Origin of the sequence: Microbacterium sp. MMO-35, from assembly GCF_037147555.1 — a bacterium.
GTDB lineage: Bacteria > Actinomycetota > Actinomycetes > Actinomycetales > Microbacteriaceae > Microbacterium.
The window spans coordinates 56094-110769 of record NZ_JBBCVH010000003.1; the positions used below are offsets into that span (position 1 = coordinate 56094).

Below are 54676 nucleotides of genomic sequence, written 5' to 3' on the forward strand. Positions count from 1 at the left end.
GCGTAGTCTTCGCTCGGGCGCTGGCACTGGGGTCCTCCCGCTCAGGAGGCGCGCCGGCGCGGACGCGAAGGAGCTTCCCATGATCATCAGCACTCCCCCCGCGGAGACCGCCGAAGGACATGTCGCCGAGATGTACGCCGACGACCTCTCCTCGGACGGATTCGTCTTCGCCTACACGAGAGCCATGGCGGTGAACCCCGAGGCGCACGCCGCGTTCATGGCCCTCATCGCGGCGATCGTGCCGTCGATCGGCATCCGGGTCTACGAGGCGGCGACCCTGGGCGCGGCGAGGGCGATCGGGTCCCCGCACTGCCTTCTCGCCCACGGACGCAAGTCCCTCCGGGCAGAGGTCCTCGACGACGAGGCCCTCGCCGCTTTCGCACACCGGGACGACAGCGGATTCACCCCGGCCGAGCGCGCTGTCGTCCGTTACGCCGAGCGCCTGTCGTCGGATCCGCGATCGATGACGGACGCCGACACCGGAGCACTCCGCGATGCCGGCTTCGACGACCGCCAGATCGTGGACATCACGCTGGCCGCCGCGGCGCGCAACTACTTCAGCCGTGCGCTGCTCGCGCTCGCCGTGCCGACGGAGGACGTGCCGGGACTGACTCCCGAGACGGCCGCCGCGCTGCGCGCCGCCGCCCTCTGACCGCGGAGATCGCCCGCCGATCCTTCGGTGGGAAGATCCTCCGAATCGGCCCGAAACGCCGCAGCGCGGTTGAGGGACCGGCCTGTACGAGGAATCGTGGCCCGGACATGTCGTGACCGCGACGTGTCCGCAACCGGAAGGAGTGCCTCATGCTCACCTTGACCGACAGCGCCACCGCGCTCGTCACCACGCTCGTCCGTCGTCGCACCGACGCGGAGGGCGCGGGACTGCGCATCCACACCGCCGATGCCGCAGGGCAGGCGGACCAGCATCGCCTGGCCGCCGATGTCGTCGTCGCGCCCGAGCCGGATGACCAGATCCTGGATCTGCCCGGTGCTCCCGTCTTCCTGGAAGGGGAGGCCGCCGTCGTCCTGGACGGCAAGGTCCTCGACGCGAACGTCACGGACGAGGGCGCGGTGTCGTTCTCGCTGCTGCCGCAGGCCGTCTGACCGCCCCGCGGCCGGGCCCGGGCGGACGTCCTTGACGTCCGCCCGGGCCTTCTTCATGCGCAACACGGAATATGCCGGGCCCTACGGTGGACGGATGTTCAAACGCCTCGCCGCACGCGTGTTCTGGACCTGCAGTCGCTGGTCGCTCCGCAGCGAGCCGGCGCCGACGCGCCCGACCGTGCTCATCGGCGCACCCCACACCTCGAACTGGGACTTCGTGCTCATGCTCGGCATCGCGTGGCGGCTGGGGATCGACGTGCACTGGCTGGGCAAGAAGAGCCTGTTCACCGGCTGGCGGGGCCCGATCATGCGCCGGCTCGGCGGCATCCCGGTCGATCGCTCGGATCCGGCGCGCGTCGTCGGCGAGGTCGTCGCGCAGATCCGCACCGGCGCGGTGTTCGGGCTGGTGGTGACGCCCGACGGCACCCGCGGCGGCAACGACCACTGGAAGAGCGGCTTCTATCGCATCGCCCGCGAGGCGGGGATGCCGGTGACCCTGGGATATGTCGATCGCACCACCATGACCACGGGCCTCGGACCGACCCTCGATCTCACCGGCGACGTCGCCGCGGACATGGATCGGATCCGTGCCTTCTACGCCGACAAGGCGGGAGTGCGCCCCGAGCGCCGCACCGAGCCGCGACTGCGCGAGGAGCTGGCGGCGGTCATCCCAGCCCGGTGACGAGATTGATGATCGTGCCGAGGATGAGCGCGCCGAACACGTAGGCGATCGTCGTCTGAGCGATCACGATCCGCCGGATCGCGTTGCGCGTGACGTTGGTGTCGGCGACCTGGTAGGTCATGCCGAGGCCGACCGAGAAGTAGGCGAAGTCGGTGTACTCGGGATCCTCGTCCTGGTTGAAGAGGATGCCGGCGGATCCGTCGTAGTAGAGCTTCGCGTAGCGCAGCATGTAGTCGGCCTGGATCAGCCCCCACGAGGCGGCGACGCTGAGCACGGCACTCCCGGCGAGGGCGAACTGCACCCAGCCGTGCGCATGCCGGGCCTGCAGCACGACGACAAGCACGGCCGCGATGCTGACGAAGCTCCCGATCACGGCCACGATCCGGGCGATGCGGCGACCGGGGTCCTCCTCGGTGGCGTGCGAGCGCGTCTGCTCGGCGTCCATCGGCCACACCACGAGCAGGATCCACACGGTGCTGACGAGCGCCAGCGTGCCCCAGGCCGCGAGGAGTCCTGCCGCCAGCCCCAGGGAGGGCGTGACGGCGAAACCGACTGCGGTTCCGGCCAGGATCGCGACGGCGGTGCGCACACGCCAGCGATGGCGCAGGGGAAGCGGGCTCACCTCGGAATGCTAACCCGCATGCCGCCTCATGCCGGGGAGCGCTCGGGCTGGCAGTGCGGGCACAGCTGCGCGGAGGCGCCGGAGAACACCCGGTCGACGATGGTCGTGCCGCACACCGGGCAGGCCTCGCCGCCGCGGCCGTGCACGGCCATCGCGGCGACCTTGGCCGGCTTGAGCTGTTCGGGCGCCAGACCGCGTCGGTCCGCGACGGCGGCGCGCAGCACCGTGGTCGTGGCAGCGAACAGTCGATCCCGCTCGTCGCCGTCGAGCAGCGCGGCGTGCACCGCGGGGGCGATCCGCGCGCGATGCAGGATCTCGTCGGAATAGGCGTTGCCGATTCCCGCGAGCGACGTCTGCTCCTGCAGCAGTGCCTTGATCTGCTTGCGCCTGCTGCCCAGGGCGCGCTCGAACGCGTCGCGGGCGAAGTCGGGACTCAGCGGATCCGGTCCCAGCGCAGCGATTCCTGCCACGTCCTGCGGGCCGTCGACGACGGAGAGCGTGACCGCGAGGAAGTCGCCGGTGTCCACGATCTGCATCGCCGCACCGTCGTCGAGCACGATCCGCGCGACCTCCGGCACGAGCTCATCGCCGGACCTCTCCCCCGCGTCCAGCCAGCGGATCCATCCGTTGCGCCCGAAGCCGAGCATCAGCCAGCCCTCCGGGGTGTCGAAACCGACGTGCTTGCCGAATCGGGTCAGACCATCGATGCGCGCGCCGACGAGCGACCCCGGCGGCCGGTCGCGCGTCTTGACCACGCGGAACTCATCGATCTCGACCGCGGCGATGACGCGACCGCGGATCCGCTCGTCGAGGAACTCGACCAGCGCCTGCACCTCCGGAGACTCGGGCATGCGCCCCATCCTCGCACCGGGGTCGGACATCCGCCTGTCGTGGCGCTCAGGCCAGCGCGACCTCGTCGTGCGGGGCGACGGCGAACTCCTGCCCCGGGTAGCGGAGGCCGGAGAAGTACATGTTGGTGTGGGCCACGATCTGCTCGCCCGTGATCGGGACGCCGTCCACCGTCGCGTCGACCGTCGTGTGCGCATCGCGCACCAGCGTGACGTCGTAGCCCTCGGCGGCCGCCCGCTGCGTGGTGGTGCGCACGCAGAAGTCCGACTGCGCGCCGGCGACCACCAGGCGGGTCGCGCCGAAGGTATCGAGCACCTCCTGCAGATCGGTGTCGGCGAAGGCATCGCGGTAACTCTTGCGCACGAGCGGCTCCCCCTCGGCACGCGCGAGCGGCGAAGCGAGCTCCCAGTCGGGCGTGCCCACACCGACCGGATCGTGGTGCACCCACACCACCGGAACCCCTTCGCTGCGCGCCCGGCGCACGAGGGCGTCGGTCCGCTCGAGCACTCCGCGCTCGTCGAAGCAGCCGGGCATGACGCCTTTCTGCATGTCGATCACGAGCAGGACGGTGCGTTCCGGCGAGTCCGCAACGACCCCGATCATCAGTCCCAGGCCAGGTAGTCCTCGATGGCGAAGGCCGTGTCGACAGGGTCGCTCACCGGGAACAGATGGCCGCCGCCCTCGATCGTGACGACGCTCGCGCGCTCCTTCGCGGAGTCCCGCAGCTTCTCGCCGTTCGCCGGGGGCATGACGTCGTCCGCGGACCCCTGGATGATGAGGATCGGCACGGAGGGCGCGATCGGCACGTCGACGTCCTCGACCCCGAGCAGCAGCACGCCCAGAGCACGGTCGGTGCGCTTCGCGGACAGTGCGCGGGCGACGGTTCCGCCGACTCCGTGGCCGCCGATCCAGGTGGCGCCGATGCCGACGTGGTCCATGACGTCGCTCGCGTCCTGGACGCGCTCGTCGAGCGTCGCATCGTCGGCGGCACGGTTGCCGATCCGCAGCACGCGGATCCCCTCGCCGGCGAGGATGTGCGCGACCGAGCCGAGCGCGCCTCCCTCCAGGCCACGACCCGGGATCAGCACCAGAACGGGCCCGTCGCCCTCCGACATCTCGTCGACGTAGGGGATCGCGCGGCCATCGGGTTCGAAGATGCTGTTGTTCTCGGTAGTCACCGAGCCATCGTACCGAGTCCCGCCGCGGCCTCCGCTGGGCCGGCGTCGGGACAGGAGAGCCGATCCGGATCCTCGTTCCGGGCTCGAGAGCCCGGAATCCCGCGGCGTACGATCCCGAGAGGGCCCGTGACCGCACGGGCGACGCGAGGAGCGGCGATGACCCAGTACATCATCTACTTCAACCAGCAGTGGGTGGGCGATCACAGCCCCGAGTGGTTCGCGGAACGCGGGCCGCTCGCCAATGCCGTCGTGTCGGACATCAGGGACGCCGGGGCCCTCATCTTCGCCGGAGGCGTGCACGAGGACGATGCTGCGGCGTTCACCGCCGACGCGACGAGCGGAACGACGGTGATCGACGCGGGACCCTTCGCCCCGACCGAGCAGCGCATCGGCGGCCTCACGATCATCGACGTCGCCGACGACGCCGCCGCGAAGCACTGGGCGGGCAGGATCGCCGAAGCCTGCGGCTGGCCCCAGGAGGTGCGCCGGGTCAGCTGACCTGATCGTCCTCATCCGGTTCGGCGCGGAGCAGATCCGCGATCTCCTCCTCGGGTCGAGGTGCGATGTTCTCGTCGACCTCGAGTTCGGGGATCGTCGGCTCACCGGGTGCCGGGACATGCGGTGCCGTGGGCTGCTCATCGCTATCGGACATGGCCGTGCCTCCTCTGGACGACACCGTCATCCTACGAGCCTCGCGCTGCGCGGGGACGCTCAGCGCAGAACCCGGTCCACCCAGTCGTGGATCAGCGCGCGGAGCAGCTCGGGCCGCTCGTGCGGCAGCGCATGCCCGGCGTCGTCCAGGACCGCGGCCGTCGCGCGCGGGTAGCGGTCCGCAAGATCGAGCGCGGCGGCATATCCGACCGTCGAATCGAGCCGGCCCGCCACGACGAGCGTCGGCCCGGCGAACGGCGGGCCCTCCCCCGGCGCGAGCTCCCACTGCTCGGCGATCCGCTCCATCGCGCCCTCATCGGCGAGGGCCATACCGGGCACCACGAACCGCTCGTACCTCTCCAGCATCTGCGGCGTCTGCACGACGAAGTACCCCCGGAACTCGTCATCGCCGAGATCGCCGGATCCGTCGATCACGCGATGCTCCGGTACCTCCCGGGTGTCCGGAAGCAGCGGGCAGACCAGGGCGAGGCCCGCCGTCCGCTCGGGTTGCCGCGCCGCGATCGCCCGCGCGAAATGCGCACCCGCCGAGTGGGCCACGAGGAGCCAGGGCTCGCCGTCGCTCACCTGATCCGCGAACTCGACGAGCACGGCCACGACGTCCTCTGCGCTGCGAAGATCGTCCGGCGCCGGCGTGCGGCCCATGCCCGGCAGATCGGGATAGATCCTCCGGACTCCGCGGATCCCGGAGAACGCCGGCTCGAAGCAGGCCTCGGACTCGCGATGGTCGACGCCGGCGCCGTGCAGGATCAGCGCGGGGAGCCCCGTGCCGTGCTCGACGTAGTGCACCGTGGTCTTGCTCCCGCGCGCTTCCACGGCCCCACCGTAGTGCGCCGGTTCACGCGACGACACCCCTCCCGGTGAATCAGGGTGCAGCGCACCGTGCGACGAAGCCCCGTACGCTGGACGACGCCGCGATCCGCGCGCGAGAGGACGGATTTCCATGAAGATCATCCACCTGAGGGGATTCGTCGCCGTCGCCGAGGAGCTGCACTTCCCGCGCGCGGCAGCCCGCCTCGGCATCCCGCTCGCCGCGCTGTACTCGTCCATCGAGAAGCTCGAGGAGGAGGTCGGGCACCCGCTCGTCACCCGCGGCGGCTCCACCCGTCTGACCAGTGCCGGCCTTCTCCTGCTCCCCGAGGCGCGGGACAGGATCGCCGCGGCCCCGCCGCCTCCGCAGAAGTCGGACGCGCCGTCCGGCGGCAAGGCGAAGGCATCCAAGGGAAAGGGACGGACTCCCGCCGTGAAGGGCCAGCCCAAGCCCTACAAGAAGCGCCAGGGACGCTGACCCGGACTCGAACCCTGGCTTCAGGGGCCAGGCTCGGAACGGAGCAGCTCGGAATCGTTCCACATCACCGGCATCGCGCCTACCGGCTCGAACTGCAATCGCGCGTCATTCGACGGCACGAGACAGATGACCAGACTCTCGCGAGATGGAGCGACCTCCACGACTTGAGTCTCGCCACTCCTCAGCGTCTGCGATTCAATCGCTCAAGACGGGCTTCCAGCGCTGCGGTCTCCTCGGAATCCGAGAGCACGCCTGCCTCGATGACCTCCCGCATAGCTTCGACGTCGTCGTAGAACGCTCGGAAGACCGTCGGCACATCGATCGCGTGGTCTGGGCGGGAGAGCACCGTGATCGTTTCGCCTGGCCGGACGAATCCCGGCCGCTCGACGGACAGATAGGCACCTGACAGGCCATGATCGACGAACCGCTTGAGCCAGCCCGCCTCCCCCATGTGCATGCGGAACGTGCCGCACGGGATCCGGGGTCCCTCGACCCGGAGCACCACGGCGTCCCCCACCTGCCAGCGCTCGCCGATGAGCGCGTGGTCGATATCGATACCGGTCGTGGTGAGGTTCTCCCCGAACATGCCGTCATCCAGATGACGACCGAGCTCCTTGCCCCACCAGTCCAGCTCCTCACGGGAGACCGCGTACACGGCTTGATAGTCGCCGCCGTGGTGCTGCCGGTCGCCGATGAAGTCACCCACGACGCCGCTGCCGAGTCCCCCGTGCTTCGAGCCGGGTCGTCGCAGCTCGATAATCTCCACCGGCCGCTTATGGATGCCGGTAGGGGTGTCCTTGGCGGCGTTCGGTCGCTCCGCGCCGACGTTCACTGAGACGACATGGGCCATTCTGGCTCCCTTTCCGGTCTGCCGAAATGGCTCTGCAGACTGATCTGTATCTGAACGCAACCACGTTCCCCGGTTCGCAGAACGTCATGCGAGGGCACGAGCCATCACCGCTTGCTGAACGGGCATCACGGAGCGCTTGAACTCGTAGCCGACGAATGACCAGTGCACGATCGCTTCCGAGCTGACTTCGCGCCCGCGAACGAACGGCGGGCAGGGCGCGAGTCGGACCCCGGTCGGAGCCGTGTCAAGCAATATTTCCTCGGCACCGCACCCGTCCAACGAAAACAGATCCGTCAACCCACTCATCCGCGACCAGGAGCAACGACATCGAGGCCAGCGGCCCGCGCCGCTTCAGCAAGCCGATGGTCGTACGTGAGGACGGCATCGACGTCCAGGCGGATCGCCGCCTCCAAATGGAGTGCGTCGAGAGTGCGCAAATAGGGCATCGGCAAGAACCCCGCCGAGCGGTACACGGCACGATCGAGCGCCGCAAGAGAAACGCCCTCGAGGATCGCACTGACCTTCGCCTGGTCCCGTCCCTCGCGCACGGCCATCCGACGCAGCTCCGTCTCGAGCAGATCGCTCGAGACGAGGCTGACGTCCGCACCGTCGAGCCACTCCACCAGCGCCTCGGTCTCGACCTGGGAGATGAGAAGCGCTCCGAATGCGGAGGTATCGACGTAGACGAGTGGAGCGCTGCTCACACCCGGTCCTCGCGAAGCTCGTCGACGATGCGCGACAAGAGTCGATCACTCTCGACGGGCTGAGGGCTCAGCGCGGCCCAGCCTCCGACGCGCTTCGCAGCCCGAACGATCGGCAGCGTGGCGGCGGGCGCGTCGAGCGGGACGATACGACCGACGGCGACGCCTCGGTTGGTCAGAACGAACGACTGACCCTCGCCGACAAGACGCAGAACACGCCCGGACTCGTTGCGCAGCTCACGCTGGGAGAGGCTCTCGATGTGCGAATCGCCCACACTCATGCGACGAGTGTAGCACCCGCGCTACGTCATGGAAGAGGGAACTTCACCGAGTTCCATCACAGAACAACCCCAGCGCGTCAGAATCCTCCGCGCGAAGTGGGCGCGAACCCATCGAGCCCAAAGACCCCGTCGGAGACTTTCAACCCTGGATCCTCGGTAGGCCCGAAGGCGCGTTCCGCTAGGCGATCTCTTGACTGGAGCCACGGAGCAGACGCCATCTCCCCCACCCTCAACGGAAAGTTGCACGCTGTCGCCTACTCGACGGATACAGCCTGCTGGACCTCGAGATCTTGCGCCACTGGCTCGGGCAGCTCGATGACCTCGAGGTCCTCAGCGAACTCGGACAGGGCGATGAGTTCGTGCAGCACAATGGCCTCCGCCACAGACATCGACAGGACGACGACGCCGTCGGAGGTGTGAGCTGCCCTCATCCGAGCATTGCCTCAGACGTCCGATGCGAAACACGCCACCGCGCAGGCGCTAGTACCACGCCAGCTCACAGTTCAGATTCAGACGTTGAAGCGGAACTCCACAACGTCGCCGTCCTGCATGACGTAGTCCTTGCCCTCCAGGCGCGCCTTGCCCTTCGAGCGGGCCTCGACGACGGATCCGGTGTCCACCAGATCCTGGAACGAGATGACCTCGGCCTTGATGAAGCCCTTCTCGAAGTCGGTGTGGATCACGCCGGCGGCCTGCGGGGCCTTGTCGCCCTTGTGGATCGTCCAGGCGCGGGCTTCCTTCGGGCCGGCGGTGAGGTAGGTCTGCAGGCCGAGGGTGTCGAACCCGATGCGGGCGAGCTGGTCGAGGCCCGACTCGTCCTGACCGGTGGAGGCGAGGAGCTCTGCGGCGTCCTCCGGATCCAGGTCGATGAGCTCCGACTCGATCTTCGCGTCGAGGAAGATCGCCTGGGCGGGCGCGACGAGGGCGGCGAGCTCGGCCTTGCGGGCGTCGTCCGTCAGCACGGCTTCGTCGACGTTGAAGACGAAGATCACGGGCTTCGAGGTCAGCAGACCGAGCTCCTTGATCGGCGTCAGGTCGATGCCGCTCGTGGAGAGCAGCTGGCCCCGCTCGAGCGCGTCCTTCGCGGCCTTCGCCGCCTCGAGCACCGAGGCGTCGGTCTTGCGGCCGCGCACCTCCTTCTCGATGCGCACGATCGCCTTCTCGAGCGACTGGAGGTCGGCGAGCATGAGCTCGGCGTTGATCGTCTCGAGGTCGTTCTTGGGGTCGATCGCCCCGTCGACGTGCACGACGTCGTCGTCGGCGAAGCCGCGGACGACCTGGGCGATCGCGTCGGCCTCGCGGATGTTCGCGAGGAACTGGTTGCCCAGTCCCTCCCCCTCGCTCGCGCCGCGCACGATGCCGGCGATGTCGACGAACGACACGGTCGCGGGCAGGATCCGCTCGCTGCCGAAGATCTCGGCGAGCGCGTTCAGCCGCGCATCGGGCAGGTTCACCACACCGACGTTCGGCTCGATCGTCGCGAACGGGTAGTTCGCCGCGAGCACGTCGTTCTTGGTGAGGGCGTTGAAGAGGGTGGACTTGCCGACGTTGGGCAGTCCTACGATTCCGATGGTGAGAGCCACGGGGTACGAGTCTACCGGGGCCGGCGCCCGCTCACGATCCGCGGATCGCGCGGTAGGCCGCGGTCACGTACGGCATCGACAGCGTTCCGCCCTCGACGAGGCCGAGCTCGTCGAAGAGCTCGTCCATCGCCTGCGCGATCCGTGCCTTCTCCTCCGGCGACGACGTGATGATGACACTGCGGGAGCTCGCCATCGCATGCAGCTCGGCGCGCGTCATCTCGCGCGACCACTCCCAGCGCCGCTCCTCCAGCGCTCCGAAGGGCGCCGCGACCCGCACGGTGTTCTCGCCGATCATCTGCTCCGCCGCGCTGCCGCCCATGATCGCGGTCAACCGGCGCACCCACTCGGTGCGGCCGTCCCGCACGTTCCAGATGAGCCCGAGCACGCCACCGGGGCGCACGACGCGGCCGATCTCCGCGGAGGCGGCGACGGGGTCCACCCAGTGCCAGGCCTGCCCGAGGGTCGCGGCGTCGGCACTCGCGTCCGGCAGCGGCAGCGCTTCCGCCGTGCCGGTGACAGCCTCGACGCCGGGGGTCTTCTCGCGCAGGGCCTCGAGCATCTGCGGATCCGGATCCACGGCCGTCACGCCCGTGCCCCCGAGGCCCCGCACGGCGCGGGTGAGCTTGCCGGTCCCCGCGCCGATGTCGACCACCGCCCTGTCGCCGTCTCCCAGCGGCCCCAGCAGCCAGGCGACCGCGTCCGACCGGTACTCCGGCCGCCCCTTCTCATAGCTGCCCGTCTCGGATCCGAAACTCGTCGCACGTTCGACCATGCCCCCGAGACTACGCCCGCCGATCACGCCCTCCGCGGCGCGCCTGCCCCGTCGGCGCACATGGTCGACGGAAGGTGGATCCGTGGCCCTGGACTTCACCGCGATCGACTTCGAGACGGCGAACTCCTCCCCCGCCTCCGCCTGCTCCGTCGGCCTGGTGCGCGTGCGCGATGGCATCGTCGTCGCCCAGACCGGCTGGCTGATCCGCCCGCCCGCCGGGCATGACGAGTTCCAGGAATGGAACGTCCGGATCCACGGCATCCGCGCGCACGAGGTGCAGGGCGCCCCGGGATGGAGCGAGCAGCTCGATCGGCTCTGCGCGTTCGCCGGCGCGGACGTGCTGGTCGCGCACAACGCCGGGTTCGACCTCAACGTCATCCGACGTGCGTGCGAGGCGACCGGCGACGACTGCCCGCCCTACCGTTCGCTGTGCAGCCTCGCCGTGGCCCGCAAGGTCTACGACCTCGACTCCTACAAGCTCCCGGTCGCGGCCGAGGCCGCCGGGTTCGGCACCTTCCCGCATCACGACGCGCTCGCCGACGCCCGCGCGTGCGCGCAGATCGTGATCGATGCGGCACAGCGCACCGGATCCGCCACCGTGCAGCAGCTGGCCGAGACGATCGGCGTCCGCCTCGGAGACCCTCTCGCCCCGGCTACCCCGGCGAAGGTGCGCGCCGCGGCCTGACACGCGACCGCGCGTCCCCGGCGATGTCGGTGGCCGCGCCCATCATGGACACATGGACGCGCTCGCACTGCTCATCGCCGCTCTCACCGCGGTCGCCGGCCTGGCCGTCGGCTGGTTCCTCGGCCGCAGCCGCGGCGCCGCCGACCTCGCCCGCGCCGATGCCGAGCTCTCGGTGGTCCGCGAAGACCGCGACCGGCAGCACGACCTCTACCGCGACGCCGTCGAGCACGCTCGCCTTCAGCAGCACGACGCGGCCGAGCGCGCCCGGCAGGAGAGCGCGGTGCTCACCGCCCTCGCCCCGGTGCGTGAGAGCCTGCACCGCATGCAGCAGACGGTGACCGTGCTGGAGCGCGAGCGCCACGCCCAGTTCGGTCAGCTCAGCGAGCAGCTGCGCCGCACCGAGGAGAGCGGCGAGGCGCTGCGGTCGACGACCGAGTCCCTGGCCGGTGCACTGCGCTCCACCTCGGCACGCGGGGTCTGGGGCGAGACCCAGCTGCGCCGCGTCGTGGAGGCCGCCGGCCTCACCCGGCACGTCGACTTCGACCTGCAGACGACCATCCGCTCCGATGCCGGCCAGGGGCGCCCCGACATGGTGATCCGCCTCGCCGGCGGCGCCTCGATCGCCGTCGATGCGAAGGCTCCGCTCGACGCGTTCCTCGCGGCCGGCGCGCTCGGCTCCGAGGATCCGCAGCGCCGGATCCTGATGCAGCAGCATGTCAAGGCGGTGCGCGCGCACGTGGACGCACTCGCCAAGAAGGCGTACTGGTCGGGACTCGAGGTGAGCCCCGAGTTCGTCATCTGCTTCCTGCCCAGCGAGTCGCTGCTGTCCGCCGCCCTCGACGAGGATCCGGCCCTGCTCGACTACGCCTTCGGCAAGCGCGTGGCCCTGGCGACCCCGGTGAATCTCTGGGCCGTGCTGAAGACCGTCGCCTACACGTGGAAGCAGCAGGAGCTGTCGGCCGAGGCCGCCGTGCTGCTCGAGCTCGGCACCCAGCTGTACGACCGGCTCGGCGTGCTCGCCGGCCATGCGGACGACCTGCGCCGGGCGCTGGAGCGCACGGTCGAGAGTTACAACCGCTTCGCGGGGTCGCTGGAAGGGCGGGTCCTCGTGACCGCCCGGCGGTTCCCCGGTGTCGATGCCGACGCGCTGGCCGCACCCTCGCCGGTCACCGGCGCGACCCGGCGGTTCACCGCAGAGGAGCTGACCTCACCCCCGACGGTGGAGGATCCCGCGTCGTCTGCCACCGCGGACGCGATGCAGGCGGACCTCGGCGAGCTGCGTGCGCGACTGGCCGGGCAGGACGAAGCCCGGGAGGAGGTCAGGCGCTCCCCGGAACCCCGCTGAGCAGGAAGACGACGGTCGCGGAGAAGAGCACGAACGCGCCGATCATCCACCAGGCGCTGATCTCGTGGCCCTCTTCGCGACGGACGCGGAAGAGCACGTCGGGGCGGCGCGCGGCCTCCATCTCGACGACCTTCACCGTGCCGGTGTCGGTGACCGTCTCATGGCGATAGATGTTCTCCGTAGCCATCCTCATCACCTTCCTGCTCCGCATTCCGCGTCGCGCCGAATGCGCCGTGCACGCCGATGGCGCCTCCCCCATTGTGCCAGGTGCCGAGGGAATCAGCCGGACCGAGGCCAGGTCGTTATCGCGACCCGGCCCGCCGCCGCGGGATGAGACTCAGAGCCACTTGGAGACGAGGTGCTCCGAGGCGATGCGCCGCAGGGTGCCCGAGGCGCTGCGCAGCACGACGCTCTCGGTGTAGAGGTAGTCGCCCTCGCGGCGCACGCCGGCGACGAGCTGCCCGTCCGTCACACCCGTGGCGACGAAGATCGTGTTGTTACCGCTCACCAGGTCGTCGGCCTCGTAGACCTTGTCCAGGTCGAGGCCGGCATCGATGCCGCGCTGGCGCTCATCATCGTCGCGGGGCCACAGCCGGCCCTGGATGTGACCGCCGAGAGCCTTGATCGCGCAGGCGGTGACGATGCCCTCCGGGCTGCCGCCGATGCCGATGCACATGTCGGTGCGCGCGCCGTGACGGGCGGCGTTGATGCCGCCCGCGACGTCGCCGTCGCTCATCAGACGCGTGCCGGCACCGGCCTCGCGGATCTCCCGGATGAGCTTCTCGTGACGAGGACGGTTCAGCACCGAGACGACGAGCTCCTCGACCGGCTTGCCCAGGGCGCCGGCGAGACGCTGGATGTTCTCCGCGACGGGGAGGCGGATGTCGACCACTCCGACGCCCGCGGGGCCGGTGACGAGCTTGTCCATGTAGAAGACGCTCGAGGCGTCGAGCATCGTGCCGCGGTCGGACACCGCGATGACGGACACGGCGTTCTGGCGCCCCTCGGCGGTGAGGGTGGTGCCGTCGATCGGATCGACGGCGATGTCGTACTGCTGCGCCCACTCGACGCCGCTGCCGACATGCTCGCCGTTGAAGAGCATCGGGGCGTTGTCCTTCTCGCCCTCGCCGATCACGACGCGACCGTCGAAGTCGACCGTCCCGAGGAAGGCTCGCATGGCGTCGACGGCGGCGCCGTCGGCCTCCTCCTTCGCGCCGCGGCCGATGAAGGGGACGGCACGGATCGCCGCCGCCTCCGTGGCACGGACGAGTTCCAGTGCGAGGTTGCGGTCGGGGCTGAGGGGGCTGAGATCGGCTGTGAGGCGCACCATGGCCCCCAGCGTAGGGCCGCGAAGCGTACGGATCCGCAGTTTTCCGCTCCGGGAAAGCGAAAGATCTTCCCTTCTTTACCAGACGGAAGATCCGGCTCCCCAGGCCGTCGGTCACGCGCTCTGAAACGCGGATCCTACGGCGCTAGAGTGGCACCGACCCCCGTCATCCAGCACAGGAGAAGCCATGCCCGTTGCCACCCCGGATCAGTACGCCGAGATGCTCGACCGCGCGAAGGCGGGCGGCTTCGCCTACCCGGCGTTCAACGTCTCCAGCTCGCAGACCATCCACGCCGTGCTGCAGGGTCTCACCGAGGCCGGCTCCGACGGCATCATCCAGGTCACCACGGGCGGCGCCGACTACTTCGCCGGTCAGACCGTCAAGGCCCGCGCCACGGGCGCGCTGGCCTTCGCCAAGTTCGCCACCGAGGTCGCGAAGTCCTACCCCGTCACCGTCGCGCTGCACACCGACCACTGCCCGAAGGACGCCCTCGCCGGCTTCGTCGAGCCCCTCATCGCGGCGAGCGAGGAAGAGGTGCGGGCCGGACGCAACCCCATCTTCCAGTCGCACATGTGGGACGGCTCGGCCGTGCCGCTCGCGGAGAACATCGAGATCGCCAAGGATCTCCTCCCCCGCATGAAGGCGATCAACGCGATCCTCGAGGTCGAGATCGGCGTCGTCGGCGGCGAGGAGGACGGCGTCGCGCACGAGGGCTCGAACGAGGCGCTCTACACCACCTTCGCCGACGTCGACCAGGCCGTCCAGGCGCTGGGCCTCGGCGAGCAGGGCCGCTACATCGCCGCGCTCACCTTCGGCAACGTGCACGGCGTTTACAAGCCCGGCGGCGTGAAGCTGCGCCCCGAGCTGCTCGGCGAGATCCAGGCGCAGGTCGCCGCGAAGTACGGCACGGGCGCCAAGCCGCTCGACCTCGTCTTCCACGGCGGATCCGGTTCCACCGACGCGGAGATCGCCCTCGCGGTCGCGAACGGCGTGGTGAAGATGAACATCGACACCGACACGCAGTACGCGTTCACCCGCTCGATCGCGGGCTACATGTTCAGCAACTACGACGGCGTCCTGAAGGTCGACGGCGAGGTCGGCAACAAGAAGGTCTACGACCCGCGCGCCTGGGGCAAGGTCGCCGAGACCGCGATGGCCCAGCGCGTCATCGAGTCGACCCGTCAGCTGGGCTCGTACGGCCAGTCGAAGAGCTGACCGCACCTCAGCCGCATCGGAAGCGCCGCCGGGATCCGTCCCGGCGGCGCTTTCGTCGTCTGCGGGTCAGCCGCCGATCTTCGCGCCCGTCGCATCCACGACCCACCAGATCCCCTGCACGCCCTGGCCCTTCACGTCACCGGCCGCGGCGTCACCGGAGTAGGTGTAGAGGGGCCAGCCGTCGAGCGTGACCTGCTTCTTGCCGTCGGGTGTCGGGATCGTGCCGAGCGTGCCGGTGATGCCGTCTCCCTGGGGCGTGCCACCGGTGGCGAGGATGGGCGGCCACAATCCGACGCAGGCCCCCGTGCACGCGCTCGCCTGCGTGCCCTGGGTGTCCTTGTCGAACATGTAGGCGGTCATGCCGGCCGAGGTCACCACGACCTCGCCGAGAGACGTCTTCGCGACCTTCAGGCCCGTGCTCGCCGCGGTACTGCTCGTCCCGGAGCCGTAGCCGCCGCCCCCGTACCCGTCGCTCGATGCCGGAGGCGCCGAGGATCCGGTCGTCGCCGGCGAGCTGCATCCGGCCAGCAGCAATCCCAGTGCAAGGGCTCCGATCGCCCAGGTTCTGCGCATGTCCTCATCCTTTCGACCGCGCTCCGTGCGGTGCGCTCCAGGGAAGAACGAGGGCGAGCGCGTGGCGGTTCACCCCGACGCGGATCCGCCGCGGATGTCCCGGCTCAGCACGACGTCCCCGGCCGCCGTGCGGATCTCGACCGTCCGGATGTCGTCGAGCGCCGCCGCGGTGCCCGCGGAGAGCGTCGCCGTCCGCCCCGGCTGGACCTTCCAGGTCGACAGGTCGGTCGCTGTGCCGTCCTTGCCCACGACGGTGAGGACGTAGGTCCACCCGGCATCGGGCGCCCCGGCGTCGTACAGGCACGCCATGTCGATCCTCGTGCCCCAGGCGACGGGCGTCAGCGAGACCGTGGCGCTCACCGGAACGGATCTGTTCGCCTCCAGCGCCACGGACACCGCCGGGCGCGGCGCGATCGCGACGACGGTGACGGGTACGGCGATCGCGAGCGCGGCGGCGATGCCGATGCCGGTCCAGAGCGCACGGCGGCGACGCCGGCGGCGTGCACGCGCGATCGAGAGCAGCTTCGGAGCGACCGGATCGGGTTCGCCCGTGCCGATGCGCTCCGCGTCCTCGGCGCGCACGCGCGACAGCAGGCTCACCGCCGGCACGAGCTCGGCCACGGCGGCACGGCAGTCCGGGCATTCCGCCAGATGCGCCTCGTAGCGCGCGCGGTCCGGCGCGGACAGCGCACCCATCGCATAGGCGGCATCCCACGTGGCGAACGGGTCCGGATCGATGCTCACCGGATCACCCCTCTCTCCTGCAGCGCGAGCCGCAGGGCCCGCAGTCCATAGTGCATGCGCGACTTCACCGTTCCGGCGGGGATCGCGAGCTCCTGTGCGATCTCGTCGACGCTGCGACCGCCGTAGTATCCGGCAACGATCACGGCGCGATGCTCGGCGCTGAGGTCGGCGAGCGCGTCCTCGATGAGGATCGCGTCGAACAGGCGATCCGTCGTGTCGTCGGTGCCCTGCTCCGGCACCTCGGCGACGGGATGCTCATGGCGCCGGCGCGCGCTGCGGGCCTCGTCGATGACGAGATGCCGCGCGACGGTGAACATCCAGGACCGGGTCGTCGCGACCTCCTGCTCCAGGATCCGCGGGGTGCGCCAGGCCCGCAGGAGCGTCTCCTGCACGACGTCGTCCGCGGAGGAGCTGCTGCCCGTCAGGTGCACGACGTAGCGACGGATCGGCCCGGCGTGCACGTCGTAGAGCGCGGTCAGCCGCTCGTCCTCATCCTCCATCGTCGCCTCCTACCGGGGAAACGAGATCCGGGAACGAAAGGTTCATCCCCGACGGATCGGATCCGCGCCGATCGGATCCGGTGAACCCGGTGCGCCCGCGCGCCGTTCTCCCAGTATGACCGCCTTGCTCGCCTCCGGCCCCTTCACGCTTCTCGGCCTCCCGCTGCACCCGCTGCTGGTGCACGCCACGGTGATCCTCGCTCCCGTGACGGCGCTCGCCGTGGCTCTCACGGCGATCTGGCCCGCTGCCCGACGCCGTCTGGGCCTGGCGATGCCGATCGCCGCGGCACTCGTCGCGGTCCTGGTGCCGGTGACCGTTCTCGCCGGCCTCGACCTGGCAGCGAAGGTCGGATCCACGCCCGCGATCCGGCAGCACGAGGCGCTCGGGCTCCTGCTGATCCCCTGGAGCATCGCCCTCCTGATCGCGGCCGTCGCCGTTCACCTGCGGGAGCGGATGACGGCCCGGATCCGGCGGATCCGCATCGCGTCCGCGATCTCCGCGACGATCACCATCATCGCGGCGGTGTGCGCGATCGGGACGATCGTCACCGCCGTCCTGGCGGGCGAGGCCGGCGCACGTGCCGTCTGGGGCGGGATCGCCTGACGGCACCGGCAGCCCGATTCCGGGATCATCCGCCCGGTGGCACCGGAAGTAGCCGATCGGCTGATGCGACGATCGGGGCCCGATTCCTAGCGTGGAAGACATGAACATCACCTTCTCCCGCAAGCTCATCGCCGCCTCGACGATCGCCCTCGCGGCCGTCGCCATCGTCCCGACGGTCGCCGCCGCAGCCGCGCCGGCTGCCGCGACCGCATCGTTCGCCTCCGGCCACCGGGCGCTGACGCCGTTCGAGACGCTGGCCTCGACCCCGTGGAAGACCACGAGCGCGCTCGACGCCCAGGGCCGCCGCGTCGCTCTCGACGACCCGGCCGTGAAGAACTTCGTGGGCTGGGCGTACTTCAAGGCCGACGGCACGTTCACGATGTACAACCTCGACGACAGCCCGAAGATGCACGGCGACTGGAACGTGCCCGCCGACGGCGCCACGCGGTGGATCGCCGCGAAGGACGCGAACGGCGCCGTGCTGTTCGAGCGCGTCGTCCCGATCGTGGAGCTGAACAAGAACGTCTTCACCTACCGGGTGTTCCCGAACGCGGCCGACACGAGCGTCTACTACGACATCGTGCACACCAAGACCAACCACGTCGAGCCCGGCACCGGAGGTCGCGGCCCCGGGGCGCACGGCAACGGTCACCACAAGGGCGACCACCACTTCAACAACGGCAACGCGCACTGACGGGCCGCTCATCGTTGGTCCGGCTCCCCGAGGGGGCCGGACCTTCGGCGTCCGCGGACGCTACTTCTGGAGCTGCCCGTTCAGGAACGAGACGACGCTCGGATCCGTCATGAAGGGCACCGCGATGCAGATCGACGCCAGCATCCCGAACACGATGCCGCCGGCCACCGGGAGCCACCACGTGAGCTTGCCGCGCCGCAGCCGGGCCACGGACCATGCGGCGGTCACGATCCAGCCGACGATGAGGACGATACCCGCGACGATCCCCGCGGTCCGCGCCGGTCCGTAGTTCGAGAAGGTGCCGGTGATCCCCATCATCCGCATCATCGAGGTCATGAGCGAGGACGGGTCGAGGTAGGCGATGACCGTCGTGATGACGTTCCAGACCCCGTAGGCGAGCAGTGCGATCGACGCCATCCTGTCGACGGGGTGAGCCGGGCGCTCCGCCGTGTCCTGCGCCGGCGGGACCACCGGAAGCACGGTCGGCGGAACCGGCACGACCGGCGGCGGCATCGGCCTTCCCGCTCGCCTGCTCTGCTCCTCCGGAGTCGCGTACTCGCCGAAAGCCGGCCGTCGCGGCTGCTCCGCGGGCCCGGAGCCGGTCATCGGCTGCGTCCTCCGAGCGCCCGCTCGTCGCGCTGGCCCGTGATGTCCTGGCGCAGCTCCTTGGGGAGGGAGAACATGAGGTCCTCCTCGGCCGTGCGCACCTCCTCGACGTCTCCGTAACCCGCCTCGGCGAGGGCCGCGAGCACCTCCTGCACGAGCACCTCGGGCACGGAGGCCCCGCTCGTCACCCCGACGGTGGCGACGCCGTCCAGCCACTCCTGGCGCACCTCGTCGGCGTAGTCGACGCGGTAGGCGGCCCGGGCGCCGTATTCGCGCGCGACCTCGACCAGGCGCACGCTGTTGGACGAGTTCGCGGATCCGACCACGATCACGAGATCCGCGTCCTTGGCGACCTTCTTGATCGCGACCTGCCGGTTCTGCGTCGCGTAGCAGATGTCGTCGGAGGGCGGATCCTGCAGCTCGGGGAACCGGGTGCGCAGCCGGTTGACGGTCTCCATCGTCTCGTCGACGGAGAGGGTGGTCTGCGACAGCCACACCACCTTGCTGGGGTCGCGCACCTCGACCGTGTCGGCCTCGGCCGGCGAGTTCACGACCGTGACGTGGTCGGGCGCCTCCCCGGCGGTTCCCTCGACCTCCTCGTGGCCGTCGTGGCCGATGAGCAGGATCTCGTAGTCGTCGCGGGCGAAGCGCACCGCCTCGCGGTGCACCTTGGTCACCAGAGGGCAGGTCGCGTCGATCGCGTGCAGGTGGCGGTCCTCCGCGGCGGAGACCACCATCGGCGAGACGCCGTGGGCGCTGAAGACCACGTGGGATCCCTCGGGGATCTCGTCCACCTCGTCGACGAAGATCGCCCCCTGCTCCTCGAGCTCGGTCACGACGTGGATGTTGTGCACGATCTGCTTGCGCACGTACACGGGCGCACCGTAGCGCTGCAGCGCCTTCTCGACCGCGACGACGGCGCGGTCGACCCCCGCGCAGTAGCCGCGGGGCGCGGCGAGCAGCACGCGCTTGACGCCCTCGACCGGGCGGTTCTGGAGCGGCTCGCGCGCGCCCTCGGGACGACGGCGGGGAATCTGCGGCACGGGCAGCGCGACGGGAGAACTCACCCCGCGATTCTATCGGCGCCTCCTGGCAGGAGGCCGGGACGGGCCGCCCTGCGTACCGGGCCGGGCCGCGTCGGAAGCCCGCGTTATCCTGAACCCGCCCCGATCGACAGGATGCGATGACCGTCTTCGAAGCCGCCCCCGGCGAGACCCCGCCGGCCGACGCCGTCTCCCCCCGCGACTCGACCGCGGACGCGCCGACCTCCATCGCCCGCCTCAACGCCACGATCCGCGACTTCGTGGCCCAGTGGGGCACCGTCTGGGTCGAGGGCGAGATCACGAGCTGGAACCTGCGTGCCGGCAACGTCTTCGCCCGGCTCAAGGACACCCGCTCCGATGCGCAGATCTCGATCCGGATCTGGTCGAGCGTGCGCGCGCGGATCCCGGCCGATCTCGCGGTCGGCGACCACGTGGTCGCCGCGGTCAAGGCGGACTACTTCGTCAAGGCCGGCGACTTCAGCTTCGCCGTCTCCGCCATGAAGCACGTCGGGCTCGGCGATCAGCTCGAACGCCTGGAGCGGCTGCGCGCCCAGCTGCGCCAGGAAGGACTGTTCGACGCCTCCCGCAAGAAGCCGCTGCCGTTCCTGCCGCACATGATCGGGCTGATCACGGGCGAGAACTCCGACGCGGAGAAGGACGTGCACCGCAACGCCGAGCTGCGCTGGCCTCAGGTGCGCTTCCGCACCGTGCACGCCGCGGTGCAGGGCGACCGCTGCGTGCCGGAGACGCTCGCCGCACTGAAGCGGCTCGATGCGGATCCTGAGGTCGACGTGATCGTGATCGCCCGCGGCGGCGGTGACCCGCAGACCCTTCTCGGCTTCAGCGACGAGCGCCTCGTGCGGGCGGTCGCCGCCGCGACGACCCCCGTGGTCAGCGCGATCGGACACGAGAACGACCACCCGCTGCTCGACGACGTCGCCGACCTCCGCGCCTCGACGCCGACCGACGCCGCCAAGCGCGTCGTGCCCGACGTCGGCGAACAGCGCGCGCTCGTCGCCCAGCTGCGCGCGAGGGCCGCCACCCGCGTCTCCCAGCGCATCGCGCACGACATCGCCCAGCTCGAGCAGCTGCGCTCCCGTCCGGCGCTGCGGGATCCGGATCCGCTCATCGAGCGCCGCGCACAGGAGGTGTGGCTGCTGTCCGCACGGTCGCGCGACGCGCTCGGCCGCACCGTCGACGCGGCGGCCCGCCGTACCGCAGAGCTGCGCGCCTCCTTGCGCGCGCTCTCGCCCGCAGCGACCCTCGCCCGCGGGTACGCCATCGCGCACCGCGACGACGGGCGCATCGTGCGCGACGCCGCCGACGCCCCCTCCGGCACCGTGCTCACGCTCACGGTCGACCGCGGTTCGCTGCGCGCCGTGTCGGAGGGCGAGATCGCCGAGGCCGCGGACGGCGGTGCCGACGCACGCCGGTAGGATGGAGGCGTGACTGTGTCGAACGAGCCGTCCGCCTCCGCAGGGACCTCTGCGCCGACCGTCGCCGATCCGGCTTCTCTCAGCTTCGAGCAGGCCAGGGACGAGCTGGTCCGCGTCGTCGCCGAGCTCGAGCAGGGCGCGCCCACGCTCGAGCAGTCGCTCACGCTGTGGGAGCGCGGCGAAGCGCTCGCTGCACGCTGCGAGGAGTGGCTGCTGGGTGCGAAGCGCCGCCTCGACTCCGCGCGCTCGCACGCCGAGTCCGAGGAGGCCGGACGATGAGCCGCGCACCGAAACAGCCGCCCGTCGTCGCCGAGCTGGGGCGCCCGGAGACCGCGCAGGAGGCGGCCGACCGCAAGGCGGCGTCGTCGGCCGCCTACCGGGGCAGCCAGACCTTCCGCGGCCTCATCGCCGCCCTCATCGCCACCGTGGGCGTCGTGCTGCTCATCGTGCTGATCGTGCCGCGCGGCGACTTCACCGGCACCAACGCCGTCGACCTCCCCGCCGCGGCCAGGAACGCGCAGAGCAGTCTGAACCGCCCCGTGCTGCTTCCGACGCCGCCCAACAACTGGCGTGTGAACAAGGCCGTCCTGGTCGACGGAAAGCCGATCGTGTGGGACATCACCATCGCCCCGCAGGCCGATGACGCCCGCGGCTACGCGCACATCGCGCAGGCCTTCGACGCCGACGCCGACTGGGCGCTCACGCCGCTGCGCGGCACGGCTTCGAAGAACACCGTGACCATCGGCGGACGCGCCTGGGACGAGTACGTGATCTCGCGCCCCGACGAGTCGGCGAACATCAACTACGCCCTCGGAACGCAGGTCGGCAAGGACTACGTCCTGGTCTACGGCGCGCTCGGCAAGGCCGGCACGGCGGAACTCGTGGCGAAGATCAGCCCCCAGATCGACGAACTCGAAAGCGGACGATGACCGGTAACAGCACTCTGACCCCCGACGAGGCCTGGCGGCTCATGAGCGAGGGGAACCGGCGGTTCGTCGCCGGCTCGCCCCAGCACCCGAACCAGGACGTCGGCAAGCGTCACGAACTCGTGGACGGGCAGGCGCCGATGGCGACGCTGTTCGGCTGCTCCGATTCGCGCCTGGCGGCGGAGATCATCTTCGACAAGGGCCTCGGCGACCTCTTCGTCGTGCGCAACGCCGGTCAGGTGATCGGCGAGTCGATCGTCGCGAGCCTCGAGTACGCGGTCGCCGTCCTCGGTGTGCCGCTCATCGTCGTCCTCGCGCACGACAGCTGCGGCGCCGTGCGCGCGGCGATCGACGGCACCGCCATCGACGCGGCCCCGCTGCCGCCGCACATCTGGAAGCTCGTGGCGCCGATCGTCCCCGCAGCACGCAAGGTGCTCTCCGAGCAGGGCGGATCCACCGTGGCCGACATCGATCCCGAGCTCGTCGGCCAGGAGCACCTGCGCAACACCGTGCACGATCTGCTGCAGTCCTCCGAGCTCATCGCCCAGGCCGTGGCGGAGGGCCGTCTCGGCATCGTCGGCGCGAACTACCGGCTGAACGAGGGCACGGCCGTGCCCGTCGTCACCGCGGGTCTCGGCGACCTCCCCTGAACATCCCCCCACATCACCCCGTCACAACTGGAGGAACAGCAGTGACCGACACACACCAGCGGAGCGGCGAGAACTCGCTGCAGTACCGCATCGAGCACGACACCATGGGCGAGGTGCGCGTGCCCGTGAACGCGCTCTACGGAGCCCAGACGCAGCGCGCCGTCGAGAACTTCCCGATCTCGGGCAAGGGGCTGGAGTCGACGCAGATCGCGGCGCTCGCCCGGATCAAGAAGGCCGCGGCGCTCGCGAACAAGGAGCTCGGCACCCTGGACGGCGCCATCGCCGATGCGATCGCCCAGGCGGCGGACGAGGTCGCCGCGGGCAAGCACGACGGCGAGTTCCCCGTCGACACGTACCAGACCGGATCCGGCACCTCCTCGAACATGAACATGAACGAGGTGCTCGCGACCCTCGCGACCCGGATCCTGGGCGCGACGGTGCACCCGAACGACCACGTCAACGCCTCGCAGTCCTCGAACGACGTGTTCCCGACCTCGGTGCACATCGCCGTCACGCAGGCGCTCATCGACACCCTCATCCCCTCACTCGACCACCTCGCGGTGGCCCTCGAGGCGAAGGCGGAGCTGTGGAAGGACGCGGTCAAGTCCGGCCGCACCCACCTCATGGACGCCACCCCGGTCACCCTCGGCCAGGAGTTCGGCGGCTACGCCCGCCAGATCCGCCTCGGCATCGAGCGCGTGCAGGCGGCCCTCCCCCGCGTCGCCGAGGTCCCGCTCGGCGGCACCGCGGTCGGCACCGGCATCAACACCCCGCTCGGCTTCCCGCAGAAGGTCATCGCCCTGCTCGCCGCCGAGACCGAGCTGCCGATCACCGAGGCCAAGGACCACTTCGAGGCCCAGGCCAACCGCGACGGCCTCGTCGAGGCGTCGGGTGCACTGCGCACGATCGCGGTCTCGCTGACCAAGATCAACAACGACCTGCGCTGGATGGGCTCGGGCCCCAACACCGGTCTCGGCGAACTGCACATCCCCGACCTGCAGCCGGGCTCCTCGATCATGCCGGGCAAGGTCAACCCGGTCATCCCCGAGGCGACCCTGATGGTCTGCGCGCGTGTGATCGGCAACGACGCGACGGTCGCGTGGGCCGGTGCGTCCGGCTCGTTCGAGCTCAACGTCGCGATCCCCGTCATGGGCACCGCGCTGCTCGAGTCGATCCGCCTGCTCTCGAACGCCGTACGCGTGCTCGCCGACAAGACCGTCGACGGCCTGCAGGCCAACGTCGAGCGCGCCGCCGCGTTCGCGGGCATGAGCCCCTCGATCGTCACGCCGCTGAACAAGGTCATCGGCTACGAGGCCGCGGCGAAGATCGCGAAGCACGCCGTCGCCCAGGGCATCACCGTCCGCGACGCCGTGATCGACCTCGGCTACGTGGAGCGCGGCGAGATCACCCTCGAGGAGCTCGACGCCAAGCTCGACCTGCTCTCGATGACGCACGCCGGCTGATCCCGGATCCCTCACGCGAATGCCGCGGTCCCCTCGGGGCCGCGGCATCCGTCGTCTCCGGCGGGCTGTGCGGGCCTCGGGCCGCCGACGCGAAGCGCGTCAGGCCGGCAGGACGCGGAAGCGGACGAGCACGGCGGGGGTGCCGTCGTCGACCGTGAAGGACGGATCGCCGATGGCCGAGCGGTACTCGGCACCGTGCCAGAAGCGCTCGTGACCGGAGCGCCACGCGGCGACCGTGTCGAAGCCCTCGCCCTCGGCGACCGCATGAGCGAGATCCACGTCGCCGACGCAGGCGACCCGCACGTCGGTGATCTCCTCGACCGCGATCCGTTCACCGGCGGAGTCCACGATCGCCGCACGATCGCCGACGGACGGCAGTGCCTCGCCCTCGAGCTCGTAGTCGGCCACGAGGCTCGTCGTCGCGGTCTTCTCCCCGCGCAGGATCGCCGCGATCAGCCTGTCGCGCAGAGGTCCGGGGAAGGCGTACTCGGAGACGGGGAGGTCATCGATCGAGGTCACGGCTCCAGCCTAGGTCGGCCCGGCGACAGGAGGATGACGGCATCGCCCCGTGCCGAAATCAGGTCGGATCCGCGCCGGAAGCCCGGATCCGACCTGATTCACGCCATCCGATGAGCTCTGGCCTGAGTTCGGCTCCCGAACCCGGCCCGCCCCGTTCTCAGCTGAGCTCGCCGACCTCCAGGAGCTCGGTGACGAGGGCCGCGATCGCCGACCGCTCGGAGCGCTGCAGCGTGACGTGCCCGAAGAGGTCGTGCCCCTTGAGGGACTCGATCACGCTCGCGATGCCGTCGTGCCGTCCGACGCGCAGGTTGTCGCGCTGCCCGACGTCGTGGGTGAGCACGACGCGCGAGTTCTGGCCCATCCGGCTCAGCACGGTGAGCAGCACGTTGCGCTCGAGCGACTGCGCCTCGTCGACGATCACGAACGCGTCGTGCAGCGAACGTCCGCGGATGTGCGTGAGCGGGAGCACCTCGAGCATCCCGCGCGCCACGATCTCCTCCACGACGTTGCCGGAGACGACGGATCCGAGCGTGTCGAACACCGCCTGCCCCCACGGGCTCATCTTCTCGTCCTTGTCGCCGGGCAGGTAGCCGAGCTCCTGACCGCCCACGGCGAACAGCGGGCGGAAGACGATGATCTTCTTCTGCTGCTGCCGCTCCAGCACCGCCTCGAGCCCGGCGCACAAGGCGAGGGCCGACTTGCCGGTGCCCGCGCGTCCGCCGAGCGAGACGATCCCGACCTCGGGGTCGAGGAGCAGGTCGATCGCGATGCGCTGCTCGGCCGAGCGCCCGTGCAGGCCGAACACCTCACGGTCGCCGCGGACGAGCGCGTACTCGCCGTCCCCCGTGACGCGACCGAGGGCGGAGCCCCGCTCGGAGTGGATGATGAGCCCGGTGTTCACGGGGAGTCCGAGCGCCTCCTCGCTCGTGCCGACCTCGCTCTCGTACAGGTCGCTCATCTCATCGCCGGAGAGCGAGATCGAGCTGATCCCGGTCCAGCCCGAGTCCACGGCCTGCTCGGCCAGGTACTCCTCGGCGTTGATGCCCAGCGACGCCGCCTTGACGCGCATCGGCAGGTCCTTCGAGACGACGGTGACGTCCTGCCCGTCGTCGGCGAGGTGCATCGCGACGGCGAGGATCCGGCTGTCGTTGTCTCCGAGGCGGATGCCGCTCGGCAGCACCGAGAGGTCGGTGTTGTTGAGCTCGACACGCAGGGTGCCGCCGTCGCCGATGGGCACCGGGAAGTCGAGCCGGCCGTGCTCGACGCGCAGCTCGTCGAGATGGCGGAGGGCCCGCCGGGCGAAGTATCCGAGCTCGGGATCGTGGCGCTTGCCCTCCAGCTCGCCGATCACGACGACCGGCAGGACGATGGAGTGCTCGGCGAAGCGGAAGAACGCCTGCGGATCCGACAGCAGCACGGACGTGTCGAGCACGTACGTCTTCAGATCCTGATCGGGCGCTGCCCCTCCTCGAGATCCCGCCGTCTCGTCGACGGCAGGTCCTGCCGCTTCGCCGGCGGCGTTCACGGCGCTGGTGCGAGTGCTGCTGTTCAGTGCGGTACGTGCGGCCACGACCCTCTCCCGACCCGGGGATTCCCGGAACTAGGCGAGTCGGCCAGGGCCACGAGTCGCGATCCTTGAGGCCGACTCGATCGGACGCCGTGTCCGATGCCATGACCGTACGACTTCCCCGCACCCCGGCGCATCCGCGACACGCCTGGTTGAAGGTTAAGAGCCGATGAACTCCTGAGCGCCGGCCAGCGCCGCGTCGAGCATCGCGAGGGTGTCCTCCGACGTGCCCGCGTGCGGAGAGACGCGCACCGTCCCGGCGCGCTGGGTCACATGGACGCCCGCGGCGGCCAACGCTGCGCCGAGCTCCTCCGGCCGGGCGACCTCGAGCACCACGATCCCCGCGCGTTCGGCCTCGCCGCGCGGCGAGCCCACCGGGATCCGGTGCCGGTCGGCGATGGCGATCACGGCGTCGACGCGGTCCGCGAGGGCGGCGGCGACAGCGGCGACGCCGGCGCCGCGGATCTCCGTCGCGGCCGTGGCGAGCCGGGCGGCCGCCAGGGGATCCGGCGCGCTCACGGCGAAGGCCTGCGCGGAGGCGGCGGGCGCGGGGAGCGCATCGGTGGGCAGGCCGTCCGCCGCGGTCGCGATCCGGCCGCTCAGCACCGGGCGGATCCGCTCCCGCGCGGCGTCGGCGAACCGTGCGAAACCGGTGCCGCGCCCCGCTCTCAGCCACTTGTACCCGTGCCCGACGACGACATCGGCCACGGACCAGTCCTCGTCCACCACGCCGAACGACTGCACGGCATCGACGATCAGCAGCCGATCGGGCCCGAGCACCTCGCGCAGCGCGGCGAGGTCGGCGCGATAGCCGGAGCGGAAGTCCACGTGGCTCACGACGAGGGCGGACACCGCCGGATCGAGCGCCTCGGCGACGGCGTCGGGGGTCACGCGGGTCCGGACCGGCGAGATCCAGCGCGGCAGAAGGCGCCCCTGGGCGGCCGCCGCGGCGCGGTCGAGGGTGATCGTCACGCTCGGGAACTCCGCGGCGGAGGCGATGACGGCGCCGTCCAGCCCGGCGAGCGCCTGCTGCAGCGCATGGGTCGACGAGGGATGCAGCGTGACCTCGTCGGACGCGGCGCCGAGCAGGTCGGCGACTCCGGTGCGCGCGGAGACGCCGGCCTCCGACGCCGCATCGACATCGGCTCTCCGTCCGGTCGCGAGCAGCGCGGCGGTGTCGCGCAGCGCGGTCGCCGCCCCGGGGGACATCGGCCCGAACGCGGCCCAGTCCAGGTATCCGGGCTGCTCGCCGAAGGTGTCCGTGTACTGGTCGATGGCACGCATCCGGCCAGTCTGACACGGCCGATCGACGTCAGCGCCCGAAGCGCCGGTCGCGGTCGGCGTAGTCCCGGATCGCGCGCAGGAAGTCGACCTGACGGAGATCCGGCCCCAGCGCCTCCACGAAGTAGAACTCGCTGTGCGCGCTCTGCCAGAGCAGGAAGTCGCTGAGACGCTGCTCACCGCTCGTGCGGATCACGAGATCCGGATCCGGCTGGCCCCCGGTGTACAGGTGCTCGCCGATCATCTCGGGCGTGAGATGCGCGGCGAGATCCTCCATCGTGCCGCCCGAGGCGTCGTGCTGGGCGAGGATCGATCGCACGGCGTCGACGATCTCGTTGCGCCCGCCATAGCCGACCGCGAGGTTGACGTGCAGGCCCGTGTGCGTGCGGGTGCGCTCCTCGGCGTCGGCCAGCACCCGCGCCAGTTCGGGCGGGAGGATCTCGGCGCGGCCCACATGCTTGACCCGCCAGTTGCCCTCGCGCGAGAGGGCGTCGGCGAGCTCTCCGATGATCTCGATGAGGTCGGCGAGCTCGGCGGAGTCGCGCTTGCGCAGGTTGTCCGCGGAGAGCAGATACAGCGACACCACGCCGATCCCGAGCTCGTCGCACCACCCCAGGAACTCGTGCATCTTCGCGGCCCCGGCCCGATGCCCGTGCGCCGGAGTCGCGTAGCCGAGCTGTCGCGCCCAGCGGCGGTTGCCGTCGATCATCATGGCGATGTGGTGCGGCACGGTCGACGGGTCGAGCCTCCGCCGCAGCCGTCGGGTGTACAGCCGATAGAGGGGGCCGCTCCCTGGCTGATCGGACCGTGCGCTCACGTGAATACGCTACCGCGCGCACGGCGCCCCGCGATGTGCGGGTGCCCATGTCGTGCTCGGGATATGTACGGCTCGCGGCATGCGCGGCGGCCTAGCATGCAAGCATGCGCAGAGCGACCCGAACCGCTGCCGAAGTGCCCGAGCTGCCTCTCATGGAGGCGGCCACCGTCGATGCGCAGGTCGAGCTCAAGCCGACCTGGCGCGGCTGGATCCACGCGGGCACCTTCCCCGTCGCGGTCGCCGCGGGCATCGTGCTCATCGTCCTGGCGCAGGGCGCGCCCGCCAAATGGGCCGCGGTCGTGTTCACCGCCACCTCGATGCTGCTGTTCGGCAACTCCGCGCTCTACCACCGCTTCAACTGGAAGCCGCGGACCAAGTCGATCCTCAAGCGGATCGACCACGCCAACATCCTCCTGCTCATCGCCGGCACGTACACCCCGCTCGCGGTCCTCGCGCTGCCGCCCGGCAAGGGCACGCTGCTCCTGATCGTGGTCTGGTCCGGAGCGCTGCTCGGGATCCTGTTCCGGGTGTTCTGGATCAACGCGCCGCGCTGGCTCTACGTCGCGCTGTACCTCCTGCTCGGCTGGGCCGCCGTGATGTACATGGTGGACCTGGTGCAGGCGAACGTCGCGATGATGGTCCTGGTCTGCGTCGGCGGACTGCTCTACACCGGCGGCGCGGTCGTCTACGCGCTGAAGAAGCCCAACCCGTGGCCCGGGCGGTTCGGCTTCCACGAGATCTTCCACGTGTGCACGGTGCTCGCCTTCCTCTGCCACTGGACCGCGTGCCTGCTCATCTCGCTGGCGCCGCTGCAGCCCTCGCTGGGGATTCCCGGCTGAGTCCGATCGCCTCGCCGAGGTCAGGCCTTCGGGTCGGCCTCTCCCGTGCCGTCGCCGCTCGTCGCCGCCTCCTCGGCGTCGAGCTCGGCCCGCACCTCTTCGCGGTAGCGCACGCGCCGGATGCGGCGCTGCATGTCCCAGATGAGGAGGGCGGCGAACACGACGACCACCGCGACGATCACGAAGCCCACCGGCCCCGGGGTGACCAGGTTCGGGTCGACCGTCGGGGTGGGGGTGGGGGTGGCCGCCGCAGCGAGGATCGCCTCGATCATCAGAACGCCTTTCGTCTTCACCCCTCCGGGCCGATCGGCCTGCGGACTCGAGCCCTTCGGGTACGGGGCTCTCGAGGTGGTCGGCCGCGTTCGGGCGGAGGCCCTGCGCGGGATAACCTGGAACCTCAAGCCTAACGATCGGATGCACCCCGCCGTGACGACCCCCGCCCAGCTCGACGAGCGCTACGGTCGCGGACCCCGTCGGCGCCTTCCGATGATCCTCGCCATCGCGGTCGCCGCGGTCGTCGTCGGAGTGTTCGGCTGGTGGACCTGGCAGGGATCGGCCGACACCGTCGACGTGACGGGAACGGGCTTCCACCTCGTCGACGATCACAGCGTCACGGTGTCCTTCCAGATCACCGCGCCCCCGAACCGGCCCGTGCACTGCATCGTGGAAGCGCAGGACGAGGAGTTCGGGATCGTGGGCTGGCGCCTCGTCACCTACCCCGGATCCGAGAAGCACTCCCGTGCCTTCACCGAGCACGTGCCGATCGTCTCGGCGGCGACGACCGGTTTGGTGAACTCCTGCTGGGTGTCCTAGGCTCATCGTGTTGATCGACGCCCCGGCAGGTGCCGGGGCGTCTTGGCATATCCGGGGCGCTCTGCATCCGGATCCGATTCGCAAGGAGTTCACCGTGTCGAACGACGCACAGGTCCCCTTCCTCACGCAGGAGGCCTACGACCGTCTTGTCGCGGAGCTGGAGAACCTCTCCACGGTCGGCCGCGAGGAGATCGCCAAGCGCATCGAGGTCGCGCGCGAGGAGGGCGATCTCAAGGAGAACGGCGGCTACCACGCCGCCAAGGACGAGCAGGGCAAGATCGAGGCGCGCATCCGCACCCTCGAGACCCTGCTGAAGACGGCCAAGGTCAGCGAGGCCCCGGCCAGCCGTGGCATCGTCGAGCCGGGGACCGTCGTCACGGCCACGGTCGCCGGCGGCGAGGAGGTCTTCCTCCTCGGCAGCCGCGAGATCGCGGGCGGCACCGACCTCGACGTCTACAGCGAGGCGAGCCCGCTCGGATCCGCGATCCAGGGCCTCAAGGTCGGCGACAAGACGTCCTACGAGGCGCCCAACGGCCGCTCGATCCAGGTCGAGATCCTGAAGGTCGAGACCTTCGCGGGCTGACCGCATCCGCAGACGACGAACCCGCCGCGCCATCGAGGGCCGGCGGGTTCGTCGTCTGCTCTGGTCTCCGCGGGGCCGTCAGTCCTGCACCACGATCGGCTCGAAGCCGGCCGCGCGCAGCGTGTCCAGGGTGAGCTCGGAGTGCTCCGGACCGCGGGTCTCCACGCTGAGCTCCAGGATGACGTCGTTGATCTGCAGGCCGTGCCCGTGGCGCGTGTGCATCGCCTCGATGACGTTCGCGCCGGCGTGCGCGATGAGCTCGGAGACCTGGGCCAGCTGGCCGGGGCGGTCCGGCAGCGGGATCCGCACGGTCATGTAGCGCCCCGAGGCCGCCAGACCGTGCGAGACCACGCGCTGCAGGAGCAGCGGGTCGATGTTGCCGCCGGACAGCACCGCGAGCGTCGTGCCGGTGCCGGCCACCTTGCCCGCGACGATCGCGGCCACGCCCACGGCTCCCGCGGGCTCCACCACGACCTTGGCCTGCTCGAGCAGGAGCAGCAGCGCTCGGGCGATGTCGTCGTCGCTCACCGTCACGACCTCGTCGACCAGCTCCCGGATCATCTCGAACGGCACGTCGCCGGGGCGCGCCACGAGGATGCCGTCGGCGATCGTGGGCTGCGTGACGATCTCGACCGGATGCCCCGCCTCGAGGGACGGCCCCATGGCCGCGGCGTTCTCCGCCTGCACGCCGACGATCCGCACCGTGCGCCCCTGCTCAGCCGCGCGGGCCTTCACGGCCGCCGCGACGCCGGCGATGAGACCGCCGCCGCCGATGCCGACGAGGATCGTGTCGACGTCCGGCACGTCCTCCATGAGCTCCAGGCCGAGGGTGGCCTGCCCGGTGACGATGTCGCGGTGGTCGAACGGCGGGATCAGCACCGCGCCGGTGCGCTCGGCGAACTCGGCCGCCAGGCGCAGCGAGGTCGCCACGGTCTCCCCCTCGAGCACGACCTCGGCGCCGTACCCGCGGGTCGCGAGCAGCTTCGGCACCGGCACGCCCATGGGCATGAAGATCGTCGCGGGGATGCCGAGCGCCTGGGCGGCGAGCGCCACGCCCTGGGCGTGGTTGCCGGCCGACGCGGCGACGACCCCGCGGCTGCGCTCCTCGGGCGTGAGCCGGGAGAGCCGGTGCACGGCGCCGCGGATCTTGAACGACCCGGTGCGCTGCAGGTTCTCCATCTTCAGCAGCACGGGCGCGCCCAGCACCTTGGTGAGCGCGACCGAGGGCAGCGTCGGGGTGCGCACGATGACGCCGTCCAGGCCGTCCGCCGCCTGCTGGATCTCCGCCAGGGTCGGGATCTCGGCGAGCGTGGGGGTCGCGTCGTTCGTCATCGCTTGCTCCTTCTCCGCGCCCGCGGCACGGTCTGCCAGATGTAGTCGCCGTCGGGATCGGCGCCGGTGCGCCACGCACCGGAGTTGATGGTCACGGCCGCCACGTTCACGAACGCCGCGAGCGGCACCGCGAACAGGGCGCCGGGGATGCCGGCGATCAGGGCGCCGCCGGCCACGACGAGCACCACCGCGAGCGGGTGCACCTTGACCGCGGATCCCATCAGGATCGGCTGCAGGATGTGCCCCTCGATCTGCTGCACCGCGAGCACGACGACGAGCATCCACAGGGCGATCCACGGCCCGTTGTAGACGAGGGCGAGGAAGACCGCCAGGGTTCCGGTGACGACCGCGCCGACGATGGGGATGAACGATCCGAGGAACACCAGCACGGCGACGGGGACGGCCAGCGGCACCCCCAGCAGGAACGCACCGAGGCCGATGCCGAGCGCGTCGATGAAGGCGACCAGCATCTGCGTGCGCGCGTAGTTGATCACGGTGGCCCAGCCGTTGCGCGCGGCGGCGTCGACCGCGGGGCGCGAGGCCTTCGGGAAGAGCTTGAGGGTCCAGTTCCAGATGCCGCCGCCGTCGGCGAGCAGGCAGAGCAGGATGAACAGGGTGAGCACGGCCCCGGTCGCGACGTGCCCGAACGTGGTGCCGACCGCGATCGCCCCGCTCTTGAGCAGCTCCCCCTGCTCGCTGAGGAAGGTCACGGCCTGGTCGAGCAGATCCTGGATCTGCTTCGCGGTCAGGTGCAGCGGGCCGTCGAGGAGGAACTGCTGGAACTGGCCCCAGGCGGCGACGGACCGTGCCTGCACCCCGTCCCACTGCTGGGTGATCTGCCAGATCGCGAGCCACAGCAGGCCGACCACGATCGCCAGGGTTCCGATGAGGGCCACCACGATCGCGAGCCAGCGCGGCCAGCGCGCCCGCAGCATGGTGCTGAACACGGGCCAGAGCAGGGCCGTGAGCAGGATCGCGACCATGAGCGGGATCACCAGGATCTTGAACAGCATGACCAGCCAGATGATCACGCCGAGAGCCGCCGCGATGACGAGCAGCCGCCAGGAGTACGCCGTGGCGATGCGCAGTCCCGACGGCAGCGTGCGCTGCACGTCGTCGCGCACGTCGATACGACCGGTGACCGAGCGCTGTCGGAGCAGATCGCGCAGCCGGGGTGTGCTTTCCTCGCTCATCGACCCAGTCTACGGGCGTGTCGGACCGCTCCCCGCGCTGTGTCCGCCCCGGGGGTACGGGGACCTCCGGGCGGTGTCGGCGGCGGTCGCTACGCTGGCGGACGTGACAGGATCCGCTGCCGTCCCCTCCCCCGTCGACACCCTGAGCGCGGCCGAGGCCCGGAGGATCGCGCTCGCGGCGCAGGGCTTCTCGCGCCGTCGCCCCGCCTCGCCGGGAGTGCGGCACCTGCGCACGGCGATGGAGCGCATGGGCGTGCTGCAGATCGACTCGGTGAACGTGTTCGCCCGGTCGCACTACCTTCCGCTGTTCTCGCGGCTGGGCGCATACGACCCCGCGGTGCTGGAGCGCGCGTTCCTGGCTCGGCCCGGCATCGGGCGGACGGGGCGCTACACGGAGTATCTGGCGCACGAGGCCACGTTCCTGCCCGTCGAGGACTGGCCCCTCTGGGGCTTCCGCCGGGATGCGTTCCGGGCCAAGCGCGGCGCGTTCTGGGGGCAGAGCTCCTCGGCGCGCACGCTGGACTGGGTGCGCGCCGAGCTGCGGGACCGCGGCCCGTCCCGCCCCGCCGAGATTCGCGGCGACGCGCCCGGCGGGCGCGGCGGCTGGTGGGAGTGGGACGAGGTCAAGCACGCGCTCGAGTACCTCTGGCGGATCGGGGATGTGGCGATCGCCGGGCGGGACGGCTTCGAGCGCCGGTATGCGCTGGCGGAGGACGTCGTGCCCGCCGAACTGCTCGGCCGGGACGCGGACCGCGCGACGGCCGTCGGCGAGCTCGTCCGGCGGGCGGCGAGATCGTCCGGGGTGGCGACCGCCGCCGACATCGCGGACTACTACCGCATCAAGGACCGGGCTCTGGTGCTGGCGTCGATCGCCGACCTGGTGGAGCAGGGCGAGCTGGTGCCGGTGCGCGTGCGCGGCTGGGAGCGCGACGGACGCCCCGTGCGGGCCTGGCGCCACGCCGAGGCGTCCCTCCCCCGGCGCATCGACACGACGGCCGTCCTCACCCCGTTCGACCCCGTGGTCTGGTTCCGCGATCGCGCCCTGCGGACGTTCGGTCTGGACTACCGGATCGAGATCTACACGCCGGCCGCGAAGCGGCGCTACGGCTACTACTCGCTCCCCGTGCTGGTCGGCGACCGCATCGCGGCGCGCGTGGACCTCAAGGCCGACCGGGCGACCGGGACGCTGCGCGTGCAGTCGGCATGGTGGGAGCCGTCGGCGCGGCCCGCCGAGGACGCGGAGCCCATCGCGGCGGAGCTCCGGGCAGCGGCGCGATGGCAGGGGCTGGAGCACGTCTCGGTCTCAGGGTGGGGCGACGCGTCGAGCGCCCTGGCCGGCGCTCTCGACGCGCATCCGGAGCGGGTGCAGCGGCATGACGCGGGGCGCGCGGATCAGGTGCCCCTGGGGGCGTGAACGCCTCCGCGGACGTCGAACGACGTCCCGTCAGAACTGGACGCGGGGCGGCTCGGCGATCGCCGTGCCGTCGGCCACCTCGAAGAACTCCCGCTCGGTGAAGCCCAGGTTGCGGGCGAACAGGTTGTTCGGGAACACCTTGATCTTGGTGTTCAGCTCCCGGACGCCGCCGTTGTAGAACCGGCGGGAGGCCTGGATCTTGTCCTCGGTGTCGACGAGGGCGGACTGCAGCTGCAGGAAGTTCTGGCTCGCCTGCAGCTGCGGGTAGGCCTCGGCGACCGCGAACAGGCTCTTCAGCGCCTGCTGCAGGTGGCCCTCCGCCGCCCCGGCCTCACCCGGAGTGGAGGCCGAGAGCGTCTCCGCCCGAGCGCGCGTGACGTTCTCGAAGACGGCCTTCTCGTGCGCGGCGTACCCCTTGACGGTGTCGATGAGGTTCGGGATCAGATCCGCTCGGCGCTTGAGCTGCACCGTGATGTCGCTCCACGCCTCGTCGACGCGGACCCCCAGCTGCACGAGCGAGTTGTACGTGGCCCACAGATAGATGCCGACGGCGACGATCAGAACGACGATCACTCCGACGACGACGAGCACTGGAACGAGAACATCCACGGACGACGACCCCCCTTTGCAGACGCGATTTCGCCCATCCTATCCCGGCACCCTTCGTGTTTGCCGGGCTGCCAGGCAACAGTCAGGCGCCGAGGACGCGCTCCAGATACCGGTTGCCGAAACGGCGTTCCGGGTCCAGCCGATCGCGCAGCGCGACGAAGTCGCCGAAGCGCGGATAGAGTTCGCGGAACCGTTCCGCGTCGAGCGAGTGCATCTTGCCCCAGTGCGGTCGCCCGCCGTGCTCGACGCAGATCGCCTCGACCGCGTCGAAGTACTCGCGCGGATCGTGCCGCCAGTAGCGGTGCACGGCGATGTAGGCGGAATCGCGTTCGTGCGCCGTGGACAGCCACCGGTCGTCGGCGGCGGCGAAGCGCACCTCGATCGGGAACTCCACGCGCCAGCCGCGCCTCGCGATCAGCGCCTGCACCGCACGGAACACGGGCACCACCTGGTCCCGGGGCAGCGCGTACTCCATCTCTCGGAAGCGCACCGTGCGGCTCTGCGTCAGCACCCGATGCGAGAGGTCGGTGTACTCCCGGTCGCCCGTGAGCTTCACCGCGAGCCGGCTGAACGGCGGCGTGATCGCCGGCACGGCGACCCCGGCGGCGCACACCGCCCGGTAGACGCCGTTGGAGAGGAGCGTCTCGTCGATCCACTTCCCCACCGCGGGCAGCGGATGCCGGACCGCGGACTCGGGCAGGCGTTCGGTGGTCTTCGTCAGCGCGACGTCGGTATGCGGGAACCAGTAGAACTCGAAGTGGTCGGCGGCGGCGACCCGGTCGTGCACGGTCTCCAGCACCTCGTCCAGGGGCGCCGGCGCGTCCACCGCGTGCATGACGAACGCGGGGACGCACTGCAGCGTGACCTCGACGAGGATCCCCAGCGCGCCGAGCCCGAGCGCGACCGCGGGCAGCAGCTCGGCGTTGTGCTCCTCGTCGACGCGCAGGAACTCGCCGGCGGCGGTGATGAGCGTGACGCCGACGACCTGCGCGGCGATGCCGCGGAAACCCGCGCCGGTGCCGTGCGTCCCGGTCGAGATCGCGCCGGAGATCGACTGCCGGTCGATGTCGCCGAGGTTCTCCATCGCCAGCCCGAACGGCGCGAGCAGCGCCGGTATCCGGTGCAGGCGGGTGCCGGCGAGAAGCGTGACGCGTCCTCGGGCCTCATCGACGGACACCCTCCCCTGCAGATCGTCGAGCTCGAGCAGGACGTCGGGAGCGACGGCCACGTCGGTGAAGCTGTGCCCGGCGCCGACCGCCTTGATGCGCAGGCCCTGCGCCGCCGCGGCCCGCACGGCGCGCTGCACGCCCTCCGGCGAGCGCGGACGCTCCACCCGGATCGGTCGGATCGAGGCCGAACGGCCCCAGTTCTGCCAGGTCCCGCCGGGTCGTGTCACAGGAACGCCTTTCCCTCGCCGCGATACGTGGGCAGCTCGCCGACGACACGGTCGCCGTCGACGAGGTGATAGCTCAGGATCCGCTCGGCGGGCTCGCCGCTCTTCGCATGCCGCAGCCAGACGCGGTCGCCGACCCGCAGCGTGCGGGCGGCGTCGCCGCGCAGCGGCGTCTGCACCTCGCCCGCGGCTTCCCGGGGCGCGGTGCGCAGCCCCTGCGGCCACACCGGCAGCGGTTGCCGCGACGCCACAGGCGGCCCGGAGGCGATCCAGCCGCCGCCCAGGATCGTGGCGATGTCGGCGGCGGGCCGGCGCACCACGTCGAAGGCGAAGGCGCTCGCCGGGGCGAGCTCGAAGGAGCGGTAGCCGTCGAACAGGTGCCCGGCGAGCAGGCCGCTGCCCGCGGTGATCTCGGTGAGGGCGGGATCGGATCCGGTGTACTCCAGAGATCCGGTGCCGCCGCCGGTGACGAACTCCAGCGGCACCAGCGCGCGCACGGCCTCGGCGATGCGGGCGCGGCGCTCGCGCAGCTCCTGACGGGACTGCGCCTGCACCGTGCGGATCACCGTGTCGCCGCTGCCGGTGTCGTCGCCCTGTCCCGCGATCTGGGCCTCGTACATCTGCAGCCCGACGAGGCGGAACCCGTCGCGCTCCGCCGCGCGCCGGGCGAAGCGCGCCACCTCGTCCGCGGAGTGCAGCGGCGAGCGGAACACCCCGATGTGCCCGAGGGCCGGCGCTCGCCAGGAGGCGTCCGCGTCGATCGCGATGCGCACGCGCGGGCGCTGCACGGGCGCGACGACCGCGTCGATGAGGTCGAGCTGCGATTCGTCGTCGACCATGAGGGTGATCCGCTGGCAGGCCTGCTCGTCGGCCAGCAGGCGCCGCAGCGCCGGGCGATCGGCCGTGGGATACGCCAGCACGATGTCGTCGTGGTCTTCGGCGAGCCACAGCGCCTCGTCGAGGGTGAAGGCCAGCAGGCCGCGGTATCCGGGTACCCGCAGGGCCGCGTCGATGACCTCGCGCACCCGGACCGACTTCGTCGCGACGCGGATCGGCAGCCCGCCCGCGCGCACGACCATGTCCATCGCGTTGTAGCGCAGCGCCTCGAGGTCGATCACGGCGACGGGCGCGGGCAGGTGCGCGGTGGCCGCGGTCAGCCGGGGCCACCATCGCGCGGGGTCCCGCCACGGGTGGGCGCGCAGGGGCGCTGACGCGGGGATGCTGCCCTGATCGGCGATGAGCTCGAGCACCCCTCCACCCTATTGGCTCGGAGTCAACATCGTGCCGGCCCTCCCCTCGCTAGGCTCGGGACGGGCCCCCGTAGCCCAACGGCAGAGGCAGGCGACTTAAAATCGCTTCAGTCCGGGTTCGAATCCCGGCGGGGGCACCAGGTCAGGCGCCGGGACGGCCGTCGAGCCAGATCGCGTTCCAGTCCAGGATCCGCGCCTCCGCGAGCCCCTCCGTCACGAACGGATCCCCGGCGATGAAGCGCTCGGCGGCGTCGCGCGTCGCGAAGACGCCCATCGATCCCGCGGCCGCATCGGCCGTCGCGAAGGGCCCGAGCGCGATCAGTTCTCCGCCGGCCTCATGGAAGGCACGGTAGTAGGCCTGATGGCGAGGGAACACCTGGCCCACCCGGGCGCGGTCCACGCCCTCGCGCAGGCGATACAGCACGACGAAGTCCACACACGGATCGTAGCCCGCGCCGCCGCCGGCGACGGGTCAGGCCGATACCCCGCACCCGACGACCCCTGCTAGCTTGTCGGTTGCAGAGCGCTCAGGACTCCGGGGAGGTCGTGCGATGCGTCTTCCACGTACTGCGGGCCCGTTCGTCGGGCGGGAGCAGGACCTGGCGAGCGTGGAGGCCCACCTGGCGGCCCACCGTCTCGTGACGCTTCGCGGTCCGGCGGGAGTCGGGAAGACCCGCCTGGCGATCGAGTTCGCCGCGGGGCTGATCGCCGGAGGGCGGGACCGGGTGTGGTTCGTCCCTCTCGGGACGCTGGGTTCGGGTGCGCTGCTCGCCGAGACCGTGATCGCCACGCTGGGCATCAAGTCGACCCTGGCCGAGCCCCTCGCCGCGCTGAGCTCCTACCTCGACGAGGAGCCGAGCCTCGTGATCCTGGACAACTGCGAGCACATCGCCGCGGCCGTGTCGGAGTTCGTGAGCGCTCTCCTGGCGGCGACCCGCAACGTGCGGGTGGTCGCGACCAGTCGGCAGCCGCTGGGCGTGGACGAGGAGGTCGCCGTCGCGCTCGGCGGCCTGGACACCTCTGCCCGGGGCGCCTCGGTGGAGCTGTTCGCGGCCGTGGCGCGGCGGTCGGATCCGGCCTTCCGCGGCACCGGCACGGGCGACGGCGAGGTCGCCGAGATCTGCCGCCTCGTGGACGGCCTGCCCTTGGCGATCGAACTGGCGGCCTGCCGCATCGGAGCCCTCTCGCCTCTCCAGATCCTGGAGCAGACGCGGACGTCGATCGGCCTGCTGCGGCGCGCGGGCCGCGAGCCGGGACACACGACGTCGCTGATCGCGTCGATCGCGGACAGCTACTCGCTCTGCAGTACGAGGGAGCGCCTGCTGTGGGATTCCCTGTCGGCCCTCGCGGGTCCGTTCGCGCTCGACGACGCGGTCCAGGTCAGCGGGCTGGAGGCCGCCGAGGTCCTGGATCTCACCGAGGCCCTCCTCGAGAAGTCGGTGCTGCTTCGCGCCGACGACGACCAGGATCGACGGGCGCGCTACCGCATGCTCTACGTGCTGCGCCGGTTCGGGCGGGAGCGGCTCGCCGAGGACCCGGAACGGGAGAACGCGGTGCTCGATGCGCACGCCCGGTGGTTCGCGACGGTGGCCGCCCGCGCTGAGGAGGAGTGGATCGGCCCGCAGCAGCAGCGCCTCGTCGCGGATCTCGAGGCTTCCCTGCCGGACATCCGGGCCGCGAGCGAGCACGCGATCGGCCGCGGCGACGCCGCGACCGCATACCGCGCCTGCGTGATCTGCACCCCGCAGCTGTGGTGGGCCTCCGGACGCATCGACGAGGGCCGCCACTGGGTCGAGCGGGCTCTCCGTCTCCTGAGCGAGCCTTCGGAAGAGCTGCTGATCGCGCTGCTCGATGCCGAGTCGCTCGCGCTGGCGAAGGGCGACCTGGCGTCCGCGGACGCTCATCTCCAGCGCGCGGCAGAGGTGGCGGCAGCCCCCGGCGTCGCCTCCGCGGACTCCCGTGCCCGGATGGCGTTCGGGCGTGCGTTCCGGCACCTGCTGCTCGGGCAGTTCGACGATGCGGCTGCCGTCGCCACGGCCGGCATCGAGCACTCCCGGACGATGGACCCCGCGGACGCGACACCGTACCGGCTCCGCCAGGTGCTGGTCTACGCCTGCAACGGACTCGGCGACGTCGAACGGGGAACCCGCTCCTGCAACGAGCTGATCGACCTGTCGGCCGCCGCGGACGAGACCTACTATCGGGCGTTCGCGCAGCACGTGCTGGCCCTCTACGCCTGGCGGCAGGGGGAACTGGGCGATGCGCGCCGTCTCTCCGACTCGGCGATGCGGTCCTCGGTGTGGGTGCCGAACCGCCCGGAGAACCCCGACGCGCTGCTGATCGCAGGCTTCATCGCCGCCGCGGACGATCAGACGGAGCGCGCGGCGACCCTGTTCGGCGCGTCCGTGGGGACGTCGACGACCCACATCGCATCCACGGCCCTCTTCTCCGAGACGATCGAGGAACGCGACCGCCTCGCGCAGCGGCACGCCCAGATCACCGAGGTCCTCCACCCCGCCGCCACCCTTCGCGGCTACCGGATGACTCCCGCGCAGGCCGTGGAGTACGCCCTGCAACGGCACCCCGCTGCGGACGCCGCGGTCCTCTCCCCCCGGGAGCTCGAGGTGGCGGCGTTGATCGCGGAAGGCCGCATCAACAAGGAGATCGCCGCAGCCCTGACCATCTCTGTGCGCACCGCGGAGGGCCATGTCGAGCGCATCCGCCGCAAGCTCGGAGTCCGCTCCCGGGTCGACATCAGCACGTGGTACGTGCGCCGCACCGTCGATGGCGCGAACCGCGCGGCGGGACCGGAGTAGCGGCTTCGCCGGCCGCTCCGCGCGCGGGGGCGAGCAGGTAGTCGAACAGGTAGTTCCACGGATCGCGGCCGACGGATCGTGCGCGACAGCATGGTTCTTGGCTGCGCGTCACGCGTCGTGCTCTCACCCAGGGGGGTTTGAGGGACGGCCAGCGGCATCCGGCGTCATCGCCGGCAAGCCATCTCGGAACAACCAAGGGGAGAACCATGCTCGAAACGCCACAGCCGAACGATCAGGCCACGGGGGCGACGACGACGTCGCGCGCGATCGACCGACGTGCGATCGTCAAGGGTGCGGCCTGGAGCGTGCCGGTCATCGCGGCAGCGGCCGCGGCGCCGCTGGCCGCGGCGAGCGTCTGCGAACCGGGAACGCTCACGATCCTCGGCACGGGCGCGACCCTGTCCATGACGACCCTGACCATTCCCGCCTGTGCGAAGAAGGTCACGTTCATCGTGGCCGGCGGGGACGGCGGCCGCTACAGCGGCACCGCGGCCGGCCGCGGTGCCGCGATCTCGGGCGATCTCGTCCTGACCCCGGGGACCCATGTGCTGACGCTCATCGCGGGTGGCGCCGGTGCCGGAGGCGGATCCACGAACCCGCGCCCGGGCGGAGCCGGATTCGGCAACGGCGGTGACGTCTGGGGAGCCGTGGGAGCCGGCGGCGCGGGCAGCGCGATCCTGGTCGACGGCACGCCCGTCGTCGTGGCCGGTGGCGGCGGAGGCGGAGCCAACGTCAACATCTCCATGAGCGGCACCGGAACCGAGGTCCTCACCGCACCGAAGTACGGTGTCGACGCCGGCCTCGGCTCATCGAGCGGCAGCGCCGTGGGCTACGGCTTCGGATTCAGCAACAGCGGCACGCTCGTGTTCGCTGCGGGCGGGGGCGGCGCAGCGATCGGTGCCGTCGGTGGCGCCGGCGCGGCACCCCTGGTCAACGGCAGCGGCACGGCGACCGAGTACCCCGGCGGCGCGGGCGGCGCCAACGGATCCGGCGCCAATGGCGGCGGGGACGGCGGCGACGGTCCGTTCATCAGCTCCCCCACCGGGCAGGGCCTGTCCAGCGGCGTCAACGGCGGGGGCGGCGGAGGCGGCTGGGCCGGCGGTGGTGGCGGTCGTGCGTTCTCGAAGACCTCGGGCCCCTCTGGCCTGCTCGAAGGAGGCTCCGCCGGCGGTGCGGGATCCAGCTTCGTGAACGCTTCCGGGGCCACCGCGACCACACCCGTGCCGCGCTCGGACGCACGAGGCGAGGGCCTCGTCACCATCACCTGGTCGTGATCCCGAGGCCGGCTCTGACTTCGCCGCACACCGGTTGACATGAAGACCCGCAGGCGCTGCTGCTGCCTGCGCCCTCCGCACAATGGGGATGTGCGGAGACCGCCCCTGCCTCTCGTTTCCCGCTTTGCGAGGGCAGGGGCCTCCATGCCCTTCACCGTCGGTCCCTCCCCGGTCGATGGTGAAGGGCGGAGGGAGGGGGGAAGCTCCCGTTCGCCGAGAGGCGGACGGGAGCTTTCGATTTCTCCAGGCTTCCGACGACGATCCGGCGCAGGGACCGGGTCAGTGCGTGAAGCCGGTTCCGGCCGTAGAACGATCCGGCAACGGCGAGGTCAGCGCATCCAGATAGGCGACCTCTTCGCGGATCGTGGCGAGCAGCGCCTCGGCCAGATCCATCGTCACGCCGTTGCGGATCACGATCCGCTGCACGGTGATCTGCTCCAGATCTGCGGGAAGCGGATACGCCGGCACCAGCCACCCCCGCATGCGCAGACGGTCCGACAGGTCGTAGAGCGTCCAGTTCGCGGTGTGACCGTCGAGCAGCCGCCAGGCGAACACCGGGATCGTCGAGCCGTCGCTGATCAGGGCGAACGGCTCGAGGCCGCCGATGCCGTCCGCGAGATAGCGCGCCACCGTCCGCGACGTGCCCTGCACCTCCGCGTAGCCCTCCCTGCCGAGCCGCAGGAAGAGATAGAACTGCAGCAGCACCTGGGCGCCGGGACGCGAGAAGTTCAGGGCGAGCGTCGGCATGTCCCCGCCGAGATAGCTGACCCGGAACACCATCGACTCCGGCAGCGCCTCGGCGTCACGCCACACGACCCAGCCCAGGCCGGGATACACGAGACCGTACTTGTGACCGGAGGTGTTGATCGACGCGACGCGCTCCACGCGGAAGTCCCAGGCCAGATCCGGATCCAGGAACGGCGCGACCATCCCGCCCGACGCGGCATCGACGTGGATCGGCACGTCGTGGCCGGCCGTGGCCGCGATGCGGTCGAGGGCCGCCGCGATCTCGGCGACCGGCTCGTAAGCGCCGGTGTAGGTGACGCCGAGGATCGCGACGACGCCGACCGTGTTCTCGTCGACGTACTGCGCGAGCAGATCGCCGTCCAGGGCCGGGTGCTCGGCGCTCACCGGCACGTACCGGGGCTCGACCTCGAAGTAGTTGCAGAACTTCTCCCAGCACACCTGCACCGCGCTCGACATCACGAGGTTGGGGCGAGTGGCATCCGCGCCCGCCTGGCGCCGCTTCTCCTGCCAGCGCCGCTTGAGCGCGATGCCGGCGAGCATGCACGCCTCGCTCGATCCGATCGTCGAGGTGGCCGGCGCCGCGGCGGGATCCGGCGCGTGCCAGAGTTCGGCGATCATGCGCTGGCAGTACGTCTCGATCGCTGCGGTCTGCGGATACTCGTCCTTGTCGATCATGTTCTTGTCGACGGCTTCCGCGTACAGCCGCTGCGCCTCCTCGTCCATCCACGTCGTGACGAAGGTGGCGAGGTTGAGGCGGGCGTTGCCGTCGAGCATGGTCTCGTCGCTGACCACGTGATAGGCGGTCAGCGGGTCCATGCCCCGATCGGGGATCCGGTGCTTGTCGACGGAGACGCCGGATCCCGCCCGGCGATGCAGCGGGTTGATGTGGATGCGTTCCTGCGACATGGGCCACTCCCGAATGCGTTCGCGATGTTCGGGCGTCACCCTAGCATCGCCGGCGATCGGTGCGGTGAACGAGGAACGCCCCCGCTCCGAGGAGGAGCAGGGGCGTTCCCGAGGGGTCTTACTTGGCTGCGGCCTCGGCCGGCTTCTTGGCCGCGGCAGCCTTCGGCGCGGCGACCGGCTTGCTGTCGGCCGGAGCGGGCGCGGCCACCGCGGCGGGCGCCGGAGCGGCGTCGACCGCAGGGCGCGGGCGGGCGGCGAACTCGTCGAACACCGCGCGCGGCGTCTGCACGGCCTCGAGGCCGACGATGTCGCGGCCGAGCCACAGGTTGTTCCACCAGCCCCACAGCACGCGCCACTTGCGCTCCCAGGACGGCATCGCGAGGCCGTGGTAACCGCGGTGCGCGAGCCAGGCGATGAAGCCCTTCAGCGCGAGGTTGCCGGACTGGAACACGCCGTTGTAGAGACCGAGGCCCGCGACGGCGCCGAGGTTCTTGTGCACGTAGTCCTTCGGCGTCTCTCCGCGCAGCACCGCGACGAGGTTCTTCGCGAGGAGCTTGGCCTGACGGACGGCGTGCTGCGCGTTGGGCACGCACATGCCGCCGACGCCGCCGCCGGACAGGTCGGGGACGGCCGAGACGTCGCCCGCGGCCCACGCGCCCTCGACGAACGCGTCGGGGGTGCCGACCCGCAGATCGGCACGCGTCTGGATGCGTCCGCGCTCCTCGACCGGCAGATCGCCGCCGCGCACGACGGTCGGGTTGGCCATGACGCCCGCGGTCCAGACGATGAGGTCGGTCGGGATGACCTCACCGGTGGAGAGCTCGACGTTGCCGTCGACGGCGCCCTTGACCTGGGTGTCCAGGTGCACGTTCGCACCGCGCTTGGCGAGGTCCTTGAGCACCCACTCGCTCGTCTTCAGGGAGACCTCGGGCATGATGCGGCCCATCGCCTCGATGAGGTGGAAGTGCGTGTCCTCGAACGACAGCTGCGGGTACTTGGAGATGAGCGCCGAGGCGAACGAGCGCAGTTCGGCGAACGCCTCGATGCCGGCGAAGCCGCCGCCCACGACGACGACCGTGAGCAGCCGGTCGCGCTCCGGCCCGGCGGGGATGGAGGCGGCCTTGTCGAAGTTCGAGAGCAGCTTGTCGCGCACGGCGACGGCCTCTTCGATCGTCTTGAGCCCGATCGCGTTGTCGGCGATGCCGGGGATCGGGAACGTGCGGGAGACGGCGCCGGCCGTGACCACGATCTGGTCGTACGCGAACTCGTAGGGCTCGCCCACCGACGGCGTGATCGTCGCGACCTTGTCGGCGTGGTTGATGCCGGTGACCTTCGCGGTGACCACGTGGGTGCGCTTGAGGTGGCGACGGTGTGCGACGACGGCATGCCGCGCCTCGATCGACCCGGCAGCGACCTCGGGCAGGAAGGGCTGGTAGGTCATGTAGGGCAGCGGGTCCACCATCGTGACCTCGGCCTCACCCTTGCGGAGGTGCTTCTCGAGCTTCCACGCGGTGTAGAAACCGGCGTAACCACCGCCCACGATCAGGATCTTGGGCGCAGCAGCGCTCTTTGCCACGGTGCTCTCAGTCACGGAGGCTAACTCCTCAGTCATCGGGATTTTGGCGTGCGGAAGCGCGCGCCGAACGGATGCGCCGGGCAGCAGCGGTGACGCCAAGCGCTATAAGGATACCAGGCACCGTGAGGGCCGCGAGCGGGAGGGTACCGTACAGCAGCGAATCCGGGCTGGGGATCAGCGGCGAGGTCGCCTTCGTCGGGGCATCGGCCTTCGGCAGAGGCGGGATGGCGAGCGGTGTCGAGGTGGACTGCGCGGGCGCCGGAGCCTCGGCGCGGCGGTGCAACCGGATCCAGTCCGACAGGTCGCCGAGCGGGTTCTCGTCGACGGGCGGCACGGCCGAGCTCACGGCGGCGGAGGCGTCGACCAGTCCGTAGCCGTACAGAGGATCCGGATGCGCCGTCGCCTGCGGCGCGGGCCGGGCGGTCTGGATGATCTGGTTGATCACGTTGTTCGCATCCATGTCCGGATGCGCGGCGCGCACCAGCGCCACCACGCCGGCGACGATCGGGGCCGCGCCGCTGGTCCCGTTCCAGGTCTCGACGGTGCCGTCGGCGTCGACGCCGAGCAGCGACTCGCTGGGTGCCGAGACCGCGATCGAGATGCCCTGCGTCGAGGCCGCACGGCTGGCGACCCCGCGCTGGTCGACGCCTCCGACCGCGAGCACGCCCGGGATGGTCGCGGGGGCCCCGACCATGGCGGTGCCGCTGCCACGGTTGCCGGCCGCGACGACGACCACGACATCGTGCTGGAACGCGTAGAGGAACGCGTCGTCCCAGCTGCGGTCCCACTCCAGGGTGTTCGTGGTGAAGGACAGGTTGATCACGTTCGCGCCGTGATCCACCGCCCACCGCATCGCGTCCGCGACCTGCTTCGTGAAGGGCACCGGGGCCGTCGTGCCGAACCCCAGCGAGATCGAGAGCAGCTTGGCCTCCGGCGCCACTCCGATCATGCCCGTCCCGTCCGCGTTCGGGCGTCCGGCGGCGAGCGAGGCGACCCGGGAGCCGTGGTCGCTGTCCAGGGGCCCGAGCGGCGTGCGACCGTCGTCGGATCCGATGCCCGACACGTCCGTGCCGTCGGTGACGGCGCCCTGGAACGCGCTCGGCCCGTTCGCGATGCCGGTGTCGATGATCGCGATCGTCACGCCCGCGCCGCGCGTGGTCTTCCAGGCGGTATCGATGTGCGCGCCCTCGAGCCAGTACTCCGCCGCGCGCTCGGGATCCGCCGTCGGCGTCGGGGTGGGCGTCGCCGCCATCGCCAGCGGCGTCGCGACGGCGAGCACGAGGAGCGCGACGACGGTGCGGAGCCGTCGGGCGCGGGGCGTGATGCGGGGCGCGGTCATCGGGCTCGGCTCACCGTCCCCGCGCGGCTCCCGGCTCGACGCACTCGCAGCGCTCCGGCGACCACCGGGCGCGGCGCAGCGCCTCGTCCCCGATGGGGTTGACGCCCTCCCCCGCGGCGAGCGCGTGGCCGGCCAGCGCGTGCAGGCACTTCACGCGGGTGGGCATGCCCCCCGCGGACACCCCGGCGATCTCGGGCACGTCGCCGTACTGCGACCGGTCGGCGAGGAAGGCCTGGTGCGCGCGCAGGTAGGCGGCGGCGACCTCCTCGTCGTCGAGCAGCTCGGCGAGCTCCGGCATCGCGTGCTCGGCCTCGAGGGTCGACATCGCGGCCGCCGCGACGGGGTGCGTGAGGTAGTAGAACGTGGGGAACGGCGAGCCGTCGGGCAGCCGCGGCAGCGTCGCCACGACCGTCGGGTTGCCGCACACGCAGCGGGCGGCGATGCCGACGACTCCGCGGGCCTCGCGGCCGAGCTGCGCGGAGACGACCGCGATCTCGGCGTCGGTGGGCGGGGCGAAGGGCGGCGTGGTCACCCCTCCAGGGTACGGGGTCGAACCGGGAGGGTCCTCAGCCGCCGGTCGAGCCGGTCGCGGTCTTGGCGAGCCCGGCCTCGGTCACGCTGCGCAGCAGCTGGCCCGCCCAGTCGGAGGACTTCTCCTGCACGGTGTCGCTGACCTTCGCCTGCTCGACGGGACGAGCCGCGGGGTCGATGTCGTTGTCGATGAGGTAGACGACCTCTCCCGGCTTGACGTAGAAGAGCCGCTGACGCGCCTGCGCGGTGATGTACGCGGGGTCGTTCCAGCGCGCCCGCTCGGCCTTGAGATCGTCGATCTGCTTCTGAGTGACCGTCACGGAGTGCTCGAGCGCCGCGATCCGCTGCCTCTGGTCGAGGTAGGTGCCCAGCGTCGGCACCAGGACCCAGGCTCCCAGCACGACGAGGGAGAGCATGATCACCATGAACCCGCTGAGCCGGATGCCGCCGACCCAGCCCCGCACGTCCACGGTGCGGGCGCCGGCCTGACGCGGCGCGGCGGTCGCTCTCGGAGACGACGAAGGAGGAGTCCGCCGTTCGGTCATGACTCCTCCTCCACCGTCAGCCGGTTGACAGAGCGTGTCAGCAGATGTGCTGATCAGCCCTTGAAACGCGGGAAGGCGGAACGCCCGGCGAACACCGCGGCGTCACCCAGCTCCTCCTCGATGCGCAGAAGCTGATTGTACTTCGCGACGCGCTCCGACCGAGCGGGCGCGCCGCTCTTGATCTGGCCCGAGTTCACGGCGACGACGAGGTCGGCGATCGTGGTGTCCTCGGTCTCCCCCGAGCGATGCGAGAGCATCGTGGTGTAGCCCGAGCGATGCGCGAGGCTGATCGCGTCGAGGGTCTCGGACAGCGTGCCGATCTGGTTGACCTTGACGAGCAGCGAGTTGGCGACGCCCAGGTCGATGCCCTTCTGCAGACGCTCCGGGTTGGTGACGAACAGGTCGTCGCCGACGAGCTGGATCTGCGAGCCGAGCTTCTCGGTGAGCGCCTTCCAGCCGTCCCAGTCGTCCTCGGCGAGAGCGTCCTCGATCGTGACGATCGGGAAGTCCTTCACCAGGCTCACGTAGTAGTCGGTGAGCGACGCCGCGTCCCAGTCCTTGTCATCGAGGCGGTACACGCCGTCGTTGAAGAACTCCGTGGCGGCGGCGTCGAGGCCCAGGGCGATGTCGGTGCCCGGCGTGAAGTCGGCCTTCTCGATCGCCTTGACCAGGAACTCGAGGCCCTCGCGGTTGCTGGGCAGGTCGGGGGCGAAGCCGCCCTCGTCGCCGAGGCCGGTGGCGAAGCCCGCCGCCTTCAGCTCTCCCTTGAGCACGTGGTAGACCTCGGTGCCCCAGCGCAGCGCCTCGGAGAAGCTGTCCGCACCGATCGGGGCGAGGAAGAACTCCTGCATGTCGATGCCGTTGTCGGCGTGCGAACCGCCGTTGATGACGTTGAACAGCGGAACGGGCAGCAGGTGCGCGTTCGGGCCGCCCAGGTAGCGGAACAGCGGCAGATCGGCGGAGTCCGCGGCGGCCTTGGCGACCGCGAGGCTGACGCCGAGGATCGCGTTCGCGCCGACCCGGCTCTTGTTGTCGGTGCCGTCGACCTCGATGAGGATCTCGTCGATGATGCGCTGCTCGCTGGCCTCGACGCCTTCGATCGCCGGGCCGAGCTCGTCGATGACCGCCTCGACGGCCTTGAGCACGCCCTTGCCGCCGTAGCGGCTCTTGTCGCCGTCGCGCAGCTCGTACGCCTCGAACGCACCGGTGGACGCACCGGAGGGGACGGCGGCGCGCTGCACGATGCCGTCGTCGAGGAGCACCTCCACCTCGACGGTCGGGTTGCCACGGGAGTCGAGAATCTCGCGTGCGCCTACAGCCTCGATCAGTGCCACAGGGTGCTCCTTGTTCAAGAGGTGAGTGGGTGGGTGGAGCGACGTCGATCCGCCGCCCAGTCTAGTCAGAGCTGCCCTCGCGGCGCTGATGATGAAGCACCGCCCGCGCGCACGACGCCGCTGCCCTGCGCCCGGTGCGGCTCGCTATCCTTTCGACATGGTCCTCGACTCCGCCGCGGCGCTGGTCGCCGCGCCGCCGCGGCGATCGCGCGACGGGAGCGGGAACGTGCGCTCGGTCGCCGAGGTCGCGGGAGCCGCACCGCTGTGGTTCTCGGTGCCGGAGGAGCACGCAGACCTGCTCGGCGATCGTGCGGACCACGTGGCCGTCGCCCTGCTGCTGCCCGCCATGCGCTACGGGCGCGCGCTGCACGTCGGAGGATCCGTCACGGATGTGCTCCTGCACCGGCTGAACCACGATCTGCAGGCGCTCGTGCGCGCGGTGCACGCGGAGTACCGTCGCATCCCCGTGACCGCCGACGGCACCGTCGCCTCGGGTGCGCCGGCACCCGGCGTCGTGACCGGCTTCTCCGGCGGCGTCGACAGCTTCGCGACGCTCGCGGAGTACGCGCTCGCCTCGGACATCCCGGCCGGCATGCGCATCACCCACCTGCTCAACAACAACGTCGGCGCCCACGGCGACCGCAACGACGCGCTCTGGGAGGCGCGCTGGCGGGCGCTGGCACCGCTGGCCGCGGAGCTCGGGCTGCCCTTCCTCCGCGTCGACAGCAATCTCGACGCGCACTATCCGCAGATGGGCTTCATGGAGACCGTGACCTTCCGCAACGCGGCCGCGGCGCATCTGCTCGGCGGCGGGATGGGGCGCTCCTACCATGCCTCGGAGGGCGCCTACCGGAACGTGCGGATGCCCCCTCCGCACGGCGACATCGGCCTCGCCGGCGCGATGACCTTCCCGATGCTGTCGACCCCTGCGCTGACGCTGGAGTCGACGAGCTCCGGCCTCTCCCGCATCGATCGGACCCTCGCCCTCGCCGGCACGCCGTACGCGAGGTATCTCGATGTCTGCGTGGACGCGGATCCGGGACGCACGACCAACTGCTCGCGCTGCTGGAAGTGCATGCGGACCATGCTGACGCTGGACATCGCCGGCCGGCTCGAGCCGTTCCTGCCGACGGTCTTCCGGCGCGAGCCGTATCTGGCGAGGCGCGCCGAGTACTCGGTCGCGCTCCTGGCCTCGGAGGAGCCGAACGACATCGAGCTCGTCGCGTTCGGCGACGCGCACGACTGGCGCTGGGGCGTCTCCGCCCGCCCGCGCGCGGCCGTGCTGCGCGCCGTGCGCACCGCGCGCAGCACGGCGGCCGCCGCACGACGGCGCCTGCGTGCGCAGGCCGTCGCCGACCGCCGCGGAACGGCCTGATCCTCCGCCCCTCGGGCCGGGTACGACGAAGGGCCGCGCGGTGCTGTCCGCGCGGCCCTTCGCGATGCGGGTGTTACTTGTACGACTTGACGATCTCGAGGAGGTTCGGGACGTTGGCGTACGCCTCCGCCGCGTTCTCCTTGGTCACGATGACCGGAGCGAGCAGGTAGGACGGGACGACCTTGACGCCGTTGTTGTACGACTTGGTGTCGTTGACGTCGACCTTCTCGCCCTTCTGCAGCTGCTCGGTCATCTTGATCGCCTGGGCGACGAGCAGCGTGGTGTCCTTGTTGATCGTGGAGTACTGCACGCCCTCCATGATCGACTTGACGGACTCGACCTCGGAGTCCTGGCCGGTGACGACCGGAACCGGCTTGCCGGCCTGCTGCACCGAGGTGATGATGGCGCGGGCCAGGGTGTCGTTCGGGCTCAGCACGCCGTCGATCGTGGCGGAGCTGTAGTTCGCCGTGAGCAGGGCGTCCATGCGGCGCTGCGCGTTCTCGGCCTTCCAGCCGTCGGTCGCCGTCTGGGTGATCTCGGTCTGGCCGGAGACCACCTTGAGCGTGCCGTCCTTGATCTTCGGCTCGAGCACGTCCATGGCGCCCTTGAAGAAGACCGCCGAGTTCGCGTCGTCCGCGGATCCGGAGAACAGCTCGATGTTGTACGGCGCCGGGTGGCCCGCGCGCTTGGCGAGACCGTCGAGCAGGGCCTGGCCCTGCAGCTGGCCGACCTTGAAGTTGTCGAACGCGACGTAGTAGTCGACCGCGTCGGTGTTCTCGATCAGGCGGTCGTAGGCGATGACGGTCGCACCGGCGTCGTGCGCCGCCTTGACCTGGGTGGACAGCTGCTTGCCGTCCTTGGCGCCGATGATGATGACCTTCGCACCACCGGTGACCATCGCCTGGATCTGGTTCTGCTGCTCGGCGACCGTGTTGCTGGCCGGCGCGTACTGCACGTCGGGCTTGAAGCCCGCCTTGGTCAGCCCGTCGGTGAACAGCTTGCCCGCCAGCACCCAGTTCTCACTGGTCTTGTCCGGCAGGGCGACACCGATCTTCGCGTCGGCTGCGAAGCCCTTGGCCGTGCTGTCGCCGCTCGCGGCGGGGGTTCCGCCACGCTCGGACGAGCAGCCGGTCAGGGCGAAGGCACCCGCGACGACGAGCGCTGTCGCCGAAAGGAGGATCTTCTTCATTGGGATCTCTTTCTCTCTTGGTGTTGCATCTCAGGTGAATGCAGGATCGCGCCGCGCGAGCGGCCCGGACCTCTTCTTACTTTCCGCTCGCAGTGCCGCCAGCGGTGGTGGGGAACGGCTCCTCCGCGCGGGAGAACCGTCGGGTGATGAATCCGGTGATGGACGGCCGGCCCTGCTGCTTGTTCCAGACGTCGACGGCGACGGCCCCGAGCAGCACGAGTCCCTTCACCATCGCGACCGTGTCGGCGCCCGCGCCGAGCAGCGCCATGCCGTTGTTGAGGAAGGCCATGACCAGACCACCGATGATCGAGCCGATCACGGTGCCGATGCCTCCGGAGACGGCCGCGCCGCCGATGAACACGGCCGCGATCGCGTCGAGCTCCCAGCCGTTGCCGTCCTGAGGACCGGAGGCCGTGGCGCGGGCGACGTAGATCATCGCCGCGACCGAGGCGAGCACCGACATGTTCATCATGACGAAGAAGTCGGTCCACCGGTCCTTCACGCCGCTGAGGCGAGCCGCCTGGCGGTTGCCGCCGACCGCGTAGATGTGGCGGCCGAAGACGGTGTTGTTGGTGACGAACGTGTAGACGATGACGAGCACCAGCAGGATGAGCCCCGAGATCGGGAAGCTCGTGCCCGGCCGTCCGTTGGCGAACAGCCAGCCGGCCGCGAGGATGAGCGCGGCGAGGACCACGATCTTCACCACGCTCACCCAGAGCGGGGCGCTCTCGGTGCCGGCCTTGCGCTGCGAGGCGCGCATGCGGAACTCGAAGAACACGACCCATGCCGCGGCCAGGACCGCGAGCAGCATCGTCAGCACGTTGAAGTTGAGCGGCACGGCGAGCTCGGGAAGGTAGCCCGCGCCGATGAACTGGAAGTCGGCCGGAACCGCCACCGACGTCGACTGCCCGACCGCCTGGTTGGCGCCTCGGAAGAAGAGCATGCCGGCGAGGGTGACGATGAACGCGGGCACCCGCACGAACGCGACCCAGAAGCCCTGCCAGGCGCCGACGAGCGCGCCGAGGGCGAGGCCGAGCAGGATCGCCGCCCACCACGGGAAGTGCCAGTTCGCCATGGACTGGGCCACGACGATGCCGACGAACGCCGCCACCGAGCCGACCGAGAGGTCGATGTGGCCCATGATGATGACCATCACCATGCCGATGGCCAGGATCAGGATGTAGGAGTACTGGCTGACGACGTTGATCAGGTTGCCCGACGACAGCGTCAGACCTCCGGTCCAGACCTGGAAGATCAGGATGATGACGATCAGTGATCCGAGGATGCCGAACTGACGTCCGGTGGACTGGCCGCCGCCCATCATCTTGCCGAGATCGCGGAAGCGGAAGCCCGGCTCGGGCGCGGGTACCTGCGGTGCGGGCGTGGTCGTGGTGCTCATGCGGACGCCTTCTGAGTAAGGGAGGTCATGCTGCGCATGAGCGCCTCCGGGGTTGCTTCGGATGCGGGGAGGCAGTCGGTGACGCGTCCCTCGAACACGGTGTAGATGCGGTCGGACATGCCGAGCAGCTCGGGCAGCTCGCTGGAGATCACGATGACGCCCTTGCCCTGCGCCGCGAGCTCGTTGATGATGCCGTAGATCTCGTACTTGGCGCCGACGTCGATGCCGCGGGTCGGCTCGTCCAGGATCAGCAGATCCGGATCCGTGAACATCCACTTGGCCAGCACGACCTTCTGCTGGTTCCCGCCCGAGAGCGTGCCCACGCCCTGGTCGACCGTCGGCGTCTTGATGCGCAGGGACTTCCGGTATCGCTCGGCCACCTGCGCCTCCTCGATGTCGTTGACGACGCCGTTGCGGGAGATCTTGGAGAGCTTCGCCGAGACGATCGAGCGCTTGATGGTGTCCAGCAGGTTGAGACCGAGCACCTTGCGGTCCTCGCTCACGTAGGCGAGGCCGTGCCGGATCGCGCTGCGCACGTCGGGCAGCGCGATCTCCTGGCCGTCCTTGACGATCGTGCCGGAGAGGAACTGCCCGTAGGAGCGGCCGAAGATGCTCATCGCGAACTCGGTGCGCCCTGCCCCCATGAGGCCGGCGATGCCGACGACCTCCCCGCGGCGCACCTCGATGCTGGATCCCTTCACGACCATGCGCTCGGAGACCGAGGGGTGGCGCACCCACCAGTCCTTGACCTCGAAGAACACGTCGCCGATCTCGGGGGTGCGGTCGGGGTAGCGGCTCTCCAGCGAGCGGCCGACCATGCCGCGGATGATGCGGTCCTCGTTGATCTCGCCGCGGCCGACGTCGAGCGTCTCGACCGTGCGGCCGTCGCGGATGATCGTGATCTCGTCGGCGATCTGCTCGATCTCGTTGAGCTTGTGGCTGATGATGATCGACGTGATCCCCTTGGCTTTGAGGCCGAGAATCAGGTCGAGCAGGTGCTGCGAGTCGTTCTCGTTGAGCGCCGCGGTGGGCTCGTCGAGGATCAGCAGCTTGACGTCCTTGTTGAGCGCCTTGGCGATCTCGATGAGCTGCTGCTTGCCGACGCCGAGGTGCTTGATCGCGACGTCGGGATCCTCCTTGAGGCCGACGCGGGCGAGGAGCTCGACCGTGCGCTGCTTCTGCGCGGTCCAGTCGATGCGGGCGCCGCGGCGGATCTCATTGCCGAGGAAGATGTTCTCGGTGATCGAGAGCTCGGGGATCAGCGCGAGCTCCTGGTGGATGATCACGATTCCGGCATGTTCGCTGGCGGCGATGTCCCGGAAGCGCTGCTCCTGCCCGTAGAGCAGGATCTCGCCGTCGTACGTGCCGTAGGGGTAGACCCCGGACAGCACCTTCATCAGGGTCGACTTGCCCGCGCCGTTCTCGCCGCAGATGGCGTGCACCTCGCCGGTGCGGACGGTGATGGACACATCGGAGAGGGCTTTCACGCCCGGGAACTCCTTCGTGATGCTGCGCATCTCGAGGATCGGTCCCGCCACGGTGGGCAACGCCGTCGTCTCGCTCACGGATCTCCTTCGATACCAGGTCCGATGATGTTCCGGTCAATGTTACCGTTCACATCGGGTTACATGGTGCCTTGCGCGCTTC

The 54676-nt window shown here is 70.7% G+C and carries 61 protein-coding genes and 1 tRNA gene; 23 read left to right on the top strand and 39 right to left on the bottom strand.

Going from position 1 to position 54676, the window contains the following annotated elements; all coding sequences use genetic code 11:
- The first annotated feature begins 79 nt into the window (after positions 1–79).
- The 3 genes from WFJ01_RS07075 (at position 80) to WFJ01_RS07085 (ending at position 1783) form a co-directional block, all read left to right on the top strand.
- Positions 80–652: a carboxymuconolactone decarboxylase family protein gene (locus WFJ01_RS07075; protein ID WP_295034712.1), complete on the top strand. Its 573-nt coding sequence runs from the start codon at positions 80–82 to the stop codon at positions 650–652.
- Between the two features lie 149 nt (positions 653–801).
- Entirely contained in the window at positions 802–1101 is a 300-nt protein-coding gene (locus WFJ01_RS07080) for a Fe-S cluster assembly protein HesB (protein WP_251446918.1), read from the top strand.
- 94 nt (positions 1102–1195) lie between these two features.
- A complete protein-coding gene (locus tag WFJ01_RS07085; RefSeq protein ID WP_336628643.1) occupies positions 1196–1783 on the top strand; it encodes a 1-acyl-sn-glycerol-3-phosphate acyltransferase in 588 nt (195 codons plus the stop codon).
- Here WFJ01_RS07085 and WFJ01_RS07090 read toward each other — a convergent pair.
- From WFJ01_RS07090 to WFJ01_RS07105, 4 genes are read right to left on the bottom strand one after another with little or no spacing between them, the layout of a single operon-like run.
- Positions 1767–2405 carry a DUF1345 domain-containing protein gene (locus WFJ01_RS07090; protein ID WP_292884591.1) on the bottom strand — a complete coding sequence of 213 codons (639 nt, stop codon included), beginning with the start codon at positions 2403–2405 and terminating at the stop codon, positions 1767–1769. The genes WFJ01_RS07085 and WFJ01_RS07090 overlap by 17 nt on opposite strands.
- Before the next feature lie 26 nt (positions 2406–2431).
- Positions 2432–3256, bottom strand: coding sequence for a DNA-formamidopyrimidine glycosylase family protein (locus tag WFJ01_RS07095; protein ID WP_336628644.1), 825 nt, complete (start codon positions 3254–3256; stop codon positions 2432–2434).
- 46 nt (positions 3257–3302) lie between these two features.
- A complete protein-coding gene (locus tag WFJ01_RS07100) occupies positions 3303–3857 on the bottom strand; it encodes a cysteine hydrolase family protein (RefSeq protein WP_336628645.1) in 555 nt (184 codons plus the stop codon).
- Entirely contained in the window at positions 3857–4432 is a 576-nt protein-coding gene (locus tag WFJ01_RS07105; protein ID WP_251446898.1) for an alpha/beta fold hydrolase, read from the bottom strand. The genes WFJ01_RS07100 and WFJ01_RS07105 overlap by 1 nt, the downstream gene beginning before the upstream one ends.
- Before the next feature lie 156 nt (positions 4433–4588).
- On the opposite strand from WFJ01_RS07105, the gene WFJ01_RS07110 reads away from it, so the two are divergent.
- Entirely contained in the window at positions 4589–4930 is a 342-nt protein-coding gene (locus tag WFJ01_RS07110) for a YciI family protein (RefSeq protein ID WP_336628646.1), read from the top strand.
- On the opposite strand, the gene WFJ01_RS07115 is transcribed toward WFJ01_RS07110, so the two are convergent.
- Both WFJ01_RS07115 and WFJ01_RS07120 read right to left on the bottom strand, forming a co-directional pair.
- Positions 4923–5084, bottom strand: coding sequence for a hypothetical protein (locus WFJ01_RS07115; protein WP_251446892.1), 162 nt, complete (start codon positions 5082–5084; stop codon positions 4923–4925). The genes WFJ01_RS07110 and WFJ01_RS07115 overlap by 8 nt on opposite strands.
- Before the next feature lie 59 nt (positions 5085–5143).
- A complete protein-coding gene (locus tag WFJ01_RS07120) occupies positions 5144–5917 on the bottom strand; it encodes an alpha/beta fold hydrolase (RefSeq protein ID WP_336628647.1) in 774 nt (257 codons plus the stop codon).
- Between the two features lie 127 nt (positions 5918–6044).
- Between WFJ01_RS07120 and WFJ01_RS07125 the strand changes: the two genes are divergently transcribed.
- A complete protein-coding gene (locus tag WFJ01_RS07125; RefSeq protein WP_336628648.1) occupies positions 6045–6389 on the top strand; it encodes a LysR family transcriptional regulator in 345 nt (114 codons plus the stop codon).
- 181 nt (positions 6390–6570) lie between these two features.
- Here the strand turns inward: WFJ01_RS07125 and WFJ01_RS07130 are convergent, their stop codons facing one another.
- The 6 genes from WFJ01_RS07130 to WFJ01_RS07155 form a co-directional block, all read right to left on the bottom strand.
- Positions 6571–7239, bottom strand: coding sequence for an MOSC domain-containing protein (locus tag WFJ01_RS07130; RefSeq protein ID WP_251446886.1), 669 nt, complete (start codon positions 7237–7239; stop codon positions 6571–6573).
- Positions 7240–7541: 302 nt separating this feature from the next.
- Positions 7542–7943 (bottom strand): type II toxin-antitoxin system VapC family toxin, encoded by a 402-nt coding sequence (locus WFJ01_RS07135; RefSeq protein WP_336628649.1) that lies wholly within the window; start codon positions 7941–7943, stop codon positions 7542–7544.
- The gene (locus WFJ01_RS07140; RefSeq protein WP_336628650.1) at positions 7940–8221 is read right to left on the bottom strand and encodes a type II toxin-antitoxin system Phd/YefM family antitoxin; all 282 of its coding nucleotides are present in this window, start codon (positions 8219–8221) and stop codon (positions 7940–7942) included. The genes WFJ01_RS07135 and WFJ01_RS07140 overlap by 4 nt, the downstream gene beginning before the upstream one ends.
- Positions 8222–8475: 254 nt before the next feature.
- Positions 8476–8652 carry a hypothetical protein gene (locus tag WFJ01_RS07145; protein WP_336628651.1) on the bottom strand — a complete coding sequence of 59 codons (177 nt, stop codon included), beginning with the start codon at positions 8650–8652 and terminating at the stop codon, positions 8476–8478.
- A gap of 78 nt (positions 8653–8730) precedes the next feature.
- A complete protein-coding gene (ychF, locus tag WFJ01_RS07150; RefSeq protein ID WP_336628652.1) occupies positions 8731–9804 on the bottom strand; it encodes a redox-regulated ATPase YchF in 1074 nt (357 codons plus the stop codon).
- A 31-nt stretch (positions 9805–9835) separates the two neighbouring features.
- Positions 9836–10576: a class I SAM-dependent methyltransferase gene (locus WFJ01_RS07155; RefSeq protein WP_336628653.1), complete on the bottom strand. Its 741-nt coding sequence runs from the start codon at positions 10574–10576 to the stop codon at positions 9836–9838.
- 82 nt (positions 10577–10658) lie between these two features.
- On the opposite strand from WFJ01_RS07155, the gene WFJ01_RS07160 reads away from it, so the two are divergent.
- Together WFJ01_RS07160 and WFJ01_RS07165 are read left to right on the top strand one after the other, a co-directional pair.
- Entirely contained in the window at positions 10659–11261 is a 603-nt protein-coding gene (locus WFJ01_RS07160; RefSeq protein WP_336628654.1) for a 3'-5' exonuclease, read from the top strand.
- A gap of 52 nt (positions 11262–11313) precedes the next feature.
- Complete coding sequence (locus WFJ01_RS07165; protein WP_336628655.1) at positions 11314–12606, top strand: DNA recombination protein RmuC; 1293 nt, start codon at positions 11314–11316, stop codon at positions 12604–12606.
- On the opposite strand, the gene WFJ01_RS07170 is transcribed toward WFJ01_RS07165, so the two are convergent.
- Positions 12581–12793 carry a UDP-N-acetylmuramyl pentapeptide phosphotransferase gene (locus WFJ01_RS07170; protein WP_251446862.1) on the bottom strand — a complete coding sequence of 71 codons (213 nt, stop codon included), beginning with the start codon at positions 12791–12793 and terminating at the stop codon, positions 12581–12583. The two genes, WFJ01_RS07165 and WFJ01_RS07170, sit on opposite strands and share 26 nt — an antisense overlap.
- A 150-nt stretch (positions 12794–12943) precedes the next feature.
- Complete coding sequence (gene glpX, locus WFJ01_RS07175) at positions 12944–13936, bottom strand: class II fructose-bisphosphatase (protein WP_336628656.1); 993 nt, start codon at positions 13934–13936, stop codon at positions 12944–12946.
- A 184-nt stretch (positions 13937–14120) separates the two neighbouring features.
- On the opposite strand from glpX, the gene fbaA reads away from it, so the two are divergent.
- Entirely contained in the window at positions 14121–15149 is a 1029-nt protein-coding gene (gene fbaA, locus WFJ01_RS07180; RefSeq protein WP_251446858.1) for a class II fructose-bisphosphate aldolase, read from the top strand.
- A gap of 66 nt (positions 15150–15215) precedes the next feature.
- On the opposite strand, the gene WFJ01_RS07185 is transcribed toward fbaA, so the two are convergent.
- The 3 genes from WFJ01_RS07185 to WFJ01_RS07195 form a co-directional block, all read right to left on the bottom strand.
- Positions 15216–15722: a COG4315 family predicted lipoprotein gene (locus WFJ01_RS07185; RefSeq protein ID WP_251446856.1), complete on the bottom strand. Its 507-nt coding sequence runs from the start codon at positions 15720–15722 to the stop codon at positions 15216–15218.
- Between the two features lie 69 nt (positions 15723–15791).
- On the bottom strand, positions 15792–16466 hold the full coding sequence (locus WFJ01_RS07190) for a zf-HC2 domain-containing protein (RefSeq protein WP_336628657.1): 675 nt from the start codon (positions 16464–16466) through the stop codon (positions 15792–15794).
- A complete protein-coding gene (locus WFJ01_RS07195) occupies positions 16463–16966 on the bottom strand; it encodes a sigma-70 family RNA polymerase sigma factor (protein WP_251446852.1) in 504 nt (167 codons plus the stop codon). Before WFJ01_RS07195 ends, WFJ01_RS07190 begins: the two co-directional genes overlap by 4 nt.
- 115 nt (positions 16967–17081) lie before the next feature.
- Here WFJ01_RS07195 and WFJ01_RS07200 point away from each other — a divergent pair, with 115 nt between their 5' ends.
- Positions 17082–17570, top strand: a complete 489-nt coding sequence (locus WFJ01_RS07200; protein WP_336628658.1) for a hypothetical protein — start codon at positions 17082–17084, stop codon at positions 17568–17570.
- Positions 17571–17670: 100 nt separating this feature from the next.
- The gene (locus WFJ01_RS07205) at positions 17671–18264 is read left to right on the top strand and encodes a DUF4822 domain-containing protein (RefSeq protein ID WP_295033704.1); all 594 of its coding nucleotides are present in this window, start codon (positions 17671–17673) and stop codon (positions 18262–18264) included.
- A gap of 60 nt (positions 18265–18324) precedes the next feature.
- Here the strand turns inward: WFJ01_RS07205 and WFJ01_RS07210 are convergent, their stop codons facing one another.
- Positions 18325–18870 (bottom strand): DUF6264 family protein, encoded by a 546-nt coding sequence (locus WFJ01_RS07210; RefSeq protein WP_292884549.1) that lies wholly within the window; start codon positions 18868–18870, stop codon positions 18325–18327.
- On the bottom strand, positions 18867–19904 hold the full coding sequence (locus WFJ01_RS07215; protein WP_374208786.1) for a 4-hydroxy-3-methylbut-2-enyl diphosphate reductase: 1038 nt from the start codon (positions 19902–19904) through the stop codon (positions 18867–18869). The genes WFJ01_RS07210 and WFJ01_RS07215 overlap by 4 nt, the downstream gene beginning before the upstream one ends.
- A 149-nt stretch (positions 19905–20053) precedes the next feature.
- Between WFJ01_RS07215 and xseA the strand changes: the two genes are divergently transcribed.
- The 5 genes from xseA to WFJ01_RS07240 are packed head-to-tail and all read left to right on the top strand — an operon-like array spanning position 20054 to position 24388.
- Complete coding sequence (xseA, locus tag WFJ01_RS07220; protein WP_336628659.1) at positions 20054–21349, top strand: exodeoxyribonuclease VII large subunit; 1296 nt, start codon at positions 20054–20056, stop codon at positions 21347–21349.
- A 15-nt stretch (positions 21350–21364) separates the two neighbouring features.
- Positions 21365–21628, top strand: coding sequence for an exodeoxyribonuclease VII small subunit (locus WFJ01_RS07225; RefSeq protein ID WP_251447269.1), 264 nt, complete (start codon positions 21365–21367; stop codon positions 21626–21628).
- The gene (locus tag WFJ01_RS07230) at positions 21625–22278 is read left to right on the top strand and encodes a DUF4245 family protein (RefSeq protein WP_336628660.1); all 654 of its coding nucleotides are present in this window, start codon (positions 21625–21627) and stop codon (positions 22276–22278) included. The genes WFJ01_RS07225 and WFJ01_RS07230 overlap by 4 nt, the downstream gene beginning before the upstream one ends.
- On the top strand, positions 22275–22925 hold the full coding sequence (locus WFJ01_RS07235) for a carbonic anhydrase (RefSeq protein ID WP_336628661.1): 651 nt from the start codon (positions 22275–22277) through the stop codon (positions 22923–22925). Before WFJ01_RS07230 ends, WFJ01_RS07235 begins: the two co-directional genes overlap by 4 nt.
- 41 nt (positions 22926–22966) lie before the next feature.
- Positions 22967–24388, top strand: a complete 1422-nt coding sequence (locus WFJ01_RS07240) for a class II fumarate hydratase (RefSeq protein WP_292884541.1) — start codon at positions 22967–22969, stop codon at positions 24386–24388.
- Positions 24389–24487: 99 nt separating this feature from the next.
- Here the strand turns inward: WFJ01_RS07240 and WFJ01_RS07245 are convergent, their stop codons facing one another.
- From WFJ01_RS07245 to WFJ01_RS07260, 4 genes are all read right to left on the bottom strand, one after another.
- A complete protein-coding gene (locus WFJ01_RS07245; protein WP_336628662.1) occupies positions 24488–24907 on the bottom strand; it encodes an ASCH domain-containing protein in 420 nt (139 codons plus the stop codon).
- A 157-nt stretch (positions 24908–25064) separates the two neighbouring features.
- Positions 25065–26351, bottom strand: a complete 1287-nt coding sequence (locus WFJ01_RS07250; RefSeq protein WP_251447265.1) for a PhoH family protein — start codon at positions 26349–26351, stop codon at positions 25065–25067.
- Positions 26352–26633: 282 nt separating this feature from the next.
- Complete coding sequence (locus WFJ01_RS07255) at positions 26634–27758, bottom strand: aminotransferase class V-fold PLP-dependent enzyme (protein WP_336628663.1); 1125 nt, start codon at positions 27756–27758, stop codon at positions 26634–26636.
- A 28-nt stretch (positions 27759–27786) separates the two neighbouring features.
- Complete coding sequence (locus WFJ01_RS07260) at positions 27787–28572, bottom strand: isoprenyl transferase (protein WP_251446828.1); 786 nt, start codon at positions 28570–28572, stop codon at positions 27787–27789.
- A 104-nt stretch (positions 28573–28676) separates the two neighbouring features.
- On the opposite strand from WFJ01_RS07260, the gene trhA reads away from it, so the two are divergent.
- Positions 28677–29411: a PAQR family membrane homeostasis protein TrhA gene (trhA, locus tag WFJ01_RS07265; RefSeq protein ID WP_336628664.1), complete on the top strand. Its 735-nt coding sequence runs from the start codon at positions 28677–28679 to the stop codon at positions 29409–29411.
- 20 nt (positions 29412–29431) lie between these two features.
- Here trhA and WFJ01_RS07270 read toward each other — a convergent pair whose 3' ends face one another.
- Positions 29432–29683 carry a hypothetical protein gene (locus tag WFJ01_RS07270; protein ID WP_336628665.1) on the bottom strand — a complete coding sequence of 84 codons (252 nt, stop codon included), beginning with the start codon at positions 29681–29683 and terminating at the stop codon, positions 29432–29434.
- A 154-nt stretch (positions 29684–29837) separates the two neighbouring features.
- Here WFJ01_RS07270 and WFJ01_RS07275 point away from each other — a divergent pair, with 154 nt between their 5' ends.
- Together WFJ01_RS07275 and greA are read left to right on the top strand one after the other, a co-directional pair.
- Complete coding sequence (locus WFJ01_RS07275; RefSeq protein WP_251446819.1) at positions 29838–30224, top strand: DUF4307 domain-containing protein; 387 nt, start codon at positions 29838–29840, stop codon at positions 30222–30224.
- Between the two features lie 94 nt (positions 30225–30318).
- Entirely contained in the window at positions 30319–30807 is a 489-nt protein-coding gene (gene greA / locus WFJ01_RS07280; RefSeq protein WP_045251388.1) for a transcription elongation factor GreA, read from the top strand.
- 78 nt (positions 30808–30885) lie between these two features.
- Here greA and ilvA read toward each other — a convergent pair whose 3' ends face one another.
- Both ilvA and WFJ01_RS07290 read right to left on the bottom strand, forming a co-directional pair.
- Positions 30886–32139, bottom strand: coding sequence for a threonine ammonia-lyase (gene ilvA / locus WFJ01_RS07285; protein ID WP_292884529.1), 1254 nt, complete (start codon positions 32137–32139; stop codon positions 30886–30888).
- Positions 32136–33332 carry an AI-2E family transporter gene (locus WFJ01_RS07290; protein ID WP_336628666.1) on the bottom strand — a complete coding sequence of 399 codons (1197 nt, stop codon included), beginning with the start codon at positions 33330–33332 and terminating at the stop codon, positions 32136–32138. Before WFJ01_RS07290 ends, ilvA begins: the two co-directional genes overlap by 4 nt.
- 103 nt (positions 33333–33435) lie before the next feature.
- On the opposite strand from WFJ01_RS07290, the gene WFJ01_RS07295 reads away from it, so the two are divergent.
- Positions 33436–34746, top strand: coding sequence for a winged helix-turn-helix domain-containing protein (locus WFJ01_RS07295; protein WP_336628667.1), 1311 nt, complete (start codon positions 33436–33438; stop codon positions 34744–34746).
- A gap of 30 nt (positions 34747–34776) precedes the next feature.
- Here WFJ01_RS07295 and WFJ01_RS07300 read toward each other — a convergent pair whose 3' ends face one another.
- The 3 genes from WFJ01_RS07300 to WFJ01_RS07310 all read right to left on the bottom strand — a co-directional run bounded on the left by WFJ01_RS07300 (position 34777) and on the right by WFJ01_RS07310 (position 37998).
- On the bottom strand, positions 34777–35355 hold the full coding sequence (locus tag WFJ01_RS07300) for a LemA family protein (protein WP_251446811.1): 579 nt from the start codon (positions 35353–35355) through the stop codon (positions 34777–34779).
- A gap of 82 nt (positions 35356–35437) precedes the next feature.
- Positions 35438–36751: a D-arabinono-1,4-lactone oxidase gene (locus WFJ01_RS07305; RefSeq protein ID WP_336628668.1), complete on the bottom strand. Its 1314-nt coding sequence runs from the start codon at positions 36749–36751 to the stop codon at positions 35438–35440.
- Positions 36748–37998, bottom strand: coding sequence for an alanine racemase (locus tag WFJ01_RS07310; RefSeq protein ID WP_336628669.1), 1251 nt, complete (start codon positions 37996–37998; stop codon positions 36748–36750). The genes WFJ01_RS07305 and WFJ01_RS07310 overlap by 4 nt, the downstream gene beginning before the upstream one ends.
- Before the next feature lie 64 nt (positions 37999–38062).
- Between WFJ01_RS07310 and WFJ01_RS07315 the strand changes: the two genes are divergently transcribed.
- Positions 38063–38138 (top strand) — tRNA-Leu (locus tag WFJ01_RS07315).
- A gap of 2 nt (positions 38139–38140) precedes the next feature.
- Here the strand turns inward: WFJ01_RS07315 and WFJ01_RS07320 are convergent.
- Complete coding sequence (locus WFJ01_RS07320; protein ID WP_292884518.1) at positions 38141–38434, bottom strand: YciI family protein; 294 nt, start codon at positions 38432–38434, stop codon at positions 38141–38143.
- Positions 38435–38549: 115 nt separating this feature from the next.
- Here WFJ01_RS07320 and WFJ01_RS07325 point away from each other — a divergent pair, with 115 nt between their 5' ends.
- Positions 38550–40814 (top strand): ATP-binding protein, encoded by a 2265-nt coding sequence (locus tag WFJ01_RS07325; protein ID WP_336628670.1) that lies wholly within the window; start codon positions 38550–38552, stop codon positions 40812–40814.
- Positions 40815–41020: 206 nt separating this feature from the next.
- Entirely contained in the window at positions 41021–42088 is a 1068-nt protein-coding gene (locus WFJ01_RS07330) for a hypothetical protein (protein WP_336628671.1), read from the top strand.
- A 279-nt stretch (positions 42089–42367) separates the two neighbouring features.
- On the opposite strand, the gene WFJ01_RS07335 is transcribed toward WFJ01_RS07330, so the two are convergent.
- The 6 genes from WFJ01_RS07335 to eno all read right to left on the bottom strand — a co-directional run bounded on the left by WFJ01_RS07335 (position 42368) and on the right by eno (position 49066).
- Positions 42368–43741, bottom strand: coding sequence for a glutamate decarboxylase (locus tag WFJ01_RS07335; RefSeq protein ID WP_336628672.1), 1374 nt, complete (start codon positions 43739–43741; stop codon positions 42368–42370).
- A 118-nt stretch (positions 43742–43859) separates the two neighbouring features.
- Positions 43860–45332, bottom strand: coding sequence for an NAD(P)/FAD-dependent oxidoreductase (locus WFJ01_RS07340; protein WP_251446786.1), 1473 nt, complete (start codon positions 45330–45332; stop codon positions 43860–43862).
- 13 nt (positions 45333–45345) lie between these two features.
- Complete coding sequence (locus tag WFJ01_RS07345) at positions 45346–46656, bottom strand: S8 family serine peptidase (protein ID WP_336628673.1); 1311 nt, start codon at positions 46654–46656, stop codon at positions 45346–45348.
- Between the two features lie 10 nt (positions 46657–46666).
- A complete protein-coding gene (locus WFJ01_RS07350) occupies positions 46667–47188 on the bottom strand; it encodes a DUF501 domain-containing protein (protein WP_292884507.1) in 522 nt (173 codons plus the stop codon).
- Positions 47189–47222: 34 nt separating this feature from the next.
- The gene (locus WFJ01_RS07355; protein WP_336628674.1) at positions 47223–47732 is read right to left on the bottom strand and encodes an FtsB family cell division protein; all 510 of its coding nucleotides are present in this window, start codon (positions 47730–47732) and stop codon (positions 47223–47225) included.
- A gap of 53 nt (positions 47733–47785) precedes the next feature.
- Positions 47786–49066: a phosphopyruvate hydratase gene (eno, locus tag WFJ01_RS07360; protein ID WP_336628675.1), complete on the bottom strand. Its 1281-nt coding sequence runs from the start codon at positions 49064–49066 to the stop codon at positions 47786–47788.
- Positions 49067–49223: 157 nt separating this feature from the next.
- Between eno and WFJ01_RS07365 the strand changes: the two genes are divergently transcribed.
- Positions 49224–50441: a hypothetical protein gene (locus tag WFJ01_RS07365; RefSeq protein WP_336628676.1), complete on the top strand. Its 1218-nt coding sequence runs from the start codon at positions 49224–49226 to the stop codon at positions 50439–50441.
- A 73-nt stretch (positions 50442–50514) separates the two neighbouring features.
- Here WFJ01_RS07365 and WFJ01_RS07370 read toward each other — a convergent pair whose 3' ends face one another.
- The 3 genes from WFJ01_RS07370 to mmsA form a co-directional block, all read right to left on the bottom strand.
- A complete protein-coding gene (locus WFJ01_RS07370) occupies positions 50515–51630 on the bottom strand; it encodes a substrate-binding domain-containing protein (RefSeq protein WP_251446768.1) in 1116 nt (371 codons plus the stop codon).
- 76 nt (positions 51631–51706) lie between these two features.
- Complete coding sequence (gene mmsB, locus WFJ01_RS07375; protein WP_336628677.1) at positions 51707–53029, bottom strand: multiple monosaccharide ABC transporter permease; 1323 nt, start codon at positions 53027–53029, stop codon at positions 51707–51709.
- On the bottom strand, positions 53026–54546 hold the full coding sequence (mmsA, locus tag WFJ01_RS07380) for a multiple monosaccharide ABC transporter ATP-binding protein (RefSeq protein WP_295034242.1): 1521 nt from the start codon (positions 54544–54546) through the stop codon (positions 53026–53028). Before mmsA ends, mmsB begins: the two co-directional genes overlap by 4 nt.
- Positions 54547–54676 lie beyond the last annotated feature (130 nt).

Coding starts and splice junctions, on each gene's coding strand:
- WFJ01_RS07145 (WP_336628651.1), bottom strand. CDS start 8,652: ATGAGGGCAGCTCACACCTCCGACGGCGTCGTCGTCCTGTCGATGTCT.
- WFJ01_RS07085 (WP_336628643.1), top strand. CDS start 1,196: ATGTTCAAACGCCTCGCCGCACGCGTGTTCTGGACCTGCAGTCGCTGG.
- trhA (WP_336628664.1), top strand. CDS start 28,677: ATGCGCAGAGCGACCCGAACCGCTGCCGAAGTGCCCGAGCTGCCTCTC.
- WFJ01_RS07100 (WP_336628645.1), bottom strand. CDS start 3,857: ATGATCGGGGTCGTTGCGGACTCGCCGGAACGCACCGTCCTGCTCGTG.
- WFJ01_RS07110 (WP_336628646.1), top strand. CDS start 4,589: ATGACCCAGTACATCATCTACTTCAACCAGCAGTGGGTGGGCGATCAC.
- WFJ01_RS07370 (WP_251446768.1), bottom strand. CDS start 51,630: ATGAAGAAGATCCTCCTTTCGGCGACAGCGCTCGTCGTCGCGGGTGCC.
- WFJ01_RS07330 (WP_336628671.1), top strand. CDS start 41,021: ATGCTCGAAACGCCACAGCCGAACGATCAGGCCACGGGGGCGACGACG.
- WFJ01_RS07205 (WP_295033704.1), top strand. CDS start 17,671: ATGAACATCACCTTCTCCCGCAAGCTCATCGCCGCCTCGACGATCGCC.
- WFJ01_RS07095 (WP_336628644.1), bottom strand. CDS start 3,256: ATGCCCGAGTCTCCGGAGGTGCAGGCGCTGGTCGAGTTCCTCGACGAG.
- WFJ01_RS07165 (WP_336628655.1), top strand. CDS start 11,314: ATGGACGCGCTCGCACTGCTCATCGCCGCTCTCACCGCGGTCGCCGGC.
- WFJ01_RS07270 (WP_336628665.1), bottom strand. CDS start 29,683: ATGATCGAGGCGATCCTCGCTGCGGCGGCCACCCCCACCCCCACCCCG.
- WFJ01_RS07075 (WP_295034712.1), top strand. CDS start 80: ATGATCATCAGCACTCCCCCCGCGGAGACCGCCGAAGGACATGTCGCC.
- WFJ01_RS07080 (WP_251446918.1), top strand. CDS start 802: ATGCTCACCTTGACCGACAGCGCCACCGCGCTCGTCACCACGCTCGTC.
- WFJ01_RS07170 (WP_251446862.1), bottom strand. CDS start 12,793: ATGGCTACGGAGAACATCTATCGCCATGAGACGGTCACCGACACCGGC.
- WFJ01_RS07230 (WP_336628660.1), top strand. CDS start 21,625: ATGAGCCGCGCACCGAAACAGCCGCCCGTCGTCGCCGAGCTGGGGCGC.
- glpX (WP_336628656.1), bottom strand. CDS start 13,936: ATGGTGCGCCTCACAGCCGATCTCAGCCCCCTCAGCCCCGACCGCAAC.
- WFJ01_RS07200 (WP_336628658.1), top strand. CDS start 17,082: ATGACCGCCTTGCTCGCCTCCGGCCCCTTCACGCTTCTCGGCCTCCCG.
- WFJ01_RS07185 (WP_251446856.1), bottom strand. CDS start 15,722: ATGCGCAGAACCTGGGCGATCGGAGCCCTTGCACTGGGATTGCTGCTG.
- WFJ01_RS07130 (WP_251446886.1), bottom strand. CDS start 7,239: ATGGCCCATGTCGTCTCAGTGAACGTCGGCGCGGAGCGACCGAACGCC.
- WFJ01_RS07115 (WP_251446892.1), bottom strand. CDS start 5,084: ATGTCCGATAGCGATGAGCAGCCCACGGCACCGCATGTCCCGGCACCC.
- fbaA (WP_251446858.1), top strand. CDS start 14,121: ATGCCCGTTGCCACCCCGGATCAGTACGCCGAGATGCTCGACCGCGCG.
- WFJ01_RS07125 (WP_336628648.1), top strand. CDS start 6,045: ATGAAGATCATCCACCTGAGGGGATTCGTCGCCGTCGCCGAGGAGCTG.
- WFJ01_RS07210 (WP_292884549.1), bottom strand. CDS start 18,870: ATGACCGGCTCCGGGCCCGCGGAGCAGCCGCGACGGCCGGCTTTCGGC.
- WFJ01_RS07155 (WP_336628653.1), bottom strand. CDS start 10,576: ATGGTCGAACGTGCGACGAGTTTCGGATCCGAGACGGGCAGCTATGAG.
- xseA (WP_336628659.1), top strand. CDS start 20,054: ATGACCGTCTTCGAAGCCGCCCCCGGCGAGACCCCGCCGGCCGACGCC.
- WFJ01_RS07325 (WP_336628670.1), top strand. CDS start 38,550: ATGCGTCTTCCACGTACTGCGGGCCCGTTCGTCGGGCGGGAGCAGGAC.
- mmsB (WP_336628677.1), bottom strand. CDS start 53,029: ATGAGCACCACGACCACGCCCGCACCGCAGGTACCCGCGCCCGAGCCG.
- WFJ01_RS07255 (WP_336628663.1), bottom strand. CDS start 27,758: ATGCGTGCCATCGACCAGTACACGGACACCTTCGGCGAGCAGCCCGGA.
- WFJ01_RS07355 (WP_336628674.1), bottom strand. CDS start 47,732: ATGACCGAACGGCGGACTCCTCCTTCGTCGTCTCCGAGAGCGACCGCC.
- WFJ01_RS07335 (WP_336628672.1), bottom strand. CDS start 43,741: ATGTCGCAGGAACGCATCCACATCAACCCGCTGCATCGCCGGGCGGGA.
- ilvA (WP_292884529.1), bottom strand. CDS start 32,139: ATGACGAACGACGCGACCCCCACGCTCGCCGAGATCCCGACCCTGGCG.
- WFJ01_RS07290 (WP_336628666.1), bottom strand. CDS start 33,332: ATGAGCGAGGAAAGCACACCCCGGCTGCGCGATCTGCTCCGACAGCGC.
- WFJ01_RS07140 (WP_336628650.1), bottom strand. CDS start 8,221: ATGAGTGTGGGCGATTCGCACATCGAGAGCCTCTCCCAGCGTGAGCTG.
- WFJ01_RS07195 (WP_251446852.1), bottom strand. CDS start 16,966: ATGGAGGATGAGGACGAGCGGCTGACCGCGCTCTACGACGTGCACGCC.
- mmsA (WP_295034242.1), bottom strand. CDS start 54,546: ATGCGCAGCATCACGAAGGAGTTCCCGGGCGTGAAAGCCCTCTCCGAT.
- WFJ01_RS07235 (WP_336628661.1), top strand. CDS start 22,275: ATGACCGGTAACAGCACTCTGACCCCCGACGAGGCCTGGCGGCTCATG.
- WFJ01_RS07365 (WP_336628676.1), top strand. CDS start 49,224: ATGGTCCTCGACTCCGCCGCGGCGCTGGTCGCCGCGCCGCCGCGGCGA.
- WFJ01_RS07345 (WP_336628673.1), bottom strand. CDS start 46,656: ATGACCGCGCCCCGCATCACGCCCCGCGCCCGACGGCTCCGCACCGTC.